Origin of the sequence: Pacificoceanicola algae (assembly GCF_049341065.1) — a bacterium.
Lineage (GTDB): Bacteria > Pseudomonadota > Alphaproteobacteria > Rhodobacterales > Rhodobacteraceae > Pacificoceanicola.
Window position 1 is genome coordinate 1 of the sequence record NZ_JBMPIX010000031.1, and the last position, 47144, is coordinate 47144.

Here is a 47144-nt window from a genome sequence, read left to right on the forward strand (position 1 = left end):
GCCTGAGCAAAATATGCCGACGCCTCGCGCAGGATCTCATTGGCCTGCTTCAACTCGCGGTTCTCGCGCTCCAGCGCCTTCAACTTCTCGGCCATTTCGCTGGTCACGCCAGCACGCGCACCCCGATCCACTTCGGCCTTCTTGACCCACTCGTTCAGAGTCTGTGGTGCACAACCGATCTTCGATGAAATCGACAGGATCGCCGACCAGCGGCTCTCATGCTGCCCGGGATTGTCCAGAACCATGCGAACGGCACGCTCGCGCACTTCGGGGGAATACTTGTTCGCCGTCTTGCTCATGATGCTCCATCCTACTCAAGAGTTGGAGCCTCCGGCAAACCCAGCGCGGTTCACTCGCGCAAACAGCGCCGGACATTTCATCAACCGAGACTTCGCCGAGAATGTTTCGGTGAGCTCATTCAGATAGACGGCTCAGAGCACCGCTGGTTCGAGGATCGGGGTGATCCCTGCACCCTGCTCGTCTTCATTGACGATGCCACCAGCACGCTCGTGGAACTGCGCTTCGTCAAGTCAGAGAGCACCTTCAGCTACTTCGAAGCATTGGAGCGCTATCTGACGACGCACGGCCGCCCCGTTGCGTTCTACAGCGACAAACACACGGTCTTTCGCGTACCAAAACCCAGCGAGCATATGACTGGTATGACCCAGTTCGGGCGCGCTTTGGCAGAGCTGCAGATCGAGATATTGTGCGCCAATACCAGCCAGGCCAAGGGCCGCGCAGAACGTGCGAACCGGACGCTACAGGACCGCCTGGTCAAAGAACTGCGCATCGCGGGCATCTCGGACATGGACGCGGCCAATGCGTTCCTTCCCGCCTTCATGGAGCGCTACAACACGAAGTTTGCCAAGCCCGCTGCCCGTCCAGACAATTTGCATCGTGCGTTGAACGCCGCACCGGATCGGCTGGCCGAGATCTTCTGTCTGCGCAACAAACGCTATGTCAGCAAAGATCTGACCCTGAAATACGACCACAAGCGCATCCGGCTGGAAGTCAACGATCTGACGCGCGGTCTGGTCGGCAAATATGCCGACACCTACGAGTTCCCCGACGGGCGCATCCAGGTTCGGCACAATGGCGTTGCCCTGCCCTGCGCCATCTTCGATCCGCATCAGCAGCGCGTCACGCACGCAGCGATCACCGACAACAAACACCTCAGCGCAGTGCTGGCTCATATAAAGGCCGAACAGGACAAGGCCGCCGCCAGCGCCAAGGTGAGCCCGGAAAGCGCCAGAAACGGATACCGGAAGAACGGACTCCGCAACAACGGCTGGAACTCCCTCGCAGACCGCAAGCGAAACGCGGCACGCAAAGCCAGACAGGGCTGCGATACCTGAGGTCTCCGCCCTGTCAGGCTTTGCTCTCCTCAGCGCCTAGGTGGGACATTTCCAATCACTCACATCTTCCAGGCAAGGTCAGAAAAGCGAACATGGGAACATGGCATGGGAACATGGCAGGAAATAGGGGGCCTTTCTTCCGCATGTCGCGGAACTGTTTATTTATGCCCCTAGAGACATTTCTACTTTGCAAGCCCGGTGACATTTCTACTTGGTTGCAACAGACTTTGTACGCGCAAACTATAAAGCTGCCGCAATCTAAAGGATTTTCCCGGTGAGGAATTGGAGGCGCAATTGAAGGGCCTTCGCTTTTGAAAAAGGTTTGGTCGCAAACCCGCGTCTCCGAGAGGCGCGCAGGCCGCGATTGCGAAATGAAATTCCGAACCGGTCAAAAAGAGTTAGGTGCATGGGAAGTGCTGCCTTACCCTCACGTAAAGTTTTGCGTAAGGCTGCACGTGAGATGTTTTGAGCGCGACGTTTGTAAAATCAGTTTCCAAGTTGGTTTTTCACTTGAGCAAAGCGCGCTTGTGTCGGCACAAAGTACCCGCACACAAGGCTAACCTATTCGGGGGGCGGCCCCCAGTTGAATGCATGAGGAGATATTCATGGCCATTAAGAATGCCGGTTTGAAAGCTGCCGCCTTCGGAGCCACCGCGCTTGTCGCACTTGCCAGCAGCGCCACGGCGGATCAGGTTATTGCAGACGATCTCATCGTTCAGCAATCGCTTTGTGTGGGTCAGGACTGCGTCAACGGTGAAAACTTTGGGTTCGACACCATCCGCATGAAGGAAAACAACCTTCGGATCAAAGCGCAGGATACCTCGAATTCGTCCTCCTTCCCGACGGTGGACTGGCAGCTGACCTTCAATGACAGCAGCAATGGCGGTCAGAACAAGTTTTCCATCGACGATATCGATAACGGGCGCACGCCGTTCACCATCGAAGCGGCCGCCCCCAGCCATTCGCTTTATGTCGATGACGGTGGGCGGATCGGTCTGGGGACAGCAACCCCGGTGGTTGAACTGCACGTGGTGGACGGCGATTCGCCGACCCTGCGGTTGCAGCAGGACGGCTCTTCTGGCTTTACCGCGCAGACCTGGGACCTGGCGGGCAACGAGGCCGGCTTTTTCGTGCGCGATGTCACCAACGGCAGCCAGTTGCCCTTCCGCATCATTCCCGGCGCCGACAGCGAGTCGCTTGTGATCGGGGCCAACAACGACGTTGGGGTCGGCGGCGATACGACGCCCGAGGCTTCGCTGCACGTCAAACGCACCAACGGCACCGCGCGGGTCTATATTCAGGAAGCCAGCGCCACCCCTGGAGTACGCGAGCTGTTGAAAATGTCGAACAATGGCGGCTCTTACATCACGATCGAGAACACCGCGGTCAGTGGCTCCTGGTACTTTACCCATGAGAACAGCGCGCCGAACCGCTTTTTGATCACCCACTCTGATGGCGGCGTGCAGTTTGCGCTGGACCGCAGCGGCAACGTGACGCTGGCGGGCGATATCACCACCACGGGTTCGGTTTGCGGATCGGGCTGTGACCGGGTGTTCGACGCGGACTATCCGCTGCCGACCATCACGCAGCAGGCTCAGATGATGTTCTCGGACCGCCATCTGCCGAATGTCGGCCCGACCGACGAAGAGGGCCCGTTCAACGTGACCCAGAAGGTCGCCGGCATGCTGAACGAGCTGGAAAAGGCGCATATCTACATCGCCCAGCTCAACGATCGTCTGAGTGAGCAAGATCGCGAAATGGCCGCCCTGCGCGCCAAGGTCGACAGTCTGAACTGATCCCCCTGCCAGATCGCAAAGTGATCTTTGACGCGGTGCCCCCGGGGTGCCGCCCCGCAGAATATCGTCCCCGGCAAGACCATAAGCCGTGTCATTGCCGGTTTGCCCGGCTTCGAGCAGGTCAGCGCCCGTTTCATGTTCTATCGTTTGCAGGTGCAAAAGCCGCCCGTCCGGCAAAAGGGTAAAGAGGCTCAGCCCGTCATCCGCGCCGCCTGCCACCACGAAAACCCGGTCTTCGACGGTCACGACCGCGACGGAGTGGACCCCGCCAAAGCGGGTGTTCAACCCGTCGATCACATGGTCGACCGGCGTGAGGCTGCCCGAAACATCCAGCTTCATCACGCTCAGCGATGAGCTGTCCGCGGCGCCAAGGATCACCCAAGTCTGGCCAAAGGCCTCGGTCACTTCAAGCGCAGTGGGGGCGACGCCAAGCCCCTCTTCGGCGCCCGCGTAATCCACCGCACGCAGCCTGCCCGTGCTCGCATCGAGGGCAAAGCTGACCAAGCCGCCGCGCAGCATGCTGGTGGCCAGCAGAATCTCTTGCCCGCCCAGGATCACGGTTTCCAACTCGACCCCGACACCCAACTCGTAAGAGGCGCCGTTGAGCGCAAGCCCGGCAGATTGCGGCAAATAGGTTCGGAGCTGACCGGTGGCGTCGTCAGCCACATAGACAGCCACCGGAATAGGCCACATCCGCGACATGCTAGGTGCCCGAGGTCAGCCCGCCGGTCTGCGTGACCCATTTGATCTGGCCGTTGCAGCCCAACTGATAGCCCATAAGCGGCCCCGAGCCGCCGCCAAAACCAACTGCGGGGTGCCATCGATCACCGCATAGTCCAGCATCCCACCCGCCGCCCCGCCCATCCAGGCCGGGAAATAGGCGCGGTCGATCTCGGTCAGCAGGCTGCTGCCTAGGCTCAGCTTGTAGGCGGTGACCCCGCCGTCCTGCCCGGTGTCGGCATAAAGAAATGTTCCCGACGCAGTCGTGACAATGTCCAGCGCCTGCAGATTACCGTCCAGATTCGGATCCCCGGTCGCGATGTGACCGTCCCAGTGCAGATACATGACATAGCCCCCAAAGGCTTGGCGATGGGGTGCAAATGCCCGCGTAACGCGGGGTCCGAGCGTCCGGATTTGGGCAAAAACGGGCAGTTTACCTAAGCTTTATTTCAAGTCCGGCGGTTGTCTCTGTTCGGGGGCCGTCTTAGTGTGGCGGTAAGGAAGCAGGCAGGCAGAACCACATGCAGATCACCATTGTCGGAGCTGGTCTTTCGGGGGCCGTTGCAGGCCGGGAGCTGGCCGAAGCGGGCCACCGCGTGACGATTTACGACGGCCGCGCCCATGTGGCGGGCAACTGCCATACCGAGCGTTGCCCGGACACCGGCGTCATGGTGCATCTTTACGGCCCGCACATCTTTCACACATCCGATGCCGAGGTCTGGGACTATGTGAACAGTTTCACCACGTTCCGCCCCTATCGCCATCAGGTGAAAACCACCGTGCAGGGCGCGGTCTATGCCATGCCCATCGGGCTGCACACGATCAACCAGTTCTTTGGCCGGACCTTCCGCCCCGAAGAGGCGCGGCTTTATATCGAGCAGCACGAGGCCGATCGCAGCATAACCAACCCGCAAAGCTTTGAAGAACAGGCGCTGAGGTTCGTTGGCCCGCGGCTGTATAAGGCCTTCTTCAAGGGCTACACGGAAAAGCAATGGGGGCTGGCACCCTCAAGCCTGCCTGCTTCGATCCTCAAGCGGCTGCCGCTGCGTTTTGATTACAATGACAACTACTTTGCCCATGATTTTCAGGGCATGCCCGAGCAAGGTTATACCCTGATGGTCGAGGCAATCCTTGATCACCCCAATATAGATGTGCACCTAAGCCGCGAGGTCAGCGCCGATCAAGTGGCGCGCGGCGATCATCTGATCTGGACCGGGCCGCTGGATGGCTATTTCGGCGCACGGTTGGGGCGGCTGGGCTATCGCACGCTGGATTTCGAACGCTTCACCGCCACGGGCGATTGGCAGGGCTGCGCGGTGATGAATTACGGCGACAGGGATGTGCCCTTCACCCGGATCACCGAGCACAAGCATTTTGCCCCGTGGGAAAACCACGAGGGCAGCGTTCTGTACCGCGAGGTCTCGCGCGAATGCGGGCCTGACGATATCCCTTATTACCCTATCCGGCTGGTCGATGAGATGGCCATGCTGCAGGGCTATCAGGCGCTGGCCGAAGCCGAGGAAGACGTCACCTTTCTGGGTCGCCTTGGCACCTATGCCTATATGGACATGGACGTGACCATCCGCGCCGCGCTGGATGCCTCAAGGGCTCTGGTGGCGCGCTTCAAGGCCCCCTGAACACTGCCAAACAGGGCACTGTACGGTGCCTTCGGACCCTGTCAACGACTCGGCCTGATGCTTGGGCGCCCCCAGATCCGGAGCCGCCTTATGGACATTTCCGCCCGTCTTTCACTGCCCTACCTGCTGCCTGCACAGGCGCAAAAACACGTGACACATAACGCCACGCTCGAGCGGCTGGACCTTTTGGTGCAACTGGCCATCGAGGAATTCGATGCCAGCACGCCGCCCATCGTCCTCGAAGACGGTGGAATCTGGGCACTGGGCGCCTTTCCGACAGGCGCTTGGAGCATGAGCTTGCCGCCTGGATCGACGAGGCCTGGCTGTTCGTGGCCCCGCAGGCCGGCTTCGCCGGAGTCAGCGCGATCTTGCCCTCCTTCGCCGACCGCGGAAGACGAACATGTGCCCGGCGAACGGGTCCTGCTTCAGCATAGTCTCCGCCTGGACCGCGAGGGTGGTGAACCAGCTCCGCATGTCCGTCACGCCTGCCGCCAGCCAGACCTTTGTGTTCGTCGGAACCGGGATCATCCGGACAGGCCCCGGATCAGCCGGGCAAGCGCCTCGGGATCGTAGGTCCCGCTGATCCGCAGCCGGTGGTCACCCGCGGTATCGATCTTGATCGCGCCTGCCGCGGGCACCGGACCTGCGACGGCTTTGCTATTCTCGTGCATGGGCCGATCGACGATCTCGACGGGAAGAAAACAGGCCGCATCCGGCTCATAGCGCGGGTCGCGCAGCCACTTGAAGATCAGGTTGGCGTTCATCGCGTAACGCTGTGCTACACGCGCAACCGACACGCCCGGCGCCGTCGTCTGCAAACAGATCGACCGCTTCTCCTCATCCGTCCAAAGCCGCTTCGTCCGACGCGCCATAACGCCCCCATAGTCTCCACTATCTAATGGTGGACACTATCGATCACCCTCTATGCGCGGCAGAGCAGTGACACCTGACGCTTACCTTCATGCAGACAGAAAGAGGACAGCATGACGAAACCCGAACGAAGGATAGCATTGATTTGAGTTCTGCTGGTGACCAGTCAAAGAAGGAAATCGTTCACGTCGATATCGCTCGCTTGGATATTGGTCAGGAACAAAATGTCTTCCCCTAAATCGATTTCTGTACCACCGGAAACCTGCCTGATATCCAGATCACCCCATGTCGAAACTGTCGAAAGCCCGCGCAGGTCGATACGGTCCAAGCCGTTCTCAAAGTCTGAAATGGTATCATTTCCACCATTGTCATAGAAGATAAATGTATCTGTGCCCGCACCTCCGGTGAGAGTGTCATCTCCGCTTCCTCCATGAAGAAAGTCTGAGCCGGCACCGCCATCCAGATGGTCGTTTCCGCTTTGCCCCCACAGAAAATCGTTGCCATCGCCTCCGAACAGGGCGTCATCGCCCGTGCCGCCGAAAAGGCGATCATTGTCGGCGCCTCCCAGCAGGCTATCGTTGCCATCGTGACCGTTCAGGGTGTCATTCCCGGCGCCGCCATCAAGGGTATCGTTGCCGCTGTCCAAATCGCCAGGCGTTTTGCCGAAGAAGGTTTCGCCGCCTGATAGCTTGTCGTCGCCGCTATCGCCTTGAAGACTGTCATCACCAAAGCCGCCAAACATCGAGTCCGCGCCGTTTCCGCCAGTCAGGACATCGTTGTCAGCCTTGCCCCACAGGAAATCTGCGCCATCATCGCCGTGCATGGTGTCATCGCCAGTGCCACCAAAGAGACGATCATTGTGGTCGCCGCCATTCAGGCTATCGTTGCCATCACGACCGCTCAGGGTGTCATTCCCTGCCCCGCCATCCAATGTATCATTGCCACTGTTCAGGTCTCCGGGTTTGCTTCCGAACATTGTGTCGCCGCCTGACAGCCGGTCGGCGTTGTCGCCCCCTGCGATGCTGTCGTCGCCGCTGCCGCCATAAAGAGTATCAGTGCCGCGGCCGCCATTCAGGACGTCATTCCCGTCTTCCCCGAAAAGCCGGTCGTTTTGGTCCTCACCGAGGATCGTGTCGTCGCCGTCTCCCCCGAACAAAAAGTCGTAACCGAGGCCGCCATTGAGACGATCGTTGCCTGTCTGCCCCCAGATGAAATCCGCCCCTTCACCGCCAAACAGCCTGTCGTTGCCGTCGCCACCGAACATGCGATCATGACCGACATCGCCGTAGAGCGTGTCGTTGCCGTCCCGACCGTTCATGGTATCGTTCCCTTCTCCCCCGTCGAGTGTGTCGTCGCCACTGTTCACATCACCCGGATCGTTGCCAAACAAGGTTGCCCCGCCTGACATCTTGTCGTTCCCATCAGAGCCGACTAGGGAATCATTGCCTTCGCCGCCATAAAGCTGGTCGTTGCCCCAACCTCCTTTGAGTAGATCGTCGCCTTCGCCTGCGATCAGAACATCGTTGCCAAGTCTACCCAACATCACGTCGCGGCCAGCGCCGCCGACAAGATAATCACCGTCATTGCCCCCCTCGAACACAAGCTCATGCTCGACAACAATCATCACGACATCAAAAGGAAGAAGGTCCAAGGACAATTCTCCGCTGTCGCTTGATGGCGTGGTCAGGATCATAATCAGAGGTTCCACGTCCGCTTCGGACGTGAAATAGTAGTCGTCGATAGACTGAGGGTTATCCACCAAGGGGATAATCGTCTCGTAGGGCGGCAAATAGGTCATTATCTCGCCGTTCGAGATTTTGACGTGATTGGCATTTTTGGGGTCAAAGAATGCCAGGGTTTCCAGTTGGTCCAATTCTTCCTGATTGATGACCCTGCGCGGAATTCGTTCACCTCCGTCCTCATTGGCGTAATCGCTCAGTCCATCCGAACTCTCTGGGTCGATCGTCAGGCGGGTCACTTCGACACTGTCCCCGGATTGAAGCATCGATGAGATATCGATATCCACGGTGGACGGGATGTCCGAGCGCAGGGACACATAGAACACGTCTCGGTAGGGGCTGCTGAAGTGGTTGATCTCGACTTCAGCAGCTTCACCCATCCATTGGGTGGACATGCTTTCCATAACATCGGCGGGCCCGATCGAGCTTTCCCAGGGGCGCAAATTGTCCATCATCATGGAGAAGACGGCCCCACCCATGGAATACTCGACGCCGCTGCTGTCCCTGTCCCCCATGACGGAGTTCGCGGTGCGGTGCTGGAGCGGCCAGATATATGCATCCGAGGTATCCATCCGGACCATGAACTCGAACATTTCCAGAAGGATAGAGGCGCTGGATGCACCATGCTGGGTCAGGTTGCCGGCCAGCACATTCCATTCGGTGATGTAGAGATCAAGGTCTTTACCAAGCTGTTCTTCAAAGTTGGCAAACCGCTCGTCTATCCTGCGCACCTGCCGCCATTCATCATCGGAAAACACGGCAGAGTCGACGCGATCGATATTGTAGTAATAGTGAACCACGGCGCCATCGACGGCCTGTATGGCCCGGTCGTCCAGCCAGGAAATGATGGCTTCGTTTGCCAGATCGTAGTTGCCTGAATCCTCACCGCCCTTGTAGTCGCTGGCGCTGCCATTCGTTTCCGCCATCTGCAAAAGGATTGCCGGGTCTGGCGCGTTGAGAGGATCTGCGGCGAAAAGGTTGTCGAGCGCATCCTGCACGGCATTGATGACCTTGTTTGCCATTATGCCGTATTCTGTTTCATTCATGGCGGGGATGAAGTCGCTGCCCTCGATGAACTCAGGGTGCACGGATCGATCCGGGTTTTCGACCTCTACGCCGATGGAGTATTCGTTGCCGATCTCAAGCGCCCCGATGATATCTCCGTATTCAGTGAGAAGGGCTTCTACGAAGGCGGTGATCTGTTCTGCAGGGATGTCGACCTTGGTCGGAAGCACAAAGGTCACCTGGTATTGAACGCCATCGAGGCTGTTTGCGACACACCAATCGAGGAAGTCCCTGACTTCCGGGCGCAATTCACCATTTGGCATGTAGGTCACATCGATCGTGTTTTCGACATGCCCCCCCGGATATCTCAGGTTGCGAATGTCATTGGTTTCCAATGCATCCTGAAATCCTTCGGAGGGGGCAAAATCGACCTCAGATCCAAGGTTGATATCGTGCAGGGCGTTGGCGCCAAAAAGATCATCGGAAACATAGTGCCCTGTACCCTGGCTGCCTTCAAACGTGATTGAATAGGTCGGCATCTGCTGAAACTCACGGCTTGTTTCTGTGCCGGTGAGATTGCTGGATGTCTTGTGAGACCTTTGGGCGCGAATGTGGCAGATGCGTGGGCATCAGATAGCATTTGATATTATGCATATTGAAAAGCCCCATGCCTTCTCGTTTTCAGTTTCCGGGCTTTCTGACAGCTTGATTTAATTATGTGATAGATTGCTCTGTGATTGGTTTTCTTGATGGTCGCCACTGCCTTTGTTTTGCCGGGTTTGTCGCCGACAACCGGACTTTGTTTTGCGGACATCGAGCCTCGCAACCGTTAACGGTTGAGTTCGGAAATCCTTGTCTCTGGCGGGGCGTTGTTGTTGTCTGCTACAAGAGGTGACGAAATATGCTCTTTCTAGCTGGTATAATCGGGATGATGGCGGTGAGCAGCCTCGTCTTCTCCTTCCAACCAGAACCTGATGACGTTCAAGGGGATGACCCTTCGGACGCTCTGGAGTCGTCTGCTTCCGAAACAGACGACATGGCTGGCTCCGAAGCTGCGATACCAGGCATCCTTGACTTCGCCATCGGCGATGGCGGCAACAACGACGCTTCGCCGCCCAACATGGGAACGGGGGAAACCGCTGTCGGCGAGGCAACGCCCGATGATGGGTTGGAATCTGACCAAGGCGTGACCCAAAGTGAACCAATCGCTGGTAGCAGCGGTGATGACACCTTGCTGGGTAGTGCTGGTGATGATGAGATGTTCGGGAGCAGCGGCGCAGATGAACTCTACGGCTATGAGGGCAGCGACACCCTCTCTGGTGAAGCCGGCGATGATCGTATGGAAAGCGGGAGTGGCGACGACTCGTTGCTTGGTGGGGATGGGGATGATGCTCTCCACGGTCGCGCAGACGATGATACCTTGAGAGGGGGCGGTGGCGCAGATACGCTTTTGGGCGGGGCTGGTGATGATCTTCTCGTTGGATACGAAGAAACGGATGATTTTGCGCAGGATTTCCTGAACGGTGGCGAGGGTAACGATACCTTGATGCTGGGCTCCAATGATTGGGCGTTCGGCGGGCAGGGCGAAGACGTTTTCGTCTTGGGTGGTTCAGAAGCCGCAGGTCCAGCCAACCTGATGGACTTTGATCCGGAAACCGACCAAGTCGTTTTTCTGTATGAAGGCGACGGATCGGGGCAGGTCCCCAGCCTTGAAGTACGCCTGTCTAAAAATGACCCTACAATCAGCGAAATTGTGGTCGACGGGAAGGTCTTTGCGACTGTTGCCACTCAGAATGCGCCGTTCGCTGAGGAAATATCGATCATCGATGCGATCTGACCTGGAATACTCCTCGCCTTGCGGTATTCAGCATGTTCGCCGTTCGGAAGCGGCACTGGCCCTCAAAAGTGCGTAACCCTTATGGAGAGCCTTGCAGCTGGCGCAATTGTCAATCCCGGTGGAAAATTGGTTAGTTTCCCGGAGAGATATTGGCCAGTTTTCGGTCCCTCTGACATTTACCATTGGCCGAGGACGCGATTAGGAAGACGCGTGGCACGATACATTGCGCGCGATGCGCCATGTATTTGACAGAATACGTGAAATAGACCCCAAGGACCTATTTTCTAAATTGAGTACAAGCCCTTAGCGCCGACTCCACTTGCGTTGGGAGAAGGCACGCTTGTACGAAGTTGGCAAGAAATAGGAACGTTAACTTCAAAATGTCACCCGGCAGCAGATTGACCGAGACTGACCGTCTGAGCATCGTCAGAGAGCAGTCTCAAGGCGTTCCTGCTGGCAAGCTTGCCGCACAGTGCAACGTCAGCCTGAAGTCGATCTACAACGCCGCCAATCACGACTCGGCGCGGCATCGCGCGATTTAGGAATCGGCAAAAACACCGTGCTGGAAATAATGAAACGGCAACGACAGAATTCCTTGTGATACGATGCTGCCCCTTACCGGAATCTACCCCAAGGTGGGCATCGGGACCGCGTCCCCAAGCTGCGATCTGGATGTGAGCGGGCCGGTCCGCGACGCCTCTTATACCACGGGGGCGCCCCGGCCCTTTGCTCTGATCTGGCAGGCGTATTGTGACATTGTGGTCTTTGCGTTAGAGACACACAACTGCTGGGCGATCGGGCTCTGCGACAACCCTACGACCACCAAGAGTTCAGGCATGCCCTCAGCGATCCATGCGATTATCATCAGCTGGGACGGCCAATATGACCGGGCTCTTGACATCGCCCGCCAGCTTGACGGGGTCGTCGACAAGCTTTCGGTCATCTACTCCAACAGCGCAGGTCTTGAAGAAACCGGCCCCGGCAACTGGATTCAGGTCCCGCAAAGCTGGTTCTTCGGGCGCAAGTTCCGCGCGGCGCTGGATCTGGTGGCCCCCGGCGATATCCAGCTGCAGATTCAGGCGGACGTTTCTTATGACAACTGGTCAGCGCTGGTGGCTGACTGCACCGCTGCCTTTGCCGCGCATCCGCAGGTTGGCGTCTGGGCGCCGGACCTGACCTGGACTCCCTGGCCCACCGATCTGGTGCACGAAGGCCTGCTGGACGGCAGCGATCTGGTGCGGGTGGCGCAGACCGACGGCGTGGTCTGGGCGCTTGGCCCGGCGGTGCTCGATCAGTTGCGCGGGTTGGATTATGACAGCAACAACCTTGGCTGGGGCATCGACTGGGTTGCCCTGTGTTACGCCCGTCAGCACGGGCTGCAGGCGGTCCGCGACACCCGCCACCGCGTGCACCACCCCGAAAGCCGTGGCTATCACGGCGGGGAAGCGGCCCAGCATATGAAAGCCTTCCTGTCACAACTGCCCAAAGCGCTACAGGTGGATATCCTGACTTTGCACGGCAGACTACAGGACCGTAAGAAGCCCCCCTTTGCGCAGGCCGCCCCGGCCAGCAGCGCCCACCTTGCAACCAAGCCCCTTATGGATGTGAAAAAGATGTTTAAAACGAAGTCTGCCAATGCCAACCTCTGCGAGATTTCCTTTTGCGAAGGGACGGTTTTTGCCAAGGCCGGGCCGGACTTTCTCGCGGCGGGGCCTCATCTGGCGTGCGGCCGTACCGAAGTGTCTTTCGCCCCAGCCGATCCGGCGCCCACCCTTGATGAAATGACCCGCAGCTTTCCGCTGGCGGCGGAACCGGACACCGCGGGCGATCAGCAGTTCAACGATCTGGGCGAATGGCAGGTGTCGGGCTGGAGCACCCTGCGCGTCGTGCTGAACCCTCAGGTTGGCCCGCAGCCGGTGAAACTCGGCGGCGAGATGGCGCTGACCCCTGCGGACGGGGATGTGATGTTCCGCACCGATCTGGCCTGCCACCGGGCGCGCGGCGCGTTGGTCCTGACGCTTTCGGACAGCCAGAACACCCCCGTCTGGAGCACCCGCGTCGCCTTTGATCGCGGCTCGCAGGGGGGGGCGAACAGCGCCGGCTATCAATCGGTGCAGGTGCCCCTGCCCGCCCGCTCGCAGGACCAGATCCTGCGTCTGGAGCTTGACTATCTTGGCGGAGACAGCACCGCGAGCGCCGACCCGCATGTGTTTTTCGTTGCCCAGCCCTGCCTGACCCGCGCTGGGGCCAGCCGTCTGAAATCCCCGATCAGCCTGCATCTGGACAATGACGCCACCGGCACCGCCAGATGGTATCGCGCCGATCTCGACATCGCCAAGCTCAGCCCCGGAGACGATATCGTGCTGCGGGTCGACGGCGCACAGATCGTGCTGCTGCCCGGCCACGTGGTCGGCGTGCACATCCACAAGGACTGGGGCCATGTCCTGGAGTTCCATTCCAACGGTCCGGTCAAGGCCGTGGCCTGGGTCAATGGCACGCCCGCCTTCCCGATCCGGCTCGAGGATGGCAACAACATGGTGCGCATCCCGCAGACCCATCTGACCGGCCAGCACAGCTGGCTGGAGCTGCGCGATCCGTCGGGCAACCGCATCTACTGGGCCAACTGGTTCCTGCCGCCGCGGCAGCTGACCCCGGTGGCGGTGCTTCAGCACGAGGGCGCCAAGGCCATCGGCAGCGATCTCTTCCCGCAGTCGCCGCTGCGCTTCAAGGCGCTGCGCGCCCATATGAAGGCGGGCACTCCGGAAGATCAGATGGCCCAGCTGTCCATGGCGCTCGATGCGCTCGAAGCGGGGCACGAAAAGCTCAAGCTCAAGCCGCTGGCATTCCCCGAGGTCAAAAATCCGGACGTCAGCATCGTCATCCCCGCGCATAACAAGGTGAAGGTCACCTATGCCGGGCTCTGCGCGCTGCTGCTGGCCTGGAACAAGGCCAGCTTTGAAGTGATCCTTGTCGATGACGCCTCGACGGATGAAACCGCCACCCTCGAGGATCTGGTCAGCGGCATCACCGTGATCCACAACGAAGAGCCCATGCGCTTCATCCGCGCCTGCAACGCCGGGGTGGCCAAGGCCAGGGGCAAATATGTCGTTCTGCTCAACAACGACACCGAGCCGACCACCGGATGGCTCGATGCGTTGATCGACGGGTTTGACCGGTTCCCGAACGTCGGCCTCGTCGGCTCCAAGCTGCTCTACCCGGACGGCACCCTGCAGGATGCCGGCGGCATCATCTGGGGCTCGGGCGATCCGTGGAACTACGGCAACCGTCAGAACCCGAACGAGCCGCGCTTCAGCTATGCCCGTCAGGCCGACTACCTGTCGGGTGCGGCGCTCATGACCACCCGCGAGATCTGGGAAGAGGTCGGCGGGCTGTCGTCGTATCTTGAACCGATGTATTTCGAGGACACCGACCTGTCGTTCAAGGTGCGTGATGCGGGCTATACCACGTGGTTCGTGCCCTCCTCGGTGGTCTACCACTACGAGGGCATGACCAGCGGCACCAGCACCGCCTCCGGCTTCAAGCGCTTTCAAGAGGTCAACCGCCCCAAGTTCAAACGCCGCTGGGCCAAGGCCTATGCCAATTTCTCCAAGGTCGGCACCGCGCCGGATCTGGAAAAGGACCGCGGCATCGCCGGGCGCATCCTGTTCATCGACTACACCACGCCCACCCCGGACCAGAGCGCCGGCAGCTATGCCGCCTTGCAGGAGATCAAGCTGGTGCAGTCGCTGGGCTACAAGGTCACCTTCCTGCCGGAAAACCTTGCCCATCTGGGCAGCTACACCGATGCGCTGCAAAAGATGGGGGTCGAGGTGATCTACTCGCCCTTCTACCGCTCGATCGATGAGTTCCTGCAGGCGCGCGGCGCCGAGTTCGATGCCTTCTACATCACCCGCTATCATGTGGTGAACAGCGTCGTGTCGCAGATCCGGGCGGCCAACCCGCAGGCGCCGGTGCTGATGAACAATGCCGACCTGCATTACCTGCGTCTGCTGCGCAAGGCGGTGGCCGAAAATGACGAGGCGCAAAAGGATGCGGCCCGCGCCGTGCAGACCGAAGAATTCGCCGCCATGCGCAGCGTCGATGCGGTGCTGTCCTACAACGAGATGGAGCATTCGGTCATCGAGGCCCAGTCCGAAGGCGCGATCAAGGTGCTGCCCTGCCCCTGGGTGCTCGACCTTCCCGAAAAGACCCCGCCGCGCAAGGGCCGCGTCGGGCTGTCCTTCCTTGGCGGTTTCCAGCATCACCCGAACGTCGAGGGCGTCGAGTGGTTCACCAAATCGGTGATGTCGCGGCTGGCCAATTCGCGTCCGGAAATCGAGCTTGCGATCTACGGCTCGCGGATGAACGACAAGGTCAAGGCGCTGAAGGCGCCGAACGTCGATCCCATCGGCTTCGTCGAAGAGATCGAGGACTCCTACAACCGGCACATGGTCTTTGTCGCGCCGCTGCTCTCGGGCGCGGGGATCAAGGGCAAGGTGCTGAGCGCGCTGGCGCATGGCATCCCCTGCGTGCTCAGCCCGCTGGCCGCCGAGGGCATCGGCCTGCTGCATGGCCGTGACTGCCTGATCGCCAAGACCCCCGAAGAGTGGGAAGAGTCGATCGTGAGCCTCTATGACGATGCCGCGCTGTGGGAGAAGCTGGTGACCAATGCCCGCGATCTCGCGGCGCTGCGCTTTTCCTTCGAGGTTGGGCAGGAGCAGATGCGCAACGCATTGGAAAAAATCGGGCTTTTCTCTAGTATGGATCCTTGGGTCAAGTAACGGACACCCCATGCCGATCATCCGCATCGCCGATAAGCTGGTCTATTTCGCGCATGTCCCCCGGGCAGCGGGCACTTCGGTCGAGCGATATTTGCGGGCGCGGTTCGGGCCCTTGGCCTTAGCCGACCCGCTCTACCTGTCGAAACCCGAAGAGCAGCGCTGGACCCGTTCGTCGCCGCAGCATGTGGATCGCGATGCGCTGGCGCGGCTGTTCCCGTCGGGCTTTTTCGACGCAAGCTTTGCCATCGTCCGCCATCCCTGCGACCGGCTGCACAGCGTCTTTCTGCGCCAGCGCGACATCGAACAGACGATCCCCGAAGACACGGTTTTTCGCGACTGGGTGGAGACACTGCCGCTGCCGGGGTATGCTTTGGACAATCACACCCGCTCGATGCTGGAGTTCTGCCCGCCCGGCACCCGGCTTTTTCGTCTCGAGGACGGGCTGGGGCAGGTTGTGGACTGGCTTGATGATCTGGCCGGGAATACAGAGGGGCCGCGCGCGATCGGGGTGTCCAACAGCCATGCAGAGCGTCTGGCTCATCTTGGCCGGAACCCGGACATGCCCATTGCCGAGCTTGATGACGACCTCCGTGCGGATATCATCGACCGATATGCCGCGGATATTTACTGGTGTGGCTATGCGCATCGCAAAGGAAGACCAAGAATGACGAATAAGCCTGCCGAACGCACCATTGTTCTGCACTACCACCTGTTCAAGAATGCCGGCACCTCGCTGGATCAGATCCTCAAGCAGAATTTTGGCGATCGCTGGGTGACACGCGAATTTTCCATGGCCCGCAACAACAACAGCGCCGATCTGGCTGACTGGATCCGCGAAGAAAAAGACGCAGTCGCCTTTTCGACCCATACCGCGGTGGGGCCTGTGCCGGACATCCCCGGGGTGCGGATCATCACGGTGATTCTGCTGCGTGACCCGATTGCGCGCATCCGCTCGGCCTATCGCTTTGAGCGCCATCAGGACGCCGACACCTTTGGCGCACGGCTGGCAAAAGAGACCGACTTCGAGGGCTATGTGCGCACGCGCCTGAAAAACCCCGGCGACCGCCAGTGCCGGGATTTCCAGTGTTCGCGCCTTGGCACCATGGTCCCCGGCGAAGCCCCCGAACTGGAGCGCGCCCTGATGGCTGCGCGCAGCCTGACGGTGCTGGGCAATGTCGCACGGTTCGATGATGCGGTGGAGGATCTGGCCAAGGCCCTGTCCGAGGCCTATCCCGGGTTCACATGGGAAACGGTGCAGGCCAATGTGTCGAAATCCGGCAGCACCTCCGAGCAGACCGCAGACGAGGTGATGCGCCTTCTCAAAGAGGTGAACCGCAACGATCTGGCCCTGATCGACACCTTGTTCGGTGATAATCCACCCGCATCCTGAGGCTCGGGGCGGCCACTTTCATCGCCCCGGAAAATCCACTACCAATACCTCGGGCGGATACCCCGCCCGGCATTGCCGCCACCCTCTACGGCAGGAGATTTTCATGCTGTTTCCCTTCCTTCGCCCTGCCTTGCCTGAGCCGGACAGCTGGACGCACTATCTGAAGGTCTCTTACGACCAGCGCTATTTTTCGAACTTCGGCCCGTTGGCGACCGAATTGGCCGACCGCATGAGCAGCGCCTACCTGAAACCCGGCTACAAAGGGGTACTTTGCGCCAGCAATACCGCCGGTCTTGTGGCCGTGCTTCAGGCGATGAATGTATATGGAAAAAAGGTCGCCCTGCCCGATTTCACCTTTGCCGCGACCATTCAGGCCGTCTTTGCCGCCGGGGCCACGCCGGTGGTCTGCGACATCGACCCCGATCTTTGGGAGCTCTGCCCCAAAAGTCTGGGCCGCGCGCTGCAGGCCCACCCCGATATCGCCTGCGTGATCCATGTCCGCCCCTTTGGTCTGCGCCGGGATCTGGAGCCGGTGCGCGCGGTCTGCCGCGAACATGGCGTGCCGCTTCTGGTCGATGCCGCCGCCGGTCTGGGCGCGCCGAACCATCCCGACCGCTTTGGCTCGGACGATGGCGAAATCGAGGTCTTTTCCCTGCACGCCACCAAGGTCTTTGCCATCGGCGAAGGGGGATTTATCGCTGCCCCCGCCGACAAGCTGGCCGCCATCAAATCGGCAATGAACTTCGGGTTCAACGCCGATCGCACCTATGGCGAGGGACAGAATTCCAAGATCGATGAATTCCGCGCTGCCATTGGCCTGGCAATGTTGCAACGCATGGCGCCGATCACCGAAATCCGCGCCCGCCACGCCGCCTTTTATGACGAACTCTTTGCCGGCTATGACAATGCCCGCGTCGCGCAAGCCCCCGGACCCACCCCTTGGGCGAACTATCCGGTGATCTTCGGCAGCCCCGTCACCAAAGAGGTGATCGGCGACTTTGCCGACAACGGCATCGAGATCAAGAAATACTACTGGCCGGGCCTGCTGAAAGGCTATGTCGGGCCGCGCCCGGTGCTGTCAGTGCCGACCCCGGTCAGCCTGTCCTTGCAGGATCGCTGCGCCTGCTTCCCGGTCTATTCGGATTTCACCACCGAAACCGGCAGCATGATGCGCGAACGGATCGAACGGGCGGCAGGCCTTTTGGCTGGAGCGACAGGATGACTTCACAGCTCGCATCCGCGATGGATCTGGAGCAGTCCGATATCTATCTGCATGCCTGTCTGGACCTGCTGCTGATGAAGGCTGCGATGGACCATCCGAGTTATCAAAAGCTGGCCATGGCCCTGATGACCTCGCCCGAGGTGCTGGAAACCGCGCATAGCCCGTCGGACTGGGCCTATCACATCACCGGACGGACCGGGCTGGCCTTTGATGCGCGCTTTATCGCGGCAGTCGTGATTGCGCGGCTGACGCAACAACCACAGATCCTGCACAAGTTCCTGGATATCGAGCTTGAGCCCCTCGACAAGACGCACGACCTTGCCCTGCTTCGCCGTATGCATGCCACCATGACCGGCGCCCTGCTGCGGCCGCTTCTGAAGACGGCGATGGGGGCTCCGAAAGAGCAAATGCGGCTGGTGGCCGAATCCGACCGGGTTCTGCAAATGATGCAGGACTGGACCGCCGCCAATATGGTTCAGGACGCCGCCCCAACAGAGCACAAGGAGGGCACCTCCATCTTGCTGCTGCTGTCCTGGATCCCGGCCGAACCCAACACAGGCGCCCACCTCAAGCAGATTGTCAGCTATACGCACGGCCTGATGATGGCGGGGCAGGAACAGGGGCGCAGCCCGGTCCGCGTCAAGCTGCTGCTGACCTATGACAATTCCACCACCTGGTTGGTGCGCAACTATCAAGCCTATTCAAGGGGCTCTGCCGCGATCATCGAATCCGCCGTCAAAGAGGCTCTGGACCCCGAAATGGCCGATAACTTCTCGGTCGAGCATATCCTGCCGCAACACCATGACAGGGTCGAAGACTGGTTGCAGACCATCGTCAGCAGCGCCGAGGATTTTGCCCCCGATGCTGTGATCCGCTGGTTTGGGTTCTACGCCTCGAATGCCGTGGCCCCTGCCCTGCACCATCGCTTTCCGACGCTGGGCATCCAGTTCAATGCCAACAACCCGGTTGATCGCTATGCCGATGTGCTGCTCAATCAGGGTCAACTGGACCCCAAAAAGGCCTCGGACACGCGCTGGCGCAATCACCGCATCCCGCTGGAAGTCCTGCCGCGGCGACTTGACCTGCCGCGCAGTGCCTTCGATCTGCCCGAGGGCGTCTTTACCATGGTCAGCACGCTGAGCGGCGGGCGTCTGGAAAAAGCCGTCACACAGCTGTCCGCCGAACGCCTTGGCGCGCTCATGGATATGCTCGATGCCCGGCCCGACCTGCTCTGGCTCTGGGTCGGCGTCCATGATGTCGAGACCCTGCGGGCGCATGATCCCCGCCTGCGCGCGCGGATCGACGCCGGGCAGATCCGCTGCCTGCAATTCGCCGAGGATCTGCGCGCGCTGTATCAGCATTGCGATCTTTACGTGCACCTGCCCGCCATGGCTGGCGGCGGCATGGGCGTCGCCATGGCCATCGAAGAGGACATGGCCGTGCTGTGCCATGCCGGAACGGACCCCTGCAACTTCCTTCCCGACACGACAATCCCGACAGCATGGGAGCCATTCTTCAAAGAGCTCGAGACCCTGATCGCCTCACCTCAGGCGCGCCGCGCCTATGCGGATCAGCAACGCGACTGGCTGCGCGACAAACATGGTCTGACCGGGGTCGGGCATGAAGTTCTGGACTATATCGACGAGGCCATCGCGCTGCATGGGGCCTCTGAATCCGCAAAGGTTTTGCAAAAGACATGATCACACTGCATCTGGGCCAGCCCAAGACCGGCACCAGCGTCCTGCAATCGGCCCTTGTTCTTCTGAGCGAACAGGGGGATGCGCTGACCTATCCAACCGCCTTTCGGCGGCCCGGCAAGGGCCATCACGCCTTGGCCCAGTCGGTGCGGGGCGCGGACAGCTTTGCCGAAGCGGCCCCCGAACTGCGGGCGGTGCTTGAGCAGGCCAAGGGCCGCGAAGTGGTGTTCTCGAGCGAGGAATTCGCCAATGTCATAGGTCCGCGGCACCGCGCCATCTTTGACCGGTTCACCGCCCTTTGCGCCGAATATGACGACGTGCAGGGGGTTCTGTACCTGCGCCGCTTCGATGATTTTCTCAATTCGATGATGCTTCAGACAATGCGCTATGGCGGCTTTCAAGGCTCGCCGGTGGAATATGTCTTTCAGCGCCTGACCGGCATCTACACCTTCTTTGCGGCCCTCAGGGACCTGCGAAAACATGGCTCGATGCGCCTGCGGCTTGTGCCCTATACGCCGGGCTTTGACATCTTGCAGGACTTCAAGGACATCTGCCCGGCCGCAACCGGGCTGGATCAGGTCGGTCCGCTGCCCAAGACGGAAAAATTCACCTGGAAACAGCAGGTCTTTATCGCCGCCTCGGCGCAGATCCTGGGCGCGCGGCTGACCCGCCCGCAGATGGAGCGCATGATCATCCGCATGCGCGAGGACGCCATCCAGCTGGATGGCGATCTGGTGAATTACTGTGCGGTCCCGCAGGATCTGGACGAGGCCGTGATCAAATCCGCCTTCGCCGCCGCACGCGACACCGGCATCACCGAATATACCGAGGCCTTTGACGGCGGCGGAACCGAGGGAAAGACCTATGTCCCCTTCGATCGCAGCGTTCTGACCCGGCAGGATATCGCGGTCATGTCCGAACTGGCGGGCGTCCCCGCCTCTTGAGGATCTTTCGGGACATCCCTGACACACCGGGGATCGCCCCTATCCCGACAGCGCACCGCGCGGCAGGGTATTGGCGATTCCAGTTTTTCCTGAAACGCTTCACGCGCGGCAAACACAGCGCGCAGAACAGCCTTGCGGCCATCCAGAGGAGAGGGACATGCCCGGCAAGTTGATCATCCTGGGGGCCGGCGGCCATGGGCGTGTCGTATCCGAAGCGGCGATGGCCTCGGCAGCCTTCGATGCGATCGCGTTTGTCGACAATACCCCCGGTCTGGTCGGACAGAGGGTTCTGGGTGTTCCTGTCGTGGCGGCCACGCTCGACGCCGAGCTTCTTGACGGGGCGCAATTGCATGTCGCCATCGGGGACAACGCCACACGCAAGCGGGTGTCGGAACAGTTTTTGCAACGGGGCCAGGCGATGGCGACGGTGCGCCACCCTTCGGCCATCATAAGCCCCTCGGCGCAGATCGGGGCGGGCTGTGCGATCATGGCGGCGGCCATTGTGCAATGCGGCACGCGGATCGGCAGCGGGGTCATCCTCAACACCGGCGCGCAGATTGATCATGACGGGCTGATCGAAGACTATTGCCATATTTCACCGGGGGCCGTGCTGACCGGCAATGTCACTGTCGGCACCGAAAGCTGGATCGGCGCGGGCGCCACGATCCGCAACGGAATAACGGTTGGCCCTCAGATCATCGTCGGGATCGGCGCCGCGGTCGATCGCGACCTGTCGGGACCGGGCGCACGGTTCGGTGGTGTGCCCGCGCGCCTGCTGTAAGGTTGCTGCCCTTGGTTTCTGGGGCAGCCCGGGTAGGCGTAGGCCAGCCTGAAAGGCTGGCCTTGGCTTTTGGCGCGGCTCAGAAGATCTCCAGACCCACTTCAAGGCCGGTGGTGGTGGTCACTCCGGTCAGGGTCAGGCTCTGACCGCCATCGAAGGTCAGCACAAGATTGCCCGAGCCATCGAAGCTGCCGAACTCGGCGATCACCTGGGCTTCGCTCAGGGTGCCGTGGAGACCCGTCCACAGGCTGTCGTCCAGCCGCACCACGTCGCCCTCGGCAATGTTGAAATCGGTGATTACATCGAGGCCGAAATCGCCGCCAAAGATGAAGGTGTCCGCCCCGGTGCCGCCGGTAAAGGTATCGTTCCCCCAGCCGCCCCAGAGAACATCGTCATGGGCATCGCCGTTGACGACGTCATCGCCGACACCGCCAAACATCGTGTCATTGCCATTGCCTCCCGAGATGGTGTCATTGCCATAGCTGCCATCGACCTTGTCGGCCCAGCCGCCGCCGTCCAGCGTGTCCTGGCCGCCGCCACCGCGCAGATCATCAAAACCGTCGCCGCCCAGCAGCAGGTCGTCATCATCGCCGCCACCAAGGGTGTCGTTGCCCGAGCCACCAATCAGCGTGTCGTTCCACGCACCGCCCCAAAGACCATCATCCCCGGCGCCGCCATCAAGGCTGTCCTCGTGCAGGCGGCCGCCCAGCACGTCATCGCCATCGCCGCCGATCAGCGTGTCATTGCCATTGTCGCCGCGCAGGTAGTCATTGTTGTCGCCGCCATTGAGATAATCGGACCAGCCGCCGCCATAAAGCGTGTCATTGCCCGCTTCTCCGTACAGGCTGTCGACGCCGTCCATGCCGCCCAGCACGTCATCGCCGGTGCCGCCCCAAACCGTGTCGTTGCCCGTCCCCCCCCAGACGGTATCTGCGCCGCCATCGGCGGTGACACTGTCATTGCCGCCATTGGTGTTGATCACATTGCTCACCGAGTTGCCGGTGATCGTATCGTTGCCGTCGCCGGTGTTCAGGTTCTCGATCACCGTGCCGCGGGCGATCCCGACGTTTCCGATGCCCCCATCCACATCCGAGAACTTCTCGGGGCGCATGTCGATCCTGTTGTTCTCGGGGCTGAATGTCACATCGATCAGATCATTGCCGCCGCGGTCGTAGATGGTGAAGGCAACCGGGTAGCCTTCGTAGATGCCGCCGAAGTTGCCGGATTCCAACCCGCCAAAGAAGGTGCCCATATAGCCACCAAGCGCGCTGTTCGTCCCCCAGACCGTATCACCCGCCGTGGCACTGTTGGCATCGGGGGCGCCGTAAAGGGATTGGATCGCGATGATATCGACCATCATCGGGGTCAGCAGATCGGCATAGCTGGCGTTGACGCTGGTGTTGTCCAGCTGGTCGAAATAGGACATCACCGACAGCTGCCAGCTGTCGTTCGCAAAGTTTTCGTCCACACCGTAGACGGCATTGCCATCATAATTGCCCTGGTGGCCCAGACCCAGCGCATGGCCGATCTCGTGGATATAGGTCGAGAAGGCGTAGGAATCGATTGTCGTGCCATCGTTCAGCCAGCTGACATTGATGTTGACCGTCGCGCTGGTGATGTAGCCGTTGATGCTGTTCCAGGTCGCATAGGCGCCCGGCTGGTCATCGCTGAAGACCATCTTGGCCCCGGGGCCGGTTTCGACGAATTCCAGATCTGCGACCGCTTCCCAGGCTTCAAAGGCCCAGCGGGCCAGCTGTTTGCCCTCAGGGGTCAGGCCGGACAAATCGACGGTGATCACATTGCTTGTGTTGGTGTTCCACTGCGCGCCAACCCCGCCGCGATCAAGCCAGTAGCCATCCGTCAGATAAGCGGTCATCTGGTCCAGCGTGCCGACAGGGGCCGAAGCGGTCATCGTCACCGAGGTCTCGGCCTGAGCGGCGCCAGAGTTGGTGGTTTCATTGGAAGTCGTAAGCATGTTTTGTCACCATCGATAGAAGGATTGTCTGTCCTGCAAAAGCTTTGCGGGCGGAAGTGTGAATGGGTTTGGCCCTGCCTGGCAGCTTCGCGCGTCTGTATTCAAAAGTTTTGTGGCTTCAATAGGGCCAGTTTCGTTCATTTTCAAAGGGCATCGGCTGCCCGCGTGTCATTATCGGCGCAAAGCGTCCAGCACCGCCAGAAAACCCGGGTCAGCCGCGATCAAGGCATCGGTAAAGCCCCCCAACATCGCCGAGTTTAACTGCGCATCCATTGCACTGAACTGAACGTCGGGGGAATTGCGGAGTCCGGGCGCCTTGGCGCTGTGCCATTGCAGATGGCCCGTCAGCCCGCTTTGCCCGGCTTTCGTGACCTGCACCGCCAGCACCAAACTGGCCTCTGAGCCGCCCGCAGCAGGCTCTGTACGAACCTCAGGGGCAACGCGGGCCAGCGAGCCCTGCATCGCCTCGCAAAGCATCTCGGCCGAGATTTTCCCGCCGCTCTGCGCGATCTCGCACTCAAGGTGGATCACCGGCGCCGCAGTGCTGCCGGCTTCGGCCCCTGCCGGCGCCAGACAGCGGGCGATCGCGCAGCCGCCCATGACAAGACCCAGAACTGTTCCACGCATCTGCGGCTCTCCGTTACATCATCCCGCCGTGCGGCGTTTCTTCACCCAGCCCAGAAAGGCGCGATCGGGGTCTTTCAGGGCCTGACCGCTGCGCGCCCAGACGGCGCGCCACTCGGCTTCAAGCGCATAGACATCGACCCCCGCCCATAGCCCGCGCGCCGCCTCCAGCGCGTCCGGTGACAAGATCGGGGCGTCGTTCGATTCGATCACGGCCCCGCGCCGAGAGAAATGGAACAGGTCCCCGGGCTCTTCCACCATCTCATAACCGGGCAGGTGGTTTTCGGCGGCCATCCGCCGCAAAGCCGCGCGAAACACCCGTACCGGGGCAGCGCTGCCGGACTTCTTGTGCAGGGTGGTGACGCTGACCGTCCATTCGGGCTGGCGGCCGCAGTGCTTGCGCGCCAGTTCATAGACCCGCCGCTCCAGCGGTTTGCGCAGGCGGAAATAATCCCGGCTGAGGGTCAGAACCGATTTCGCCTGCACCGCCCGGAACAGCCAGTCGCTGAGCGTGACCGAGACCGAGATCATTCGCCCGCCCCGGCTGCGGCGGCGGATTTCCCAGGCTTCGATCAGGCCAAAGCCGCTGGTGGTCTCCACCCCGCCGGTTTCCAGATTGGTGGTGATGCGGGTGCCGGCCAGCCGCTCGAAGGCCTCCTTGAGGCGGGTATAGCTGTCGCCCGACGTGTCGCGGTTGGTGGCGACCAGCAGATCATGGGCGCGCAGGGTCAGCCTGCGGGTGATGCTGCGCCCGGCGTTCAGCGCCGCAACCAGCTGACTGATGCAATAGATCAGGATGTCCTTGTCATGGATCGTCGCCCGCCCCCGCACCGAGGGCGTGACCTCGACGCTGACCCCGTTGTGATCGTAGCGCAGGATGCGCCGATCTGGCCGGGTGCTCAGCGAAAAGATCGGATGTTCCATGCTGCCCAGATCATCCTTGGGACTGGCCCCGAAGATATCGCAGACGAAAAAATCGCCCGTCGGATGACGATCCGGCAAAAGCGCCTTCGCGCGGCTTGGTTCTGTCATATACCTCTCGCCTGCCCTTGGGATTGGACGCTGGCCCGGATCCCCTTGCTCATTCCTCGGTGCGGCCATCGTTTGCGCGGCCTGCAATGCCCCCGATTCCTTTCGGGGTTTCAGTGACACTCAGCCTAGAGTTATCCACAGGGTGCGTCCAGCCAGAGATCGGCGGATCAGAGTCGCTGCTTCGGTGTATCGGAGTCGCATGATCGGGGGATCAGAGTCGCCTGCCTCTTCAAGAAGGCCAAAAAAACGCAGGATTTCAAAAGATTGCACAAAAGGAATGATGTCTGTAACGTATAGATAACAAAAAATAACAGGCACAGGCTTGCAAGATCTCCCGGGCCGTCCCGAAACAGACCCCTCGTCTTCCGGAATAGAGCTTTGAAATGCTGAGAAAATCCAAGGGATGTTCAGCTTTCGCTTTCATGTGCGCGGTTTTTGGCTACACTACACAAAACGGCGCACATCAAGGCGCGAAGGCAGAGGGCAGTCATGCGAGCAGACACACGGGGCGATTTGCCCCCCTATTTCAACATCAACCCCGATGAGGCGCGCGCCGCGCTTGGCCAGCCTGCCACGACGGGCGGTTTCCAATCCATCGCCCGCGCCTGCGAAGCCGGGCGCAGCGATCTGGCGGGCCGGGGACTTGAGGAAAGCGGCGCGCGGCGATTGCGGCGGTTCTCAACCTGGGAAATCACCCGCTATCTGATCCCCGTGGCCCAGGGCCATTTCCGCCGCGTGCTGAAACAGAACCCCGACCTGCCGCAGGGCGTTTCAGAGACCGCAGGCGGCGCCAAATGGTTCAGCTTTGACGAGGTGCTGCGGCTCAAGGCGCATTTCGGCCAGGAAGGTTCGAAGGCAAAGGAATACCTGCCCTACCGGCCCAAGGGCCTGCCCGCCAAGATGGTCGCCGTGGCCAACTTCAAGGGCGGCGTCGGCAAGACCAGCACGGCGGCGCATCTGGCGATGAGCGCCGCGCTTGATGGCTACAAGGTGCTGGTGGTCGATCTCGACAGTCAGGGCAGCATGACCTCGATCTTTGGCGGCAAGGTCGAAGACGAATGGCAGACGGTCTTTCCGCTTTTTGCCCGCCACTACGCCACCCATCTGCGCGAGGCCAACCAGCGCCGCGCCGATCTGGGCGAGGCTCCGCTGCCGCTGGATGAAACCCTGTCCGAAGCGCTCACCGTCAGTGCCGCCGACCTCGTCCAGAAAACCCACTGGCCCAACATCGACCTCATCGGGGCGCAGCTGAACCTCTACTGGGCCGAATTCCAGGTCCCGGTCTGGCGGATGCAGGCCCGCGGCTGGAAGCTCTGGGAGGCGCTCACCGACAGTTTCGACCGCGATGGCTTGCTGGACCAATACGACGTCATCTTCATCGACACGCCCCCCGCCCTTGGCTATCTGACGATCAACGGGCTGGCGGCGGCGGACATCCTGCTTGTCCCGCTCGGCGCGTCCTTTCTGGAATTCGACAGCACGGGCCGCTTCTTCGACATGCTGCACGCCACCTTCGGCTCCATCGAAGAGGCCGAAAACCTCGCCGCCCGGGCCCTTGGCCGGTCCGAGCTCAACTTCGAATGGGACGCTGTCCGCGCTGTCATCACCCGCTACGACGGCGCGCAGCAGGCCGAACTCTCCGCCCTCATGCAAAGCTACCTCGGCCCCACCCTCTCTCCGCACCGGCAGGACTTCACCGCGCTGATCGGTCAGGCCGGCGAACAGGTGCGCGGCATCTACGAGGCCGACTACCGCGATTTCAACCGCGAGACCTATGTGCGCGGGCGCGAAACCTTTGATGCCACCTATGCCGCCTTCAAACAGCTTCTCGTGGGCAGCTGGCGGCGCGATGAACTGGCCGCAGCCACCGCAGCCGCAGAGTAGGAGGCCCCGATATGGCCCGCAAACGCCTGACCCCCGCCAACCCGCTTTTCCTCTCTTCGGGCGATGCAGAGACTGTTTCACCGCAAACCCGCGCCCCCATCGCCAATGTCGCCGCCGACAGCTCCGCTACCGCCGCCATGCAGGCGATGGCCCGCGAACTCGAAGATGCGCGCAGCAGCGGGCGGATGATCCTGCGCCTCTCGCTCGATCAGATCGACATGGGCCACCTCGTGCGCGACCGCACCGCGATGAACGAAGAGGACATGGAGGCGCTCGTCACTTCGATCCAGAGCCGCGGTCAGCAGACCCCGATCGAAGTCACCCCCTTGGGCGATGGCCGCTATGGCCTCATCTCCGGCTGGCGGCGCTGCAAGGCGCTGGCCCGCCTGCGCGATTGGGAGGTGGGCGACGGCATGGTTCTGGCGCTCGAACGCCGCCCCGAAAGCGCCGCCCATGCCTATCAGGCCATGGTCGAAGAGAACGAAATCCGCGCCGACCTGAGCTATTTCGAACGCGCCCGCATCGTGGCCGTTGCGGTCAATCAAGGCGTGTTCGAGACGAAAAAGGCGGCGCTTCAGGGTCTGTTTGGCACCGCGTCGCGCCCCAAACGCTCGAAGATCGGCAGCTTTATCACCGTCGTTGACCACCTCGACGGCCACCTGACCTTCCCCGAGGCCATCGGCGAACGGCTCGGCCTGCGCCTCTCGCGCCAGCTTGAAACCCATGAAGCCAAGGCTCAGGATCTGCGCGGCGATCTGGCGATGACGCGGTTCGACACCCCAGAGGAGGAACTGACCCTCCTCACGGCCTGGGCCGCAGGGTGCGAAGCCGAGGAAGCGGCGCAAGATCCGTCTCTAACCAAGCCCAAAAAGCCCAAACCCCCTGCCCCACAGGAAACCCGCCCCCGCCCCGACATGCGCCTGCGCTATCACCCCGGCGACAACCGCCTGGAAATCAGCGGCGCAGGCCTGACGGACGATCTGCGCGCCGCCCTCGCCGACTGGCTCGCCTCGCAGCAGGATTAGGCGAAGACACGCCAAGGGCCGCGCGATCCCTCGCACGGCCCCATTTCCCAATTTCTGTGAAGGTCAGGCGGCAGCCTCCTTGTTGACCCCGCCCTTCATAGCGATCTGGGTCATGCGGCGGTCGCCGTCATAGGTCTGATCAAGGCAGTTCTTCAAAACCGCCGCGTCACCGTCGAGGCCAAGCCGGTTGGCAAATGCCGCCAGCGTGCCATAGCCCGCCAAAGCGTAGTGCACCATGCGCTGGTACTGCGGGATGATGGCGGCATCGCGCACGTCGGCGTCGGTGATCTGGTCGGACAGACCATGGGCGCGCGCTTCCTTCACGAGGCCGGCCATGCCCTTGCAATGCTCTTCGTCCGGCTTGATGCCGTGATCGTTGCACAGCTTTTCGATCTCGGCGATGCCGTCGGCGATCCCGTTGCCACCGTCGATCAGAGCCTCGGACAGATCCTTGTCCTGAGCGGCGCGGCCCAGTTCGGTCACGACGGGCATGGCCTGCGTGTTGGCGCTCCAGATGTCCTGCAGCTGGTCGAGATAGATGTCTTTGAGCGAATTCATAGCCATGTTGGTGTCCTTTGTTCTGCTTAGTCCCCCAACGTGTGGCACCATGGAAGGTTCCCCGGATCGCCCCGATTTGGCTGTCCCCCGACCAAACGTTTCGCGTGCGAAACATTTTCTTAAAGGTTGGGACGTGAGGCAGAAAAGACCCTATTCCGCCCCAAACCTTACTTCAGCAGGCCCAGCAGGTACTGCCCGTAAGCGGTCTTTTTGAACGTTTCCCCATGGCCCCGCAGGGTCTCTGCGTCGATGAAGCCTTGGGAATAGGCGATCTCTTCCGGGCAGCCGACCTGCAAGCCCTGCCGTGTCACCAGCGTCCGCACAAAGTTGCCCGCATCCAGCAGGCTGGCGTGGGTGCCGGTGTCAAGCCAGGCATAGCCCCGGCCAAGCTGTTGGACGCTGAGGATCCCGTCATGCAGGTAGGTTTCCAGCAGCGAGGTGATCTCCAGCTCGCCGCGCTCCGAGGGCTGCACCCTATGCGCCCGCGCAGGGGCGGAGCCGTCGAGGAAATAGAGACCCGTGACGGCGTAGGACGAGGGCGGCACCTTGGGCTTTTCGACGATCGCCTTGACCGTGCCGTCCTTGTCGAAATCGACGACGCCATAGCGCTCGGGGTCCGTCACGCGGTAGCCAAAGACCGACCCGCCGGGGGCCTTGTCGGCGGCCTCCAGCAGTTCCGGTAGGCCGTGGCCAAAGAAGATGTTGTCGCCCAGAACCATCGCCGAGGGCGCGCCATCCAGGAAGTCTTCGGCAAGGATATAGGCCTGCGCGAGACCGTCCGGGGAGGGCTGTTCGATATAGGTGAACGTGAGGCCCCATTGGGTGCCGTCGCCAAGCGTGCGCTGGAACTGGCTCTGATCCTGCGGCGTGGTGATGATCGCGATCTCGCGGATGCCTGCGAGCATCAGAACGCTGAGCGGATAGTAGATCATCGGCTTGTCATAGATCGGCATCAACTGCTTGGAGACGCCGGTGGTGAGGGGGTGAAGACGGGTGCCGGAGCCGCCCGCCAGAACAATGCCTTTGCGCTGTGTCATGATCTCAATTCAATTATTGTTTCGGCCAAGGCGGCCTTCCAATCAGGGGGTGAAATGCCAAAATCCCTTGTCAGGGATGAACAGTCGAGGCGCGAATTCAGCGGGCGTTGCGCTGGGGTTGGGTAATCCGTGGTGGGAATACCGGTGACCGTCACCTGCCGCCCGGCCAAAGCGAATGTTTCGCGCGCGAAACATTCCCAGCTGGTCGCAGGTGTGCCTGCGTAGTGATAGGTGCCGCCGCCCTGCCCTGCGATCAACGCCTTGGAGATTGTCAGACAGGCGCTTGCGATGTCGCGCGCCGGGGTCGGCCCGCCGATCTGATCGTCGACCACTTTCAGCGCGTCGCGGGTTTCCGAGAGCCGCAGCATGGTTTTGACGAAGTTGTTGCCATGGGCCGAAAACACCCAGGATGTGCGCAGGATCACGGCGCGCGCGCCAGAGGCCCGAATGCCGTCTTCGCTCGCCAGCTTGCTGCGGCCATAGGCCCCCAGCGGCGCGACGGGATCGTTTGGCTGCCACGGATCGCTGCCAGAGCCGTCAAAGACGTAATCGGTCGAGATCTGCACAAAGGGGATATCCAGCGCAGCGCAGGCCTGCGCCATGGCTGTGGGCGCGGCCCCGTTGATGGTGGTCGCCAGCGCTTCTTCTTCTTCGGCCTTGTCGACAGCGGTATAGGCGGCGGCGTTGATCACCGCGCCGGGGGCGGCGGCGCGGATCGCCTCGGCGCAGGCGGCGGGGTCGCTCAGGTCCGCCTGATCCCGGCCGAGGGCCGTTACCTTGCCCAAGTGCTGAAGTTCGGTCGCGACCTGCCCGGTTTTGCCAAAGACCAGAACGCTCATGCCATTTTCCCGAGCCGCTCTCCAACGCCGTGCCGTTGCTGCAACTTGCGCCACCAGGCTTCGTTGGTCAGATACCATTGCACGGTGCGGCGCAGACCCTCTTCGACAGTGACGGAGGGACGCCAGCCCAGTTCTTCGCGGATGCGGGTCGGGTCGATGGCATAGCGCGCATCATGGCCGGGGCGATCGATCACAAAGGTGATCTGATCGGCATAGGGTTTACCATCGTCGCGCGGGCGCAATCCGTCCAGCAGGCTGCACAGGGTCTGGACCAGCTCAAGGTTGGTACGCTCGTTCTCGCCGCCGATGTTGTAGGAGCGGCCAAGCGCGCCCTTTTCCACCACCAGCAACAGCGCGTCTGCGTGATCCTCGACATACAGCCAGTCGCGAATGTTGCTGCCATCGCCGTAGATCGGCAGAGGCTTGCCCGCCAGCGCGTTCAGGATGATCACCGGGATCAGCTTTTCCGGAAAGTGGAAGGGGCCGTAGTTGTTGCTGCAATTGGTCAGCACCACGGGCAACCCGTAGGTTTCGTGCCAGGCGCGCACCAGATGATCGGAACTGGCTTTCGAGGCGGAATAGGGGCTGCGCGGATCGTATGCGGTGTCCTCGGTGAACAGGACCGCAGGGTCGGCGGGCAGCGAGCCGAACACCTCATCGGTCGAGATGTGGTGAAAGCGGAAGCCGTCGGGCTTGCCCTGCGCGATCCAATAGCTGCGCGCGGCCTCGAGCATATTGTAGGTGCCGGTGATATTGGTCTCGATGAAATCGCCGGGGCCGTCGATCGACCGGTCCACATGGCTTTCGGCGGCCAGATGCATCACCGCATCGGGGTTGTGTTCGGCAAAGGTAGCGTCCAGCGCTGTGCGGTCGCGGATATCGGCCTGCACAAAGCTGTATCCGGGGGCCTCTGCGACGCTGGCGACGTTATCAAGGCAGGCAGCATAGGTCAGCGCGTCCAGATTGACGACCTCATGGCCGCGGGCGATGGCCAGACGAACGACGGCAGAGCCGATAAAGCCTGCGCCACCTGTTACCAGAAGTTTCATGACTTATCCTTGGTACTCAAAAGGGCTTTGGAAATCGGCAAGGCTTTGCGCCTTGGTGTCTTTCTCGGACAGGATGGGGGGGGCGCCGTCGAGCGGCCAGTCGATCCCGGCACTGTCCCAATGCACGGCGCCATCGGCCTCGGGGGAATAACCGTGCGAACATTTGTAGATGATCTCGGTCATCGGCTCCAGCGTGACAAAGCCATGCAGGAATCCCTCGGGGATCAGCAACTGCTTGCCGTTATCAAAGCTCAGCTCGGCGCCGACCCACTCGCCGTAGGTCGGGCTGCCCCGGCGCACGTCAACGGCGACATCGAACAATCGCCCGCGTCCGCAGCGCACCAGCTTGGCCTGGGCATGCGGGGGTGCCTGGAAATGCAGCCCGCGCAGGGTGCCGGGCTTTTCCGACATCGAGTGATTGTCCTGAACGAAATCAATATTATAGCCCGCCTCGCGCATGCGATCGGCGTTCCAGCTTTCGCAAAAGAAGCCGCGATTATCGCCAAAGCGTTTAGGAGTAAGAAAGACGAGACGGTCAATCGCTGTGGGTTCGATCTCCATAGGGTCCGCTTTTCTGTTTATGGTCATTCCGAGGGGGCCGGGCAGGCGGCGCTAACCTGAGGGGTAACGCGTCATTTGACAAGGGGGGGCGTTTGTGACCTTTGCCCCGGAATTGGACAAGGCACAGAAGGGCTGAGCAGAGCGTAATGACGATGGGCACAAAGCACGGGGCAGGACGGCTGGTGGCCGTTGTGGTGACCTACAACAGGCTGGCGCAATTGCAGGTGACCTTGCCGCGTTTGCTGAATCGCCCCGAGACCGAGCTTGCGGCGGTTCTGGTGGTCGACAATGCCTCGAGCGATGGCACGGCGGCCTGGCTGGCCACGCAAGAGGATGACCCGCGTTTGCAGGTGCTGCGCTGCGAGACAAATCTTGGCGGGGCAGGGGGCTTTGAGACCGGTATGCGCGCGGCGGTGGCCGGGTTCGATCCCGACTGGATAGTTGTCATGGATGACGATGCCCGCCCTGAACCCGATGCCCTGACGCGGTTTCACGCGCAGGACCGCAGCGGCGCCGAGGCCTGGGCAGCGGCGGTCTATCACCTTGATGGCCGGATCTGCGATATGAACCGCCCATCGATCAACCCGTTCTGGCACAAACAGGTGCTGTGGCGGACGATCCTGGGCAAGGGGCGCGACGGGTTCCACATCGGGCAGGCGGAATACAGCGCCACCACCCCCTGTGCCATCGACGGCACCTCTTTCGTGGGGTTTTTCATCTCGCGCGCGGGGATCGAGCGGGTTGGCTATCCCGACGGGCGGTTGTTCCTTTACGGTGATGACGTGCTTTACACGCTGGGCCTGAGCCATGCCGGCGGGCGTATCCTGTTCGACCCTGACCTGCGGTTCGAGCATGACTTTTCCACCATGACCGACGAGGACAAGCGGTTTCGCCCGCTGTGGAAAAGCTATTACCACTACCGAAATCTGCTGATGGTCTATCGCATGGCCTCGGGGCTGGTGTTCTGGCTGGTGCTGCCAGCGGCGGCGGGCAAATGGCTGCTCAAGCTGCGCCACCACTCGGGCGAGCGGCTGGCCTTTACCGGCCTTGTGCTGCGGGCGCTGCGCGACGGGCTGCTTAGCCGCACCGACGTGCCGCACGCCACGGTTCTGGGCTGGGCCAAAAAGCGCGGCTAGAGCCTGCTTTGCTCAGCGGTTGTTCAGCAGTTCCCGGTGATAGCGCCCCAGCAACAAGATCCCGAAGAACAACAAGAGAACCCCTATGATGGCGACGTAGACAATGCTGACGTAGTCAGGGCGATAGGTCGGGTAGAACCCTGTGCGCATCAGCCCGGTGATATGTATCAGTGGATTGTACCACAGGATATGCTGCACCACCGGGGGCAGACCGTCGAACAGAAAGATCACCCCGGAGGCCAGAACAAGCGGCCGCGTCAAAATTCCCCAGATTTGTGACCAGACCGGGAACAGGCCGAACAGAACGCAGTTCATCGTGCCGATCCCGGCCCCCACCAGAGCGGCGAGACACATGGCGATGAGCGCTGGAGGCAGCTCGATCAGCACGCGGGTGTCTGTCACGACCAACAGTGTGGTGATCAGAACGAAGGTTACCAGAACCCCAGTCAGCGTGTTCAGAAACAGCCGGGCCAGCATTGCGTCCACCCATGTCACGGCAGGGTATTGCAGCAGCGGCCGCGAGAAATCGATGCATCTGGCAATGACGTTGGAGACGTTCATATACAGCAGGAACGGCATGAAGCCGGTGGCGTAGAACAAGATGAAATTGTTGCCCAGAGGCGGTGTGCGCACCAACAGCGAAAAGGCGGCCGCCATCACGACGATCACGCCCAAAGGTTCGAGCAGCGCCCAGAGATAGCCGCCGGGGCTTCTGCCATACTGGGTCGCCATTTCGCGCAGCATCAGGGCGGAAATCGCCCGAAAGCTGGCAAAACTCCGGGTCGGGCGAGGCCGGGCGGATTGTGGCGCAGTCAGTGGGAGCTGCAGGGGCATGATGTGGTTCCGATGTTGGCTTTCACACCCTCTGTATGTAAAAGAGAAGCAGAAATCAAAACGGCTTATTGTGAATTACCATGAATGATGCGTCACAGGGCGGCGGGACGACAGGACCCAAGCCCGTGCTTGCGGTGCCCAAAGCCGTGCCGTCCGCAAAACCGGTAGGTGCGGCGGACCTCAAAACAGAGCAGCCGCGCGCCATGGCATCATCGGCCCGGATGAAGCGGCGTCACTGGGGGCTTGCGCTGTCTTTTCTGGTGGTTGTGGTGGTCCCCTTCCTGTGTGTTGGGCTCTATCTTTGGTTGGTGGCCGAGGATCAGTATTCTTCGACGGCGGGATTCACCGTGCGTCAGGAAGAAGACAGCGGCGCCTCTGCGGTTCTGGGCGGGCTGGCGCAGCTGACCGGCTCCAGCACGGCCTCTGACGGCAACATCCTGTATGAATTCATCCTGAGCCAGGCCCTGGTGCAGACGATCGACGACAAGATCGGCCTGCGAGAGCATTACAGCAGCCGGTGGTCCTCGGACCCGATCTTTGCGCTGTCCCGGGATGCCAGCATCGAGGATCTCGAGGCCTACTGGCAGCGCATCGTGCGAATTTCCTTTGATCAGGGATCGGGCCTGATGGAAGTGCAGGTGCTGGCCTTTGATCCGGACAAGGCGCAGGCCATCGCTCGGCAGATCATCCTGGAAGGCCAGGCGATGATCAACGCGCTGAACGATAAGGCCCGCGAAGACGCCATGCGCTATGCCGAGATCGAACTGGATGAGGCCGTGGCCCGTCTGAAAGAGGCGCGCGAGGCGCTGACCTCGTTCCGTACGCGCACCACGATCGTCGATCCGGACGCCGACCTTCAGGGCCGAATGGGCGTGATGAACGGGCTGCAACAGCAGCTGGCCGCTGCCCTAATCGAATACGACCTGCTGCGCGAGCAGACCAACGAGGACGACCCGCGGCTCAATCAGGTGCGCCGCCGGATCGAAGCCATCCGCAATCGCATCGACGAAGAACGGCGGGCCTTCACCTCGGACACGGTTGGCAGCAGAAGCGGCGGTGAAGACTATCCCAGCCTGATCGCGGAATACGAAGGTCTGGTGGTGGACCGCGAGTTTGCCGAGGAAAGCTATCGCGCCTCGCTGGCGGCGGTTGATGTGGCACGGGCCAAGGCCTCGCGGCAAAGCCGTTATCTGGCCACCTATGTCGAGCCGACCCATGCCCAGACAAGCGAGTATCCGCAGCGCTTCACCATCGTGGGGCTGGCTGGCCTGTTCCTGCTGCTGGTCTGGGCGACATGCGCGCTGATCTATTATTCGATACGTGACCGCAGCTAGGCGTCTGCCATGATCCGGTTTGATAACGTAAGCAAAAGTTTCTGGGTCCGCGGCGAGCGCAAGGTGGTGATCGACCACCTCAATACCACCCTGCCCACGGGGGCCTCTCTGGCGCTTTTGGGACGCAATGGGGCGGGAAAATCGACCCTGATGGCGATCATTGCCGGCACCATCCGTCCTGACACCGGGCGCGTGGTCAGCGACGGCGCGATCTCATGGCCGGTGGGGTTTTCCGGATCCTTCCATGGGCAACTGACAGGGGCCGAAAACGTGCGGTTCATTGCCCGGATCTATGGTGTGGATTCTGATGAACTGGTCGATTTTGTCGAAGAATTTGCCGAAATCGGGAAACATTTCCACATGCCGGTGCGTAGCTATTCCTCGGGGATGCGATCGCGGCTGGCCTTTGGCGCCTCGATGGGGATCCGCTTTGACACCTATCTGGTGGATGAGGCCACGGCCGTGGGTGACGCCATGTTTCGTGCCAAGAGCAGGGTCTATTTCGCCGATCGGGTTAAGAACGCGAGCGCTATCCTCGTCTCGCACGATATGGGGCAGGTGCGCGAATTCTGCGACGCGGGAGTCGTGTTGTCGAACGGCAAGTTGCAGTATTTCGAGGACGTCGAAGAGGCCATCGAAAACCATCTCGAGCTGATCCGCAATCGGTAGGCGCGTTCGTACCGCAGAGATCAGCTGCAAAGGCCAAGCCAGCTTGAAACTTCAAATCCGTTGTTTCATAAGGCCCCGATACAAAAGAGGCCATGAGCACGTTGTCCGCTATGCAGAAATCCGCTTCTGGTGTGAGGGGCCCGGCTCCGCGCCGGTTTGTCATCCTCGGCTTGCCGCGCAGCGGATCTACCTATCTGATGACCCTGCTGAATTCGCACCCCCGGATCTTTTGCAGCGGCGAGCAGTTCAACCCCTATGCCGTGGTCGGTATCGGCGGCGAGCGGGACGACAGTTTCGAGGCGGTTGTGGCCGGACGCGATGCGGATCCCGCGGGCTTTCTCGAACGGTTCTTTACACGGGACGTGCCACGGGATGTGGACATGGCGGGGTTCAAGTTCATGTTGGGGCACAATGTCGCCGGGTTTCAGGCCCTGACCGAGCAACCTGATATCAAGCTGATCTATGTCTGGCGCGAGAACCGGCTGGCGCAGGTGGCTTCGCTGATCAAGGCATCGCGCAGCAAACGCTGGGCCCAGACCCGCCGCGACTCGCATGTCGAGGCCAAGATCACCGCCTCGCCGCGCCAGATCAGCCATCGCTGGCACGAAAACGCCATGATGGATCATCTTTTCGCCACCTGGCTGGAACAACAGCCGCATGACCACATTTCGCTGGAATACCGCGAACTTTTCGCGCCCGGGTTCGAAACGCGCATCTGCGATTTTCTCGGGGTTGCGCCCTCGGCCAAGATGAAAAGCGAGTTGGTCAAGCAGGGGGCCAACACGATCGAGGATCGGTTCGAAGATCCGCGCGCGATTCGATACTATTTCAAGTCGATTGGCCATGAACGATGGCTTGAGGACGAGCTGTGAAGCCACGGCGCATTCTCTATTACAACTGGGTCGATTATCTGGACGATGAAAAGCGCGGCGGCGGGGTTTCGGTTTACCAACGCAACCTGATGTCCGCGCTGGCCGATACGCCCGAGATCGACGCCAGCTTTTTGTGTTCCGGTGTGTCCTACGATCTGCCCGGTGGCGCGCCGCGATGGGAGCAGATGCGCCATGGGCCTGATCAGGACCGTGCGCGGCGCTTTGAGATCATCAACTCGGCGGTTCTGGCGCCGGCCCATCACGGCTTTGGCGATCCGGCGCAGGTCAGCGATGCGGCAACCGAGGCGGCTTTTGGCGATTTCATCGACAAGACCGGCCCTTATGACGTGATCCATTTCAACACGCTTGAAGGGCTGCCTGCGGCGGTACTGAAGGTATGTGCGCGCTGGCCGCAGATGCGGGTGATCCTGTCGCTGCATAACTACTATCCCTTCTGTCCGCAGGTGAACCTCTGGCACCAGGAGCGCGCGACCTGTGCGGATTTCGATGAGGGGCGCAAATGTGTGCACTGTCTGCCGCATGTGCATGATGCCCGCCATCTGCGCCTGTCCGGGGGGCTGGCGTACCGGCTGAAGCTGGCAGGGCTGACGCCGGGGACATGGACCTTTGATCAGGCCTTTCGCTGGACGATGCGGATCGGCGGGCGGGGCGCCCGTGTGATACGCCGTCTCAAGGGGTTGCCCGTGCGCCGCCCGCGACGGAGGGGAGGCCCGGGCCAGTTGCGGTCGATGTCGCCGCCCGATGGAGCGCCCTTTGCTGCGCGCAGGGCCAAGGTTGTTGAACTGATCAACGCGCATTGCCACGCGGTGCTGGGCGTGTCGCAGGCGGTCTGCCGTCTGGCGCAGAGTTTCGGCGTAACAGAGACTATTTTGCACAGAAGTTATATCGGGACCCGCGAAGCGACAGCCTTTGCCCAGACCTCTCCGCGTGCCTTTCCGCAGGCCTCGGACAGCACGTTGCGGCTGGCCTATCTGGGCTATATGCGCCGCGACAAGGGGTTCTACTTTTTGCTGCAGGCGCTTGAGGCGATGCCGCATGACATGGCCCGTCGGTTGCGGCTTGAGGTGGCTGCGCGCCGCAGTGACCGCGCCACCATGGACCGGCTGTCTGAACTGTCCTCCAAGCTGGCTGAACTGACCCATGCGAACGGCTATGCCCATGACGATCTGGACCGGCTTTTGGAAAAAGTCGATGTGGGGCTGGTCCCGGTGCTTTGGCACGACAACCTGCCGCAAGTGGCGATCGAGATGCACGCCCGCCACATCCCGCTTCTGTGCGCCGATATGGGAGGCGCGGCAGAGTTGGGACGTTGCCCCGATATGGTCTTCGCCGCCGGGGATATAAAGTCATTCCACGACCGCATCGCCGCGCTGCTGGCCGGAGAGATTGACATGCAGGCCTATTGGCAGGGAGCGATGGCGCCGGTGGACATGGACAGCCACCTGACCGATTTGCTGGCGATTTACGGAGCAACGGATCGGCACGATGGGGACCAGAGTACAGGCTGAGAAGGCTGCTAGACCAGCCGCGCCTTGACGAAAGCGCTGTCCTGCCAAGGGACAGAGATATCGTCCTCGTAGATCACGCTGCGCCCCTCGGAGGCGAGAGCCAGATACTTGCGGTATTCCTCGGCGTCGTTGAAATGCTGGCGGCGGGTGACTTCGGTCTGCGCCTTTTCGCGGAAGGCGGCGTTGTATTTGAAATGGGCGAACAGCAGCTCGCGCCGGGCCAGCCGGGCGTCGCCGACGTAGTGCAGCCCGTCCGACAGCCGCATGAAGGGGTGATACTTCAAAAGCGCCAGTTTCTGCGCCACGAAGAGCGTCGCGCGCGATCCGGGGATCAGCCGGTGCCGCAGGGCGGAGGTCCATGTCGGCTGGTCCGAATAGGGGCCGCGCGCCGGGGTGTTGGTCAGGAAGGGCCGCGCATCGCAAAACCCCGCCTCGGCAAAGGGATCGCCGCTGGTGAAATCCACCGCTTCGAGCGGCCCTTCGGGATACATGTCGAGCATGAAGATCCGGGCGGCCTCGGCCCCTTTGAAATCATCAGTTTTGAGAAGATCCGGCAAGGTTTGGCTCTGTTTTTCCTGCCAGACGAGCAGCTCGTCCGCATCCGCGACGAGCGACCATTTGCCGGTGCGGAAGGCCGAGATCATCGCCTGCTGCCAGGCCACGCCGTAATGCGAGAGCTTGTAATCGGTATCGACGGAGAACAGTGCCACGTCGTCCTGTTCGAGCAGGTATTCGCGGGTGCCGTCGTCCGAGGCATTGTCGGCGATCAGGAAGCTGGTGACGCCGAGCGCGCGGTAATGGGCGAGGAAATGCGGCAGCATGAACATCTCGTTGCGCATCACCGCGACCACGGCGACCTCTGCCTCCTTGGCGCGGTTGATGCTCTGCGGCGATGACAGCAATTCCAGCGCGTTGCTTTGGTAGCCCAGTTTCACCGGCTGATAGCTGGGCCAGATCTTTGGTGGGTAAAGGCCGGGGGTGTGCAGCCGTTCCAGCGCGAATTGCTGGTCCTTTTCGGTGTCGAGGTGGATCAGCTGCAGCGGCGCGGAAGGCCCCGGGAAGAAGGAATTGACCCAGGAGGCGACGGGCGTCGCGTTGCCGAAAGTGCGGCGGCGGACGGAGACGCGATAGTCCTCGTCCATGACATGGATGCCGCGCAGGGCGAGCAGATCGCCGAGCATCTTGTCTTCCATGAAGGACAGGCCGATGAGCCGCTGCCCCTCGGGGCTGTTTGCGGCGTCCAGCGCCTCGGCCATGGCGCGGCGGCTGAGTGCATAACCCGACCCGCCATCGGCATAGAAAGACGGCTCTGGCGAGCGGTCCAGTTCGTGCCTGCCCCGCTCCGAGGCGGACTTGCCCTGATGCCAGACGCGGTCCATCTGTCCGACGCCGCGGGTCAGTTTTCGGCCGTAATAGTCATGCTTTTTGTAGGTCAGCCCCTCGAAGAACAGCGGTGCGTTGAGAAAGCAATCGTCGTCGATCTTCAGCATATGGCCGAAGGCCGTGTTCTCATGCACCCAGCGGATCGCGGCGAGGGTCTTTTGCGGCAGCCCTTCGTAATCGTCGGGGGCGTCGAGATGGACGATCGGGCCGTCGCGCCGCCCGTCGCCATTCCCGACCACGACGATATAGGGGATGTTCAGCGCCTCCAGCAGCGACAGCCAACCGGATTGCAGCGCCGGGATGCGGGTATCGAGGTAGGCTTGGCAGGAGAAGACCACGACAAGCGTGTCATATAGCGGCGAGCCGCCCCGCAGATCGTCGTTTTGCGCGGGCAGAGGCGGCGCGCCGCCAAGCGCCCTGACCAGGGCTGCGTCGTCCGGGGCCAATCGCGCCAGAGGGCCGCGCAGGGCAGGGGCACGCGACAGGGTCTCTTGCTTTGGGGCGGAAAGCGCGGCGTGCCGTGCCAAGAGCCAGTCGGTCACCCGCTGCACCAAGGCGCCATCGCCGGCAGCGCGCAGCGGCGGGATCAGGATCGCGGCGAGTCCAAAGCCCAGAAACTCGGATCGCGGGTGGCACAGCTGCGCCAGATCGCTCAGAATAGTCTCTAACCATGCCGGATCCGTTGGGGCAGGGGGCTGTGCCAGATACTGGCCTATGGCCCGCGCCACCCGGTTTTGCAGCGCGCAATAGGGCGCTTGCGGGACGGAATGGTAAAGGTCCGGCAGGGTCTGGGCCACAAGGTCTGAAACGTCATCATCCACCTTTGCGGTGCCGGGACAGGCCATATGGCGCAGGGCCGCCAGCCCCGGAGCTGCGCTGGCCTGAACAAGATCCGCGGCGGTTGGCGAAGTGCCGGGCGCCAATGGCAGGCTCGCCGGGCCCAGAAGTTCGACCCGCAGACGCGGTGCATCGGCGCATCCGGCGCTCTCGAAGAAGCGCAGGGCCTGATCGATCCGTGAAGGATCGTGCCCTTCCATGATCTCGGCAAAGAGGGTCTGCGCGGTGCGGATCTGCGGCGGCAGCGGGTGATCCTTGCGGGCGCGCTTGGCAAGGGTGGTCCAGAACTGGCGGGACAACCCATAGGTACGCAGACAGAAGGCCGCCACATCGCGGCCAGGAAAATCATCCCGGCCAAGGTCCAGCAACAGGGTGGTCGCGGCCAGCGTCAGTTCGTGACAGGGGGTGCGATCCCAGTAACTCCAGGCCCTTGAGCTGGCGAAATTCATGAAGGCGTAAAGCAGCCCTTCGCGCGCGCTCTCAGGAATGTCGTGGTCGGTGACGGCGCGGCGGGCCACCCAGGCGATGGGCGGGGTCAGCACCCAGCCGTGGCCGGGGTGGGCGAGCGTGTTCAGGCACTGGACGGCGGTGTCATAGCGGCCTGCCTTCACCAGATAGGGCAGCAGGGCCGACTGGCTCCAGACATCTTCGGGGGGCAAGAGCTGGCTCAGGCCGGTCTCGGCGGCCAGATCGAACAGCCCGTCAAAATCCCCCCCCTCGCGGCAGAAGATATCCGTCAGCGCCATGTAAAGCCCGCGTTGCGGGCCGGAAGGCAGGGCAAGCTCCTTCACCACGCTTAGTGGATCAGGGGCGGGGTCGGTTTGCTGGCTTTGGGCAAAACGAGCGAGGGCGGCGTCGATCTGCGCGGCGTCGGTAATCTCGGGCAGGGCCGGGTCGAGCGGCTGTGTGGCGGGCGCGTCGGGGGCGATGTAATCGGTCAGCCCATAGCTTTCGGCCAGGGCTTGCAGGGTGGTCAGGGTCTCGGCGGCAAGGAGGCTGTGAAGCTGGCCATGGCGCAGGTGGTCGAGCAGTTGCAGGACCAGAGCGCTGTCGGCGGCGCCGGGAGGCGCGGCCATCAGATCACGGATCCGACCTGCCATCTGCTCGCGTGTGATCGAAAAGACCGTGGCGCCTGAGGCATCGGTCAGGGTCAGCGCGGCATCGGCCGCAAGACCTGTCCAGAACCGTCCCGGCAGATCGACAAGCGCGCCGGTCCCGGACAGGGCAGGGGCGAGCAAAACGGGCACTGTTTCACCGGAATGGGCAAGTTTCAGGTCTTGTCCATCGGGCGCGGCGCGGCTGCGCAACTGCAGCCTTGTGTCCAGGGCCAGCTTAGGCCCCGGGGCAGAGGGCATCAGGTCCAGTACCCTTACGCCGCCTTGAAGCGTCAGCCATTTGATCCCGTCCAGTCCGGTCACGCCGGAGCGGTTCAGCAGGGTACGTCGTCCCAACTTTAGAACCGGCACACCATCGATTTGCACGCGGACATGCGGCGGCTCGAGATCGACGATCACCTCGACCCCGGCTTTGGGCAGAGGATGGGCAACCTGCCGTTCGGCCCGCCAGGCGCCATCGGCGCGGCTGTCATTGGCCACGACCAATCCTTCGGCTTGGCGCAGCGACAGGTGAAAGGGGATAGACACGCCGTCGGCGGCGACAAAGGACAGGTTGGCATAGGGATCGCTGTGGAAATCGGCGCGAAAACGGAACCGGCCGCGGCCATTCAAAGGAAAGGCGTACATCAGATGGTCTCCGGTCAGCCCCGTTGCGGATTGCCCTGTGTTATCCGCGTGCCCCGGACCAGATGCAAGGCCCGAGGCATGGGGCAGCAGGGGCGCGCCGCCCAGAACCTGTGCCGGGTTCATCAGGCGCGCCAGTTTCGGGCCGAAGGCAGGGTCGAATCCTGCCGGATCGCGGTTGGCGCCCGTCAGATTGCGGCGCAGCGCCGCCCATGCCAGGTCCGCCAGGCGCAGCACTTTGGCCGGACGCCCCCGGGGCAGGCCAAGGCTGACTTCGTCCCGCAAGGCCCGCGCAAAGAGCCGTCGCTGCCAGCCTTTTGGCAGGCGTTGCGCGGCTGCGGCGGGCAGGGTGCGGACCAGCGCATCGTGCCCGCGTCCCAGCGTGGAGCCGCCACGCGGGGTCTGGCGCGCCCTTGCACCGGTTTCGGACAGATCCACCGCCAGACCGGGCCAGGCGATATAGGCGCAGGGGCCCATCAAAGGCGCGGCAAGGCACAGCGCCCAATGCGGGCGCGCGCCATCGGTAAAGCCGGGCAGGTCCCGCAGTGCCTCGCGGCGAAAGATGCGGGCAGAGAGTTCGGGCGACATTCCAAGGACAGCGGCTGGGGCCAGGCTCAGCCCTCCGCGTGACGGCGTACCGCCGGGCAGGGGGCGCATATCGTCAAAGCCATTGTGCAGCGCGGCGTCGGGGGAGGTGCCCAGCAAAAACTGGCTTAGGCCGCTGTCTGCGCCGCTGCGCAACATGGTTTCCACCCAGTCGTGCAGCGCCATGGGGCGCAATAGATCGCCGGGGCGCAGACAGATGACATAGACCCCCTGAGCGGCCTCGATCCCCGCGCGCCATGCGGCGCCAAGTCCGGACCGTGGGGCGGAAACAACATGCGCTCCGGGAAACCCCAAGACCAGGTCTTGGGCCTGTTTTTCGGAACTAATCACCAGCACCTCGCGCCCGGGGCCGCTTTGGTCGGACAGGCTGGTCAGTGTCTGGTGCAGGGCGTCGGGCTGCTGCCCGTCCCATGGCACAATCACGCTGAGCGGCAGCTGTCCGTCCATCTCAAGCGCCCAGGCGCGGGAGATATCCTTGTCCCAATCGGGATCGTATTTTAGACCCTGTTCCTGCAGAAAAATGGCCGAGGCCCTGGCAAACCTGGCGCGCCGTTCAGGATCGCGCAGCGCGCCCGAGCGTTCGAAAAGCAGCCGCGTCGCGATCCGCTCAAAGGCCTGATCGGCGCCGGAGTGTGGCCCCTTGGCCATGATGGTGCGCATGCCGCGCAGCACATCAAGTTGCTCAAAGATCCGCTCATCATCGCTGGCGGTGATCTGCCCGTCGCGTCCACGGGTTTGCAGATAGAGCGGCTGGGGCAGGTGCAGCAGATGGTCGGTGCGCGCGGCGGCCCGGTAGAAAAAGCTGTGATCCTCGAACCAGGTGCCTTCGTCAAAGCGCAGCCCCTCGATCAGGCTGCGGCGGTAGAGCTTGTTCCAGGCCGAGGGAAAATGCCGGATCACATCGCTCCAGGTTTTCAGGGCATAGCGCCGGTGCATCGGATGGGCGGTGATCTCGGGGGCGTCGTGGATGGCGGAATGCACATGGCTGGTGCCCTCCTGAAAACATGAGCGGACCGCGCAGGACACCCAGTCTGCGCCGCTGTCGCCCAGCGCCTGCCAGAGTTGCATCAGGTAATCGGGCGTGACGCGATCATCGCTGTCGACAAAGGCGATGAACTGGCCGCGCGCCTGGTCCAGCCCGGTATTGCGCGCGCCCGACAATCCGCGGTTTTCCTGCCGGACCAGACGAAAGCGCGGATCATCGCCCATTGCCGCAACAGCCTGCGCGGCGCTTTGATCACGCGATCCGTCATCCACCACCAGCACCTCGAAATCGCGCAGGGTCTGCGCCCGCAGGCTGGTCAGGCAGGCGCCGACATAGGCTTCGACGTCGAAAACCGGGACGATGACAGTGATCAGCGGCGCGGTTTGCGCTGCGCCTTGCGCGGAAGGGGGGGCTTGCTTGGGGGCCGGATCATGCGTCATGCGGTCTGTTGTTCCGTATTGGCCCCGCAAGGTAAAGGCCATCCAGCCTGTTCGCCCGGGTCTCTTGCTCCGCTATGGGTGAGGTGCTACCCAACCGACCAATTGGCAGCCGGTTCGAGGTACACGAGGTGAGCTTTCCCTATATCATCTGGACAATGCAGCGGACCGGAGGGACGACATTGGCCACGCTGCTGGCCACCTTGTCAGAGCATCCCGGGGTCCAGCATGAGCCCTTCAATCAGGATCGGGTCTTTGGTCATGTCGCGCCGCATTGGCAGGACCCCGCCCGTTTGCGCGATGAGATGGCCGGAGTGCTGGCGCCGCGCCCGGTGATCAAACATTGCCACGAACTCTTGCCGCCGGTGTTGAACGAGACCCTGATGGAAGTGTCGAGCGAGCTTGGCTACCGCCATATCGTCCTGGAACGCCGTGCCGAGGCCGACCGTATCCTGTCGCTGGAACTGGCCAAGATTACCGGGGCCTGGGGCAGCGATCAGGCGCGCCGGATCTATCGGCAGATCGAAGAGGGTGGCAGCCCGCTTGATCCGATCGATATCCCCCGGGCGCTGGCCCATATGCATCACTGCGCGGCGCGGCGGGCGGCGTTGGACGCCCTGTTCGAGGCGCATGGGCAGACCCCGTACCGGGTGTGCTTTGAGGACATCTATACCGATCCCGCCTCTGGTCGCATCCTTGTCGAGGATGCGCTGAGCTTTCTTGCGATCGATCCCAAGGCGCATCCGCAGTACGAGGCGCTGGTGACCGAGGCGCTGCTCAAGAAAGGCCAGAACTCGGTCCGGGTCGCGGATGCCGTCCCGAACTATGACGCGGCGCGCAATCAGCTTGTCGAGGCCCTGAGCGGCAGGGCCACTCCCGCCGCTTGAGGATGCGACTCCGGGTCTCGTGGCTGGGCTTTAGTAACATAACAAGGATTATGCGTTGCAACAGTTGTAGCCGCAAAGCTAAATTGTCACCAATGAGCAATTCAGGAATGTCACTCTCCCGTCCTAGACTGAGGGAGATTGGGCATGGGATGGGTGGTTATGAGCGAGCGCGAGTTGAACCGCGTAGAGGTTGGCGCAAGTCGATGACGGACGGTTGAGCATCGATAATGCCGCAAACACGCTGGCACTGACGCGTCGGCAGATTTTCCGGCTGCTGAAGCTTTATCGTCAGGATGGCGCGTCGGCGATCCGGCACAAGGCGCGCGGCAAGCCCCCGAACAATCGCATCCACAAAGCCAAACGGGATTACGCGCTGTCGCTGATCAAAGAGAACTATCCCGACTTTGGGCCGACCCTGGTAGCGGAGATGCTGGCCGAGCATCATGGGTTTAAAGTCTCGCGCGAGACGGTTCGCAAGTGGATGCAGGAAGACGGTCTTTGGCTCTCTGAACCGCGCCGGGTTTGCCGGAGGCAGGTTGATTTAAGTTATGCGGCCATGATCTGAGTTTCCAGAGCCGCATGGTAGTTTGCTTCGGCCTCTGCCGGCGGGATGTTTCCGATGGGTTCCAGCAGGCGGCGGTTGTTGAACCAGTCGACCCATTCGAGGGTGGCATATTCTACGGCGTCGAAGCTGCGCCATGGGCCACGGCGGTGGATGACTTCGGCCTTGAATAGGCCATTGATCGTTTCGGCCAGGGCATTGTCATACGAGTCCCCGACGCTGCCGACTGATGGCTCTATGCCTGCCTCCGCCAACCGTTCGCTGTAGCGAATTGACAGGTATTGCGACCCGCGATCCGAATGATGCACCAAGCCCGCCCCTGGCTGTCGCTGATGGACGGCCTGCTCCAGCGCATCAAGCACGAAGCCTGCATTGGCCGTGCGGCTCACCCGCCAGCCGACAACACGACGGGCGAAAGCGTCGATGACAAACGCCACATAAACGAAGCCCTGCCACGTTGCCACATAGGTGAAATCGCTGACCCAAAGCATGTCCGGCGCAGGCGCCCGGAACTGGCGGTTCACCTTGTCCAGCGGGCATGGCTGCGCCTTGTCGGGTATCGTCGTCCTGGCCTTCTTGCCGCGAATGACGCCCTCCAGGCCCAAATCCTTCATCAGCCGTGCCACCGTGCATCTGGCCAGATCAAAGCCTTCCCGGCGTAGCTGATGCCAGACCTTGCGAACGCCGTAGACCTTGTAGTTCTGCTCCCAGACACGTTCGATCTCGGACCGCAAAACCGTGTCCCGATCCGACAGCAGGTCAGGGTTCGCCCGCTTGGCCATGTGATCGTAGAACGTGGAAGGGGCAATCGGCAGGTGCCTGCAGATCGGCTCGACCCCGATATCGTCGCGGTGTTCTTCAATGAAGGCGATCATGTCCTGGACCGGCGGTCGAGCTCCGCCTGAGCAAAATATGCCGACGCCTCGCGCAGGATCTCATTGGCCTGCTTCAACTCGCGGTTCTCGCGCTCCAGCGC

Annotated in this window: 33 protein-coding genes, 5 pseudogenes and 1 other annotated feature; of the genes and pseudogenes, 22 read left to right on the plus strand and 16 right to left on the minus strand. The window is 61.8% G+C overall.

Annotated elements, in window-relative coordinates:
• Positions 1-299: transposase (locus ACOYQJ_RS23715; RefSeq protein WP_422908386.1), on the minus strand; the 299-nt coding region annotated here is incomplete at its 3' end.
• Positions 300-353: 54 nt separating this feature from the next.
• Here ACOYQJ_RS23715 and ACOYQJ_RS23720 point away from each other — a divergent pair.
• From ACOYQJ_RS23720 to ACOYQJ_RS23730, 3 genes and pseudogenes are all read left to right on the plus strand, one after another.
• Positions 354-1355: pseudogene (locus tag ACOYQJ_RS23720) on the plus strand (ISNCY family transposase); the annotation flags it as partial.
• A 605-nt stretch (positions 1356-1960) separates the two neighbouring features.
• Entirely contained in the window at positions 1961-3151 is a 1191-nt protein-coding gene (locus tag ACOYQJ_RS23725) for a hypothetical protein (protein WP_422908387.1), read from the plus strand.
• A gap of 27 nt (positions 3152-3178) precedes the next feature.
• Positions 3179-3505, plus strand: a complete 327-nt coding sequence (locus tag ACOYQJ_RS23730) for a hypothetical protein (RefSeq protein ID WP_422908388.1) — start codon at positions 3179-3181, stop codon at positions 3503-3505.
• A 363-nt stretch (positions 3506-3868) separates the two neighbouring features.
• Here the strand turns inward: ACOYQJ_RS23730 and ACOYQJ_RS23735 are convergent, their stop codons facing one another.
• The gene (locus ACOYQJ_RS23735) at positions 3869-4216 is read right to left on the minus strand and encodes a hypothetical protein (RefSeq protein WP_422908389.1); all 348 of its coding nucleotides are present in this window, start codon (positions 4214-4216) and stop codon (positions 3869-3871) included.
• A gap of 176 nt (positions 4217-4392) precedes the next feature.
• On the opposite strand from ACOYQJ_RS23735, the gene ACOYQJ_RS23740 reads away from it, so the two are divergent.
• Together ACOYQJ_RS23740 and ACOYQJ_RS23745 are read left to right on the plus strand one after the other, a co-directional pair.
• Entirely contained in the window at positions 4393-5508 is a 1116-nt protein-coding gene (locus ACOYQJ_RS23740; RefSeq protein WP_422908390.1) for a UDP-galactopyranose/dTDP-fucopyranose mutase family protein, read from the plus strand.
• A gap of 90 nt (positions 5509-5598) precedes the next feature.
• A pseudogene (locus ACOYQJ_RS23745) lies at positions 5599-5790 on the plus strand (DUF2793 domain-containing protein); the annotation flags it as partial.
• Between the two features lie 96 nt (positions 5791-5886).
• Here ACOYQJ_RS23745 and tnpB read toward each other — a convergent pair.
• From tnpB to ACOYQJ_RS23760, 3 genes and pseudogenes are all read right to left on the minus strand, one after another.
• A pseudogene (gene tnpB / locus ACOYQJ_RS23750) lies at positions 5887-6036 on the minus strand (IS66 family insertion sequence element accessory protein TnpB); the annotation flags it as partial.
• Positions 6033-6380: an IS66-like element accessory protein TnpA gene (gene tnpA / locus ACOYQJ_RS23755; protein ID WP_422908391.1), complete on the minus strand. Its 348-nt coding sequence runs from the start codon at positions 6378-6380 to the stop codon at positions 6033-6035. The gene tnpA and the pseudogene tnpB, both read right to left, overlap by 4 nt.
• Before the next feature lie 164 nt (positions 6381-6544).
• Positions 6545-9661, minus strand: coding sequence for a calcium-binding protein (locus ACOYQJ_RS23760; protein WP_422908392.1), 3117 nt, complete (start codon positions 9659-9661; stop codon positions 6545-6547).
• Positions 9662-10059: 398 nt separating this feature from the next.
• Here ACOYQJ_RS23760 and ACOYQJ_RS23765 point away from each other — a divergent pair, with 398 nt between their 5' ends.
• From ACOYQJ_RS23765 to ACOYQJ_RS23800, 8 genes are all read left to right on the plus strand, one after another.
• Positions 10060-10959 (plus strand): calcium-binding protein, encoded by a 900-nt coding sequence (locus tag ACOYQJ_RS23765; protein WP_422908393.1) that lies wholly within the window; start codon positions 10060-10062, stop codon positions 10957-10959.
• A gap of 398 nt (positions 10960-11357) precedes the next feature.
• Positions 11358-11501, plus strand: coding sequence for a hypothetical protein (locus ACOYQJ_RS23770; protein ID WP_422908394.1), 144 nt, complete (start codon positions 11358-11360; stop codon positions 11499-11501).
• A 294-nt stretch (positions 11502-11795) separates the two neighbouring features.
• Positions 11796-15740: a glycosyltransferase gene (locus ACOYQJ_RS23775; RefSeq protein WP_422908395.1), complete on the plus strand. Its 3945-nt coding sequence runs from the start codon at positions 11796-11798 to the stop codon at positions 15738-15740.
• 10 nt (positions 15741-15750) lie between these two features.
• On the plus strand, positions 15751-17130 hold the full coding sequence (locus tag ACOYQJ_RS23780; protein ID WP_422908396.1) for a sulfotransferase family protein: 1380 nt from the start codon (positions 15751-15753) through the stop codon (positions 17128-17130).
• A gap of 103 nt (positions 17131-17233) precedes the next feature.
• The gene (locus ACOYQJ_RS23785; RefSeq protein ID WP_422908397.1) at positions 17234-18352 is read left to right on the plus strand and encodes a DegT/DnrJ/EryC1/StrS family aminotransferase; all 1119 of its coding nucleotides are present in this window, start codon (positions 17234-17236) and stop codon (positions 18350-18352) included.
• A complete protein-coding gene (locus ACOYQJ_RS23790; RefSeq protein ID WP_422908398.1) occupies positions 18349-20052 on the plus strand; it encodes a hypothetical protein in 1704 nt (567 codons plus the stop codon). Before ACOYQJ_RS23785 ends, ACOYQJ_RS23790 begins: the two co-directional genes overlap by 4 nt.
• Entirely contained in the window at positions 20049-20993 is a 945-nt protein-coding gene (locus tag ACOYQJ_RS23795; protein WP_422908399.1) for a hypothetical protein, read from the plus strand. Before ACOYQJ_RS23790 ends, ACOYQJ_RS23795 begins: the two co-directional genes overlap by 4 nt.
• A gap of 157 nt (positions 20994-21150) precedes the next feature.
• On the plus strand, positions 21151-21774 hold the full coding sequence (locus tag ACOYQJ_RS23800) for an acetyltransferase (RefSeq protein WP_422908400.1): 624 nt from the start codon (positions 21151-21153) through the stop codon (positions 21772-21774).
• 79 nt (positions 21775-21853) lie between these two features.
• Here ACOYQJ_RS23800 and ACOYQJ_RS23805 read toward each other — a convergent pair whose 3' ends face one another.
• The 3 genes from ACOYQJ_RS23805 to ACOYQJ_RS23815 form a co-directional block, all read right to left on the minus strand.
• Entirely contained in the window at positions 21854-23749 is a 1896-nt protein-coding gene (locus tag ACOYQJ_RS23805) for a M10 family metallopeptidase (protein WP_422908401.1), read from the minus strand.
• Positions 23750-23920: 171 nt separating this feature from the next.
• Positions 23921-24376 (minus strand): hypothetical protein, encoded by a 456-nt coding sequence (locus ACOYQJ_RS23810; protein ID WP_422908402.1) that lies wholly within the window; start codon positions 24374-24376, stop codon positions 23921-23923.
• Positions 24377-24394: 18 nt separating this feature from the next.
• Positions 24395-25405, minus strand: a complete 1011-nt coding sequence (locus ACOYQJ_RS23815) for a replication initiator protein A (RefSeq protein WP_422908403.1) — start codon at positions 25403-25405, stop codon at positions 24395-24397.
• A 489-nt stretch (positions 25406-25894) separates the two neighbouring features.
• Between ACOYQJ_RS23815 and ACOYQJ_RS23820 the strand changes: the two genes are divergently transcribed.
• Together ACOYQJ_RS23820 and ACOYQJ_RS23825 are read left to right on the plus strand one after the other, a co-directional pair.
• A complete protein-coding gene (locus ACOYQJ_RS23820) occupies positions 25895-27289 on the plus strand; it encodes an AAA family ATPase (protein WP_422908404.1) in 1395 nt (464 codons plus the stop codon).
• Positions 27290-27300: 11 nt separating this feature from the next.
• Positions 27301-28314 carry a ParB/RepB/Spo0J family partition protein gene (locus ACOYQJ_RS23825; RefSeq protein WP_422908405.1) on the plus strand — a complete coding sequence of 338 codons (1014 nt, stop codon included), beginning with the start codon at positions 27301-27303 and terminating at the stop codon, positions 28312-28314.
• Between the two features lie 63 nt (positions 28315-28377).
• Here ACOYQJ_RS23825 and ACOYQJ_RS23830 read toward each other — a convergent pair whose 3' ends face one another.
• The 5 genes from ACOYQJ_RS23830 to rfbC form a co-directional block, all read right to left on the minus strand.
• Positions 28378-28878 (minus strand): DUF892 family protein, encoded by a 501-nt coding sequence (locus ACOYQJ_RS23830; protein ID WP_422908406.1) that lies wholly within the window; start codon positions 28876-28878, stop codon positions 28378-28380.
• A gap of 161 nt (positions 28879-29039) precedes the next feature.
• Positions 29040-29909, minus strand: coding sequence for a glucose-1-phosphate thymidylyltransferase RfbA (gene rfbA, locus ACOYQJ_RS23835; RefSeq protein ID WP_422908407.1), 870 nt, complete (start codon positions 29907-29909; stop codon positions 29040-29042).
• A complete protein-coding gene (gene rfbD, locus ACOYQJ_RS23840; RefSeq protein WP_422908408.1) occupies positions 29906-30748 on the minus strand; it encodes a dTDP-4-dehydrorhamnose reductase in 843 nt (280 codons plus the stop codon). The genes rfbA and rfbD overlap by 4 nt, the downstream gene beginning before the upstream one ends.
• Complete coding sequence (gene rfbB, locus ACOYQJ_RS23845; RefSeq protein ID WP_422908409.1) at positions 30745-31797, minus strand: dTDP-glucose 4,6-dehydratase; 1053 nt, start codon at positions 31795-31797, stop codon at positions 30745-30747. Before rfbB ends, rfbD begins: the two co-directional genes overlap by 4 nt.
• A 3-nt stretch (positions 31798-31800) precedes the next feature.
• A complete protein-coding gene (gene rfbC, locus ACOYQJ_RS23850; RefSeq protein WP_422908410.1) occupies positions 31801-32358 on the minus strand; it encodes a dTDP-4-dehydrorhamnose 3,5-epimerase in 558 nt (185 codons plus the stop codon).
• A 146-nt stretch (positions 32359-32504) separates the two neighbouring features.
• Between rfbC and ACOYQJ_RS23855 the strand changes: the two genes are divergently transcribed.
• The gene (locus ACOYQJ_RS23855; RefSeq protein WP_422908411.1) at positions 32505-33494 is read left to right on the plus strand and encodes a glycosyltransferase; all 990 of its coding nucleotides are present in this window, start codon (positions 32505-32507) and stop codon (positions 33492-33494) included.
• Positions 33495-33506: 12 nt separating this feature from the next.
• Here ACOYQJ_RS23855 and ACOYQJ_RS23860 read toward each other — a convergent pair whose 3' ends face one another.
• Positions 33507-34328, minus strand: a complete 822-nt coding sequence (locus ACOYQJ_RS23860; protein WP_422908412.1) for an ABC transporter permease — start codon at positions 34326-34328, stop codon at positions 33507-33509.
• An 80-nt stretch (positions 34329-34408) separates the two neighbouring features.
• Here ACOYQJ_RS23860 and ACOYQJ_RS23865 point away from each other — a divergent pair, with 80 nt between their 5' ends.
• From ACOYQJ_RS23865 to ACOYQJ_RS23880, 4 genes are all read left to right on the plus strand, one after another.
• A complete protein-coding gene (locus tag ACOYQJ_RS23865) occupies positions 34409-35662 on the plus strand; it encodes a KpsE/RkpR family capsule polysaccharide export protein (protein ID WP_422908413.1) in 1254 nt (417 codons plus the stop codon).
• Positions 35663-35671: 9 nt separating this feature from the next.
• The gene (locus ACOYQJ_RS23870) at positions 35672-36331 is read left to right on the plus strand and encodes an ABC transporter ATP-binding protein (protein ID WP_422908414.1); all 660 of its coding nucleotides are present in this window, start codon (positions 35672-35674) and stop codon (positions 36329-36331) included.
• Between the two features lie 92 nt (positions 36332-36423).
• Positions 36424-37203 carry a sulfotransferase gene (locus ACOYQJ_RS23875; protein ID WP_422908415.1) on the plus strand — a complete coding sequence of 260 codons (780 nt, stop codon included), beginning with the start codon at positions 36424-36426 and terminating at the stop codon, positions 37201-37203.
• Positions 37200-38732, plus strand: a complete 1533-nt coding sequence (locus ACOYQJ_RS23880) for a glycosyltransferase (protein ID WP_422908416.1) — start codon at positions 37200-37202, stop codon at positions 38730-38732. The genes ACOYQJ_RS23875 and ACOYQJ_RS23880 overlap by 4 nt, the downstream gene beginning before the upstream one ends.
• Positions 38733-38740: 8 nt before the next feature.
• Here the strand turns inward: ACOYQJ_RS23880 and ACOYQJ_RS23885 are convergent, their stop codons facing one another.
• A complete protein-coding gene (locus ACOYQJ_RS23885; RefSeq protein WP_422908417.1) occupies positions 38741-44722 on the minus strand; it encodes a glycosyltransferase in 5982 nt (1993 codons plus the stop codon).
• A gap of 128 nt (positions 44723-44850) precedes the next feature.
• Between ACOYQJ_RS23885 and ACOYQJ_RS23890 the strand changes: the two genes are divergently transcribed.
• Both ACOYQJ_RS23890 and ACOYQJ_RS23895 read left to right on the plus strand, forming a co-directional pair.
• On the plus strand, positions 44851-45606 hold the full coding sequence (locus ACOYQJ_RS23890; RefSeq protein ID WP_422908418.1) for a hypothetical protein: 756 nt from the start codon (positions 44851-44853) through the stop codon (positions 45604-45606).
• 144 nt (positions 45607-45750) lie between these two features.
• Positions 45751-46126: pseudogene (locus ACOYQJ_RS23895) on the plus strand (helix-turn-helix domain-containing protein); the annotation flags it as partial.
• Positions 46127-46152: 26 nt separating this feature from the next.
• Here the strand turns inward: ACOYQJ_RS23895 and ACOYQJ_RS23900 are convergent.
• Positions 46153-47144: pseudogene (locus tag ACOYQJ_RS23900) on the minus strand (IS3 family transposase); the annotation flags it as partial.
• Positions 46969-47085 (minus strand) — a sequence feature (AL1L pseudoknot). (Overlaps the previous pseudogene by 117 nt.)

Coding starts and splice junctions, on each gene's coding strand:
- ACOYQJ_RS23725 (WP_422908387.1), top strand. CDS start 1,961: ATGGCCATTAAGAATGCCGGTTTGAAAGCTGCCGCCTTCGGAGCCACC.
- ACOYQJ_RS23735 (WP_422908389.1), bottom strand. CDS start 4,216: ATGTATCTGCACTGGGACGGTCACATCGCGACCGGGGATCCGAATCTG.
- ACOYQJ_RS23740 (WP_422908390.1), top strand. CDS start 4,393: ATGCAGATCACCATTGTCGGAGCTGGTCTTTCGGGGGCCGTTGCAGGC.
- tnpA (WP_422908391.1), bottom strand. CDS start 6,380: ATGGCGCGTCGGACGAAGCGGCTTTGGACGGATGAGGAGAAGCGGTCG.
- ACOYQJ_RS23760 (WP_422908392.1), bottom strand. CDS start 9,661: ATGCCGACCTATTCAATCACGTTTGAAGGCAGCCAGGGTACAGGGCAC.
- ACOYQJ_RS23775 (WP_422908395.1), top strand. CDS start 11,796: ATGCCCTCAGCGATCCATGCGATTATCATCAGCTGGGACGGCCAATAT.
- ACOYQJ_RS23780 (WP_422908396.1), top strand. CDS start 15,751: ATGCCGATCATCCGCATCGCCGATAAGCTGGTCTATTTCGCGCATGTC.
- ACOYQJ_RS23785 (WP_422908397.1), top strand. CDS start 17,234: ATGCTGTTTCCCTTCCTTCGCCCTGCCTTGCCTGAGCCGGACAGCTGG.
- ACOYQJ_RS23790 (WP_422908398.1), top strand. CDS start 18,349: ATGACTTCACAGCTCGCATCCGCGATGGATCTGGAGCAGTCCGATATC.
- ACOYQJ_RS23795 (WP_422908399.1), top strand. CDS start 20,049: ATGATCACACTGCATCTGGGCCAGCCCAAGACCGGCACCAGCGTCCTG.
- ACOYQJ_RS23800 (WP_422908400.1), top strand. CDS start 21,151: ATGCCCGGCAAGTTGATCATCCTGGGGGCCGGCGGCCATGGGCGTGTC.
- ACOYQJ_RS23805 (WP_422908401.1), bottom strand. CDS start 23,749: ATGCTTACGACTTCCAATGAAACCACCAACTCTGGCGCCGCTCAGGCC.
- ACOYQJ_RS23810 (WP_422908402.1), bottom strand. CDS start 24,376: ATGCGTGGAACAGTTCTGGGTCTTGTCATGGGCGGCTGCGCGATCGCC.
- ACOYQJ_RS23815 (WP_422908403.1), bottom strand. CDS start 25,405: ATGACAGAACCAAGCCGCGCGAAGGCGCTTTTGCCGGATCGTCATCCG.
- ACOYQJ_RS23820 (WP_422908404.1), top strand. CDS start 25,895: ATGCGAGCAGACACACGGGGCGATTTGCCCCCCTATTTCAACATCAAC.
- ACOYQJ_RS23825 (WP_422908405.1), top strand. CDS start 27,301: ATGGCCCGCAAACGCCTGACCCCCGCCAACCCGCTTTTCCTCTCTTCG.
- ACOYQJ_RS23830 (WP_422908406.1), bottom strand. CDS start 28,878: ATGGCTATGAATTCGCTCAAAGACATCTATCTCGACCAGCTGCAGGAC.
- rfbA (WP_422908407.1), bottom strand. CDS start 29,909: ATGACACAGCGCAAAGGCATTGTTCTGGCGGGCGGCTCCGGCACCCGT.
- rfbD (WP_422908408.1), bottom strand. CDS start 30,748: ATGAGCGTTCTGGTCTTTGGCAAAACCGGGCAGGTCGCGACCGAACTT.
- rfbB (WP_422908409.1), bottom strand. CDS start 31,797: ATGAAACTTCTGGTAACAGGTGGCGCAGGCTTTATCGGCTCTGCCGTC.
- rfbC (WP_422908410.1), bottom strand. CDS start 32,358: ATGGAGATCGAACCCACAGCGATTGACCGTCTCGTCTTTCTTACTCCT.
- ACOYQJ_RS23855 (WP_422908411.1), top strand. CDS start 32,505: ATGACGATGGGCACAAAGCACGGGGCAGGACGGCTGGTGGCCGTTGTG.
- ACOYQJ_RS23860 (WP_422908412.1), bottom strand. CDS start 34,328: ATGCCCCTGCAGCTCCCACTGACTGCGCCACAATCCGCCCGGCCTCGC.
- ACOYQJ_RS23865 (WP_422908413.1), top strand. CDS start 34,409: ATGAATGATGCGTCACAGGGCGGCGGGACGACAGGACCCAAGCCCGTG.
- ACOYQJ_RS23870 (WP_422908414.1), top strand. CDS start 35,672: ATGATCCGGTTTGATAACGTAAGCAAAAGTTTCTGGGTCCGCGGCGAG.
- ACOYQJ_RS23875 (WP_422908415.1), top strand. CDS start 36,424: ATGAGCACGTTGTCCGCTATGCAGAAATCCGCTTCTGGTGTGAGGGGC.
- ACOYQJ_RS23885 (WP_422908417.1), bottom strand. CDS start 44,722: ATGACGCATGATCCGGCCCCCAAGCAAGCCCCCCCTTCCGCGCAAGGC.